The organism is Mycobacterium sp. 236(2023), from assembly GCF_029623955.1.
GTDB lineage: Bacteria > Actinomycetota > Actinomycetes > Mycobacteriales > Mycobacteriaceae > Mycobacterium.
Window position 1 is genome coordinate 112,411 of record NZ_JARSBP010000010.1, and the last position, 57,671, is coordinate 170,081.

A 57,671-nucleotide genomic window follows, 5' to 3' on the forward strand; every position below is an offset into this window, starting at 1 on the left:
TGCCGCTCATCCCGATCTTCATGATCCTGATCGGGCTTGCCACCGCCGACAGGTCCGACGCCGCGCTCATCGCCATGTCGACATTGCAGTCCCGGCTACTCGACCTCGTCGCCGGGTTGCCGACATTGCGGGCGCTGGGCCGGACAGCGGGCGCGGCGACGCGTATCGCCGAACTCAGCGCGGCGCATCGTCGTTCGGCGATGGCGACGATGCGCATCGCCTTCCTGTCGGCACTGGTGCTCGAACTCCTGGCCACACTCGGGGTCGCACTCGTCGCGGTGGGCGTCGGGATGCGGCTCGTCTACGGCGACATGACCTTGACCGCGGGGCTGACCGCCCTGCTCCTGGCCCCCGAGGTGTTCTGGCCGCTGCGCAGGGTCGGCGCGGCGTTCCATTCGGCGCAGGACGGAAAGACCGCCGTGGCGGCCGCATTCCGGTTCATCGACACCCAGAAGCCGCCTCCGCCCGGAACGCTCGCCGTTCCCGACGGAGCCGTCACGGTGCAAGTCGACAATCCGGAGCTGATGGCACGGCCCGGCCACGTCACCGTGCTCACCGGACCCAACGGCATCGGTAAGTCCACACTGCTGCAGGCGATCCTGGGCCTGGGCCCGTCGAGCAACGGCCGGATCAGGATCAACGGCGTCGACGTGGCCGACCTGGACCCAAATCTGTGGTGGGCCAAGGTGGCGTGGCTGGCGCAGCGTCCGGTGCTGATTCCGGGTACCGTGCGCGACAACCTGGAACTGTTCGGACCGCTGCCCGACATCGACGACGCCTGCCGCGCCGCGCGCTTCGACGAGGTCCTCGCCACGCTGCCCGACGGCCTGCAGACCCAGATCGGTCGCGGCGGTGTCGGCCTGTCCCTCGGCCAGCGCCAACGACTCGGCCTGGCACGGGTACTCGGCTCCCGAGCACCGCTGCTGCTGCTCGACGAACCCACCGCGCACCTCGACGGACCGACCGAGGCCCGAGTGCTTGACGCGATCACCCAACGCGCCGCCCGCGGAACAACGGTGATCCTTGTCGGTCATCGCGACCCGGTGCTGGAGATCGGTGACGTCGTGCTCGACATGGGCGGTGTCCGTGTACCGCGATGATCCGCTGTTGCTGACCTGGTCGCTGCTGCGGCCGCGGATCCCACGCATCCTCATCGCGGTGATGTTGGGTGCGCTGTCGCTCGGCAGCGCACTCGGCCTGACAGCGGTATCCGCGTGGCTGATCACCCGGGCATGGGAGATGCCGCCGGTGCTGACCCTGACGGTGGCCGCCGTCACCGTTCGCGCACTCGGGATCTCACGGGGTCTGCTCGGCTATTGCGAGCGGTTGGCGTCCCACGACACCGCGCTGCGGGCCGCAGGCAATGCCCGCGAACAGATCTTCACCCGCCTGGCCACGGGCCCGGAGGACGCCGTAATGCGGCGCAGCAGCGGTGATCTCGTGGCGCGGGTCGGCAACGGGGTGGATGAACTCGCCGACGTCCTCGTCCGTGCCGTGGTCCCCATCGGCGTCGCGGTGATCCTCGGGGTGGCCGCCGTCGCGACGATCGCCGTCATCTCACCGGCCGCGGCAGCGGTACTGGCCGTCTGCATGATGATCGCGGGCATCGCAGCCCCTGCAGTCGCTGCTCGTGCAGCGGTCGCAGCCGAAACCGTTGCTGTCGAGCATCATTCGCGGCGCGACGGCGCCGCGATGCTCGCCCTCGAGCACGCGCCGGAACTCCGCGTCAGCGGTCGCCTTGCCGACGTCATCGCGACCGCGGGCGAGGAACAGCGCCGCTGGGGCCGCGCCGTCGACCGTGCCGCAGCACCGGCTGCGGTGGCTGCTGCGGCGCCGACGGCGGCAATCGGAGTCAGCGTGCTCGGCGCCGTGTTCGCCGGAATCGCGCTGTCCCACAGCGTCGCACCGACCACCGTCGCCATCCTGATGTTGGTGCCGCTCGCGGCCTTCGAAGCCGTCGCCGCCCTTCCGGGTGCGGCCATCGCGCTCACCCGGGGACGTCTTGGCGCTCACCGTCTTCTCACGCTGACCGAAACGCCTTCTGACGACCGTCGTCCCGTGGTGGCCCCGCTGGATCTCCGGCCGGGAGACCGCATCGCCGTCGTCGGACCGTCCGGATGTGGCAAGACGACCCTGCTGATGCGAACACCCGGAGTCTTTTTCGCCGAGGACGCGCACCTGTTCTCCACCACGGTCCGCGACAACCTGCTGGTAGCCCGCGGGAACGCCACCGACGCCGAACTTCTCGACGCCCTGCAGCGTGTGGGTCTCGGGGAATGGCTCGCGCAGTTACCCGAAGGACTCTCCACGATCCTCGTCGGTGGTGCCGGGTCGGTGTCCGCAGGGCAACGCCGACGACTCTTACTGGCGCGCGCCTTGGTCTCGAACGCTCAGACGCTGCTCCTCGACGAGCCGACCGAGCATCTCGACGCCTCCGACGCCGAGCAGATCATGACCGGTCTGCTGACCCCGGGCGCATTGTTCAGTGCGGAACAAACTGTCGTGGTTGCCACCCATCAGCCGCCGGAAACCGTGTCTGTCGAGGTAATCTCACCCGCATGAGCGAACCGCCCCCTCCCCCAGGTACGTACCCGGGCGGCTACTCGCCGCCCCCCTATGGCGGTTATCCGCCACCTGTTCCAGCCACACCGAAAAACGGCCTCGGTACGGCTTCCCTTGTCGTCGCGATCATTTCGCTGTTCACGTTGTTCGGCGGAGTTGTCCTCGGAATCGTCGCCGTCGTTCTCGGCTTCATGGGACGCGGACGCGTCAAGCGTGGCGAGGCCACCAACGGCGGTGTCGCGATGGCGGGCATCCTGCTCGGCTTCCTGAGCATCATCGTGTCGATCGTCGCGTTCGTCATCGTGGGCGTCTTCGGAGTCGCACTGTTCAACGAAGTCGGCGGCACCGATTACATCGACTGTGTCAGCAATGCCGGCAACGACCAAGCTGCCGTGCAGGCGTGCGCCGAGGAGTTCACCCAGCGGGTCGAGGACGAGTTGTCCATCACCGTCACCCCGACGCCGTAGCCGCTACGGGAAATACTTGACGATTCCCTCTTGCACGACAGTCGCCAGCGGCCGGCCTTCCCGGTCGAAGAAGTGACCGGTGCCGAGGCCACGGGAATCCGCCGCGACGGGTGAGGTCGTCGAATAGAGCACCCAATCGTCGAACCTGATCGGCCGGTGGAACCACACCGTGTGATTCGTGGTGACGGCGAAGATGCGGTCGTGCCCCCACGACAGGCCGTGGGTGGTGATGATCGAGTCGAGCACCGTGGTGTCCGACGCGTAGACGAGTGCCGCCCCGTGCAGCACCGGATCGTCGGGCATCACGCCCTGCGCTGTCATCCACACCCGGTTGTGGCCGAGGCTGCCGCCCTTGTCGCGCATGATCCACGACGGGTCGTTCGTGTAGCGCCACTCGATGGGCCGCAAGGCGTTCACGAAGTGCGGGACGATCTCCTCGTAGCCACGCAGGACGTGATCGATCGGCGGCACGGCCTCGGGGTCGTCGACTGTCGGCGCCTCGACGCTGTGCTCGAGACCGGAGCCGCCGGCCAGGTACGACACCAGCACGGTGGTGAGCAGCTGACCGCTCTGCATGACGTCGACACGACGGTTGGCGAAGCGGCGTTCGTCACGCAGTCGTACGACGTGGAACTCCAGATCCGCCTCGGGATCCCCACCGGCGATGAAGTGGCTCGACAACGCACTTGGCGGCGTCGGGTACTTGAGGCTGCGGCCTGCAGCGACGAACGCCTGCGCCATCATCTGACCGCCGAACGTGCGGATCGGATTCTTGCTGGGATGGACGCCGATGAACGTCTGGTCGTCGAGACGTTCGAGGTTCAGGATCGCCAGAAGCTCGTCGAAATCTGCGTGCCCCGGCAACTGCATTCCCCCTGCGGGTCTAGACGTCGTCCTCCCCGATGCGGTGGACGTGGATCAGATTCGTCGACCCTACTGTGCCAGGAGGCGCGCCTGCGACGATGACCACGAGGTCTCCGCGCTTGTAGCGGCCCAGCTCCAACATCGACTTGTCCACCTGGCGGATCATGCCGTCCGTGGTCTCGATGTGGGGAACGATGAACGTCTCCGTGCCCCAGGTCAGGGCCAGCTGGCTGCGCACCTCGGGCAGCGACGTGAACGCCAGCACCGGCAGCGGCGTATGCAGCCGGGCCAGCCGGCGCACCGTGTCCCCGGACTGGGTGAATGCGACCAGCGCCTTGGCGTCGAGACGTTCGCCGATGTCGCGGGCCGCATACGAGATCACGCCGCGCTTGGTGCGCGGGGTATGGGTCAGCGCGGGCACCGCGACCGAGTTGTCCTCGACGGCGCTGACGATGCGCGCCATGGTGCGCACGGTCTCGAACGGGAACTTGCCCACCGACGTCTCACCCGACAGCATCACCGCATCGGCTCCGTCGAGCACCGCGTTGGCGACGTCGGACGCCTCCGCGCGCGTCGGCCGCGAGTTCTCGATCATCGACTCCAGCATCTGGGTCGCGACGATGACGGGTTTGGCGTTCTCCCGTGCCATTTGGATGGCCCGCTTCTGAACCAGCGGCACCTCTTCGAGCGGCAGTTCCACACCGAGGTCACCGCGGGCGACCATGATCGCGTCGAAAGCCAGCACGATGGCTTCGAGGTTGTCGATCGCCTCCGGCTTCTCCAGCTTGGCGATCACCGGCACCCGGCGACCGACACGGTCCATCACCTCGTGAACCAGCTCCACGTCGGCCGGTGAGCGCACGAACGACAGCGCGACCAGGTCGACACCCAGGCGCAGCGCGAACTCGAGATCCTCGATGTCCTTTTCCGACAGCGCAGGCGCGGAGACGTTCATGCCGGGCAGCGACATGCCCTTGTTGTTGCTGACCTTGCCGCCTTCGGTCACCGAGCAGACCACATCATTGCCGTCGATGTGCTCGACGACCAGACCGACGTTGCCGTCGTCGACGAGGACCCGGTCACCGGGTTTGGCGTCCTGCGCCAGCCGCTTGTACGTGGTCGAGACGCGGTCGTGGGTGCCCTCGAAGTCCTCGACCGTGATGCGCACGGTTTCGCCGTTGGCCCACACCGTGGGACCGTCCTTGAACCGGCCTAGCCGGATCTTGGGTCCTTGCAGATCAGCGAGGATTCCGACGGCCCGTCCGGTGCGGTCCGAGGCGGCGCGAACCCACTTGTAATTGGCCTCGTGGTCGGGGTAGTCCCCGTGGCTGAAGTTGAGCCGGGCGACATCCATTCCGCACTCGACCAGCTGCTTGACGGCCTCCTGCGAAGCGGTTGCCGGGCCGAGCGTACAGACGATTTTTCCGCGTCTAGTCACGACTCCTGAGCATAGTCGTTAATCGATTCAGACGACGGCCAGCGGTAGCGCACCAGGCCTGACCGGGGCGGGGAGATCGGATTCGCCCATCAGGTGGGTGTCGACGGCGTGCGCGACGCTGCGACCCTCGGCGATGGCCCAGACGATCAGCGAAGCGCCGCGGTGAGCATCTCCGCAGACGAACACTCCGGGCGCGTCGGTCTGCCAGTCCGCGCCGCAGGAGACGGTGCCGCGACGGCTCAACGTCAGTCCCAGACCGTCGAGCAACGCCATGTGCTCGACACCCTCGAACCCGATCGCGAGCAGCGCCAGGTCGCACGGGATCTCCAGCGAATCGCCGACCGGCACGATGTGCCTCCGCCCCGCCTCGTCGCGTTCCACCTTGACCTCGGCGATCTCCATCGCGCGAAGATTGCCGCTGTCGTCACCGAGGAAGCGCTGCACCGCGACCTCGTACCGGCGGTGGCCGCCCTCGGCGTGGGCCGGCGAGAGGCGGGTGCGCAACACGATCGGCCACGTCGGCCACGGCGAGCGGGAATCGTCGCGATACTCCGGAGGCTCCGGGTTGTAGTCGAGCTGTGTCACCGACGCGGCGCCCTGGCGGTGGGCGGTGCCCAGGCAGTCCGCGCCGGTGTCGCCGCCGCCGATGATCACGACGTGTTTTCCCGCGGCGGAGATGTCGCTGGGACCGTCGCCTTCGCATTCCTTGTTGGCGGGCACCAGGTGTTCCATCGCCAGGTGCACGCCCTTGAGGTCGCGGCCCTCCACGTCGTTGTCCCGTGCACGCAACGCGCCGACGGCCAGCACCACGGCGTCGTGCTGGGCTCGCAGCTGCTCGATGGGAAGGTCGACACCGACCTCGCAGTCGGTGACGAATCGTGTTCCCTCCGCGCGCATCTGCGCGAGCCGCTGGTTCAGATAGGACTTCTCCAACTTGTATTCGGGAATGCCGTAGCGCATCAGCCCGCCGATGCGGTCGTCACGCTCGTAGACCGTGACGTCGTGCCCGGCACGCGTGAGTTGTTGGGCCGCAGCAAGACCCGCGGGTCCCGAACCGACGACCGCGACTTTCTTGCCGGTCGAGATGGCGGCGGGCTGCGGTTCGACGATGCCGTCCATCCAGGCCTGGTCGGCGATGGTCTGCTCGATGCGCTTGATCGTGACACTGCCACCGGTCTGCTCCTCAGCGATGGACAGAACGCAGGCCGCCTCACAGGGGGCCGGACACAACCTTCCGGTGAACTCGGGGAAGTTGTTGGTCGCGTGCAGCCGGTCGCTGGCCGCGTCCCAGCGGCCGCGGCGCACCAGATCGTTCCATTCCGGGATCAGGTTGCCCAGCGGGCAACCCGCAGTGCCCGAGTGGCAGAACGGGATTCCGCAGTCCATGCAGCGCCGGGCCTGCTGGGACACCTCGCCGGAACGCTGGTGCGGATCCTGGCGCTCATAGACTTCGCGCCAGTCGCCGACGCGCTCGTCGACGGGCCGCTTGGCGGCCTCCACCTTGGACACCTCAAGAAATCCGTGTGGGTCAGCCACGGCTTGCCTCCATGATCGCAGAGTCGACGTCGCGGCCTTCGGCCTTGGCCATGCGGGTGGCTTGAAGCACCCGCTGGTAGTCCCGCGGCATGATCTTGGTGAACAGTGCACTGCGCCTTGGCCAGTCGGACAGCAGCGACGTGGCCACCGTGCTGCCGGTATAGCGGGCGTGTTCGGCGACGACGTCACGCAACCACAGCAGATCCTCGGGTTCGAGACGCTGCAGCTCCACCATGTCGGTGTTCACCCGTGCCGGATCGAGTCCGAGCACGAAGGCGATGCCGCCCGACATGCCCGCAGCCATGTTGCGGCCGACCTTGCCGAGGACGACAACCCGGCCACCGGTCATGTATTCGCACGCATGGTCGCCCACCCCTTCGACCACGGTGAGAGCACCGGAGTTGCGGGCCGCGAACCGCTCCCCCACGCGCCCGCGCAGGTACAGCTCACCCGAGGTGGCGCCGAAGAGCAGGGTGTTCCCGGCGATGACGTTGTCCTCGGGCAGGAACAACACATCTTCCTGCGGTGTGACGACGATCTTGCCGCCCGAAAGGCCCTTGCCGACATAGTCGTTGGCATCGCCGATGAGCTTTATGGTGATGCCGGGCGGGAGGAACGCTCCGATCGACTGCCCCGCCGATCCCGTCAACCTGACGTGGATGGTGTCGTCCGGGAGGCCCTGCGCACCATAACGCCGCGTGACCTCGCTTCCCAGCAGCGTGCCGACGGTGCGGTTGACGTTGCGCACCGGCAGTTCCAGCCGGACCGGATGTGCGTCTTCGAGGGCGCCTTCGGCGAGTTGGATCAGGGTCCGGTCGAGGGCCTGTTCGAGACCGTGGTCCTGTTCCCTGACGCGGATGCGTTGTGAGTTGGCGGTCGGTACCGTGAAGATCGGGCTCAGGTCGAGCCCCTTGCTCTTCCAGTGCGCCACACCGGGGTCGGTGTCGAGGACCTCCGCGCGCCCGACCGCCTCGTCGATGCTGCGGAATCCGAGTTCGGCGAGGTACTTGCGGATGTCTTCGGCGATGAACCGGAAGAAGTTTTCCACGAACTCCGGCTTGCCGTTGAACCGCGCCCGCAGTTCGGGGTTCTGCGTCGCCACGCCGACGGGGCACGTGTCGAGGTGGCAGACCCGCATCATGATGCAGCCGGCGACGACCAGCGGCGCGGTCGCAAAACCGTACTCCTCGGCACCGAGCAGCATGGCGACCATGACATCACGGGCTGTCCTCATACCGCCGTCGCACTGGACCGTGATCCGATCGCGTAATCCGTTGAGCACCAACGTCTGCTGGGTATCGGCCAAGCCGATCTCCCAGGGCGCACCCGCATGCTTGAGGCTGGTCAGCGGCGCCGCACCGGTGCCGCCGTCGTAGCCCGAGATCAGCACGACATCGGCGTGGGCTTTCGACACACCCGCGGCGACGGTGCCCACACCGACCGAGCTGACGAGCTTGACGTGGATGCGGGCGTCGGCGTTGGCGTTCTTCAGGTCATGGATCAGCTGTGCGAGATCCTCGATCGAGTAGATGTCGTGATGAGGCGGTGGCGAGATGAGGCCGACTCCCGGCGTGGAATGCCGCGTCTTGGCAATGTTGGGGTACACCTTGTAACCGGGAAGTTGGCCTCCCTCACCGGGTTTGGCGCCCTGGGCCATCTTGATCTGAATGTCGCTGGCGTTGACGAGGTAGTCGCTGGTGACCCCGAAGCGGCCCGAAGCAACCTGTTTGACGGCGCTGCGGCGCTTCGGATCGTAGAGCCGGTCGACGTCCTCACCGCCCTCGCCCGAGTTGGACCGCCCGCCGAGGTTGTTCATCGCGACGGCCATCGTCTCGTGGGCCTCAGCGGAGATGGAGCCGTAGCTCATGGCACCGGTGTTGAACCGGGTGACGATCGAGTCGGCCGATTCGACCTCGTCGAGCGGTACGGGTGGGCGCAGATCCTTCTTGAACTCGAAGAGCCCGCGCAGCGCCCCACCCTCGCGAGACAGCCGGTTGACTTCCTCGGAGTACTGTTCGAACACCTGGTAGCGCCCCGTGCGTGTCGAATGCTGAAGCAGAAATACCACTTCCGGCGTGAACAGGTGCAGCTCACCTTCCCTGCGGAACGCGTACTCACCCCCGACCTCGAGCCGGCGGTGCACGCGTTCTGTCGGGTTCTCCGGGTAGGCGCGGCGGTGCCGCAGCTTGACCTCCTCGGCGATGACGTCGAGACCGATACCGCCTAGCTGGCTGGGCGTTCCGGTGAAGTACTCGTCGATGACATCGCGGTCTATGCCGACAGCCTCGAACGCCTGCGCGGCGGTGTAGGACGCGACGGTCGAGATGCCCATCTTGCTCATCACCTTCATGACGCCCTTGCCGAGCGCCTTGAGGTAATTGCGCACGGCAGTGGCCGGTTCGATGCCGGTGAGTTCGCCCTCGCGGATCAGGTCTTCGATCGATTCGAAGGCCAGGTACGGGTTCACCACAGCGGCACCGAAGCCGATCAGCATCGCGATGTGGTGCACTTCGCGGGCGTCACCGGTCTCGACGACCAGCGCGACAGTGGTGCGCTCCTTGGTCCGCACGAGGTGATGGTGCACAGCCGACACCGCCAGCAGCGACGGGATCGGTGCCCGGGTGTGGTCGGAGTCGCGGTCGGTAATGACCAGCGTCCGTGCACCTTTGGCAATCGCGTCGCATGCCCGCAGTCGCAGGTCCTCCAACGCGTCAGCCAGCCCTTCACCACCGCGTTCAACGTCGTAGAGCGCCCGCAGCACGGCCGTCCGCAGGCCCGGCTGTTCGCCGTCGTCGTTGATGTGGACGATCTTGCCGAGCTCCTCGTTGTCGAGCACGGGCCATGTCAGTTTGATCTGGCGGCAGGACGCGGCACCGGGCTCGAGCAAGTTCTGCTCGGGACCCATGATCCGGGCCATGGAGGTGACGATCTCTTCGCGGATGGCGTCCAGCGGCGGGTTCGTCACCTGAGCGAACAGCTCGACGAAATAGTCGTAGAGCAACTTGGAGCGTTGCGACAGAACGGCGGCCGGGGTGTCGGTGCCCATCGACCCCAACGGCTCCGCACCCGAAGCGGCCATCGGGGTGAGCAGGATACGCAGATCCTCCTCGGTGTAGCCGAAGCTGACCTGGCGCCGCACCACCGACTCGTGGTTGGGCTGCACGTGGGCGCGGTCCGGCAGGGTCTTGAGCTCCAGCAGCCCCGAATGCAGCCACTCGCCGTACGGCTCGGCGGCAGAGAGCTCCTCTTTGATCTCGTCGTCGGAGACGATCCGGCCGGCAGCCGTGTCGATCAGCAGCATCTTGCCCGGCTGCAGTCGTCCTTTGGCGACGACCTCCGACGACAGCACGTCCAGGACGCCCGTCTCGCTCGCCAGAATGATGCGGTCGTCGAGAGTGCGCCACCACCGTCCGGGCCGTAACCCGTTGCGGTCCAACACCGCACCGACGAGGGTGCCGTCGGTGAACGTGACGCAGGCCGGCCCGTCCCACGGCTCCATGAGTGAGGCGTGGAACTGCCAGAACGCCCGCTCGGCGGGCTCCATCGTGGTGCTGTTCTCCCACGCCTCGGGGATCATCATCAGCACGGCGTGGGGCAGGCTGCGCCCGCCGAGATGCACGAGCTCCAGCACCTCGTCGAACGACGCCGAATCGGAGGCGTCCGGGGTGCAGATCGGCGACAGCCGACTCAGGTCGCCGGGGATCTTGGTGCTGGCGAGCATCGCCTCGCGGGCATGCATGCGGTTGCGGTTTCCGCGCACCGTGTTGATCTCGCCGTTGTGAGCGACGAACCGGAACGGGTGCGCCAGCGGCCAGGACGGGAAGGTGTTGGTGGAGAAGCGGCTGTGCACGATCGCGATGGCACTGATGCAGCGCTCGTCCCGCAGATCCGGAAAGTATTGCGGCAGCTGCATTGTCGTGAGCATGCCCTTGTACACCATGGTGCGGCTGGACAGCGACGGGAAGTAGACGCCGGTGCGCTCGGCGCGTTTACGCATCGGGTACACGCGCCGGTCGAGATCGACACCGCCGGGCCGGGAGCCGTTGCGCTCGGGTGCGACGACGAACAACTGGGACATGTGCGGCATGCACCCGAGGGCCGTTGCGCCGATCTCGGCGCCCTCCGGGTCGACGGGGACGTCACGCCACCCGAGAACCTCGAGGCCCTCCTCCGTTGCGATGGCCTCGACGGCTTCACGAGCACTCGCGCGGCCGTCGGAGTCTTGCGGCAGGAAGCAGGTGCCCGCGGCGAAGGTGTTGGTGCCGTCGGCCGCCGGGCCGGGCAACTCGAAGTCGACGACCGCGCGCAGCAGGTCGACCGGAAGTTGGATGAGGATGCCGGCGCCGTCGCCGCTGTTGGGCTCCGCACCTGCAGCGCCGCGGTGTTCGAGGTGTTCGAGCGCGATCAGACCGTCGGCGACGATCGAATGCGATCGCCTGCCTTTGATGTCGGTGACCATCGCGACACCGCACGAGTCAGCCTCGTTTGCCGGGTCGTATAAGCCTTGGGGTTCGGGCAGCGCCGAGAACAACATGGACATGGGCCTCCGCAGTCCTGAGGTTCGTCATCAGGGACTGCACCGGCCCGTCGGGCGAGTGTATCAGCGGAGGTGGGTCGTCACCCGTCAAGAACAGTCGGGACCAGCGGAAATCCCGGCAGGTTACGTACGACTGTCCAGGCCACCGCGGCACCGACGATGACGACATAGACGGGCACCGTCAGCGCGCGTTTGGATTGCGCTCGGCGCACCAGCACCCACACCAGCAGCAGCGGGAGGCCGATGAGCGCGAACGCGTTGTCGACGAACGCCGCGGCGACGTCGCCGTGCAGCAGGTCGTGCGTCATCCGCATACCGCCGCACGCCGGGCAGAACCAGCCGGTGAGTTCGTGGAACGGGCACGGCGGGAACATGAAGTTCGGGCTGTGTGGGTTGCCGATGCCGACGTAGGCCAACGCGCCGGCCGCCACCGCACCGATGCCGAGCCCGGCGAGGATCTTTGACCGGTTGACGGGGGTGGTGCTAGGTGCCATCGCGCAGCGGACGGCCTTCCGGATCGCGCACCTTGTCGGTGAGGATCAGGATGGCGTCGATGATGCCCCAGACGATCGCGCCGATGCCGCAGGTGATCAAACCGACGACGAGCTGGACGATGCCCAGCGTCGTGTAGCCAAGGTAGATGCGTCCGATGCCGACGAGCCCGAAGAGACCGAGCAGCTGGAGCAGACCGCCGACCACTTTCGACTTCTCCGAGTACGGCTCCCCCGTCATCGGATGCCGGCCGTAAGGGGCCATCGGGTCGTAGTAGGCCGCCGCGGGCGGCGGGTATGCACCGGGCGGGGGCGGTGAGTACTGCGGCCCGGGGGGCACGTAGCCCGGCTGCTGCGGCGGAGGTGTGTACGCGGGTCCGCCTTCGCTGCCACTGAACGGGGGCTCTGTCATGACTTCAGGATGCCAGAAGTGGGGTGAATCATGAGTGACCTGCATGTGCCGGCTGGCCCAGTCGCGGCAGAACCATCTTCGCGACGTTGGCGGGATCGACCACTCCCCGGAAGCAACCGACCGAGTACGGATACTCGCTGTTGAGCACGTAGTGATAGATGTTCTGGATCTTGCCGTTCCACATCACCGGTGACGTCATGCCGTGGCATTCGTCCAACTGGGCGTTGGTGATCTCTTTGCCGTCCGCGCCGCGGGGCCCGTAGATCCCGAAGCCATCGAGGGCGTAGCCGAGTAGCGGCGAGGGCCCAGTGGTCCCGTTGGGCAGGCATTTCCAGGAGTAGGCGTGCAGATGGTACTGCTGGCTGTACGGGTGCCCATAGCATTGGTCCAGCGGCAGAATGGAGATCGGGTTGTACCACGCCGTCGCGTTCGCATTCGCGATCTCGGCATGCCACACCGTGCCGGTGAGCGTGACGCCGGTGATCAGATACTGAATCGGTTGGGGTGTGGTCAGATACTTCGGCGCCAGCGGCACTTTGATGTCGAGGTTGTAGGCGGAAATGCCGATGGCCGCGGCGTTCGGGTACTGCTGCCCGAACCCGGGCGTTCCGGGCGTGGTGTTCGTACCACCAGGTGCCGCAGTGTAATTGGGGTAGGCAGCGGTGCCGGGTTGCACCGATCCGAATCGCCCCATCGGGGTCGACGGCAGACCGTTGCCCTTGAAGTATCGGTGCGTTTTGTCCTGGGTCATCGCGAAGACGCTGCCTCGCGGGTCGATGTCCTTGGCGGTGACCGTTCCCGTCACGGTCGGAAGCTTCGGGATCACAATCGTGTTGTTGGCCTTGTTCACCCACGCCGCGGTGCTGGTCTGCAGCGTCGTGTTTGACGGGATGACGATCGAGAACAGCGGACCCCCGAGGTAGATGCCACCCTTCTGGGCCTTGAAGATGCTCAGGTTGGGAGCCGAATTTCCCAGTGTGTCCGGCACTTTCGCGACGACAGGCGATGCTGCGACGGTGGCCACCACCATGCCCGCAACGAGAGCGGCGCCGGCACACTTGATGCGTTTCAACATTGCGTTCCCCTTCATGCCGTGATCACCGAGACAGTCCCCGTCAAGGTGGTGATGTAGACGTTTCCGGCGTTGTCACCGGTGGTGCTGACGGCCACTCCGTAGGCGAAGGCGCCGCCGAGGTCGATGGTGTCGACGATTGCGCCGGCGGGGTTGATCACCGACACCGTGCCCGTGTCACCGTTGGTGACGTAGACGAAGTCGTCGGAGTTCACCGCTACCGCTTGCGGATTGGTCCCGACGGCGATCGTCTTGACGACGGTGCCCGCCGGGTTGATCACCGACACGGTGCCGTCGCCGCTGTTGGCGACATAGGCGTAGCCGACCGAGTTGACGACCACGCCTTGCGGGTTGAGGCCGACAGCGATGGTGCGGACGACGTTGCCGACGGGGCTGATCACCGAGACCGTGCCGCTCTCGTAGTTGGTGACGTATGCATACCCGGCGCGAGGGCCGCCCGCGCTGACCGCCACCCCGGCCGGATTGATTCCGACCTTGCGGGTCCTGACGACGACGCCGTCGGGATTGATCAGCGAGACCGTGCCATCGACGCTGTTGGCGACGAAGACAGAGCCCGTGGGGCCGACCGCGATCCCGCCTGGGCCGGCGCCGACGGCGATGGTGGTGATCGGTGTGCCGTCGGCCTCGAACCACGACACGGAGTTGTCGCCACTGTTGGCGACGTAGATCGCGCCGCCAGGGCCGACGGCCACACCATTGGGACTGTTGCCCACCGCGATGCCGGCGACGACGGTGCCGTCGGGTGTGATGTAGGGAAGTGTCCCGCCGAAATCAACGAAATAGATTGTGCCACGGTTGATTCCCCCCGTACCCGCGCTACCCGCTGCGCCGAGGAACCCGCCGACGTCGACGGTGGAGACCGCGAACGTGGACCCGGCGGCACCGGCGTCGCCGCTTCTACCGATCAACCCGGGCGTGCCGCCTACGCCGCCGTCCCCGGCAAGGCGGGTCACTGACGACGCACCGGTTCCCGCCGCTCCGGCGCCACCACCGTTGCCGCCGTCGCCGCCGTTGCCGAACAGCGCTGCGCCATTACCGCCTGCGCCGCCCGCGCCGCCGGTACTCACCGACGCGCTGTCGGTGTCGGTGTAGACACTGCTGGTGCCGCCGAAGCCGCCGGCCCCTCCGGTGGCGAAAGCGCCGCCGTCACCGCCGCGCCCTCCTGCGCCTGCGGTGGCGTCTCCTCCGGCGCCTCCGGCGTCGCCGACCGAGCCGGTGTAGGCGTTTCCGCCGGAGCCGCCCTCACCACCGTCGGTGAACAGCGTTCCGCCGCCGCCCTTTCCGCCGCCTCCCCCGATGGCTACGCCGCTGCTGTAGGCCTTCGCCGTGCCACCGACACCGCCGACTCCGCCGGCCCGGGCGAGGACTCCGGCCTGGCCACCGGCGCCACCGGTGCCGCCGGCAGCTGATGCGCTGCCCCCGAATGTCTCGGCGGCTCCACCGGCGCCCCCGGCGCCGCCTCTGCTGCCGAACGAACCGCGTCCACCATCGCCGCCGTCACCACCGGTCGCAGAACCGATGGCGCTCGCTGTTCCGCCCGCTCCGCCGGCTCCGCCCGTGCCTGCGGTGAACAAGCCGCCGAAGACACCGCTGTTGCCGCCGTCGCCACCGTTGCCGGCGACCGCGTCACCGTCACCCTTGTTGATGGCGCCATTACCGGGGAACAGGAGGTGCGCGTTACCGCCGACGCCGCCCTGGCCGATCAACAGCACCGATCCTCCACGGCCGCCTGAGCCGCCAGTCGCGGCGCCCGAGCCAGGCGCCCCTTCGCCCCCGTCACCGATGTTGGCGTTCGCACCGGCGCCACCGATGCCACCATTGCCGCCCCGACCGATGATGCTGGCTCCCCCGGCGCCGCCGTTGCCTGCAGTTGCGGCACCGAAAGTACTGAAAACCAGTCCTTCCCAGGCATTTCCACCCGCGCCACCGTCGCCCCAGAACAGGCCGCCGCGTGCGCCGTCGCCGCCGTCGCCGCCCGTCGCGCTGCCTGCCGCGCCGTTACCGTCGACGCCATCCCAGTTCTGCGTGGCGCTACCACCGCCGCCGCCGGCACCGCCGTTGGCGAACAGACCGCTGCGGCCGGCGTTTCCGCCGTTGCCGCCGACGACATCGCCGTTGACTGCGAAGGACACGTAGCCGCCGACGCCGCCGTCACCGCTGGTACCGAACAGACCGCTGTTTCCGCCGTCGCCGCCATGGCCTGCTCGGGCTCCACTCCAGGTCACGCTGCCGTTGTCGGCGCCACCGTATCCGCCGTCGCCGCCGTCTCCCCACAGCCATCCGCCGTTGCCGCCGCGCCCTCCGTTGGTCGCCGCCGAGCTCAGCTCGCCGGTCGTGCCGTCGTAGATGGCGTCCATGCCGTTGCCGCCGTCTCCGCCACGGCCGGTCAGCATGGCGTTGCCGCCGCGGCCGGATTCGCAGGCGCGATCGATACAGCCCGCGGCACCGCCTGCGCCGTTGCCGGGGGTGAATACGCTGCTGAAGAACAGTCCGGCGTTGCCGCCGTCGCCGCCGTTGAACCCGTTGCCGCCCGACCCGAGAAGAAGGCCACCCCGGCCGCCGTTGCAGACCGTGGCGCCCGTGCACTGGGTGTCCGACGAGCTGTAGCTGTAGCCGTTGCCGATCAACAATCCCGCGTTCGGATTCATGGCGGTGCCGTTGGACACGAAGATCGAATAGATCGACTTCAGGATCGCGCCCGGCTGCCACGCCGGTTCGGCCGAAGGGCTGACGGCTGCGGTCCGTCGTGCATTCGCGGCTGGCAAAACTGTTGGAGGTTCGGGCTTCTCGCTCTCGATCACCTCGACCTGGACGGCGGAGTTCTGGTCTGCCTCATCGGCTTCTTCGTCATCTGCGGACGTGGTCAATGAGCCCTTCGATGTGCGGGAGTTCTCGGACTCGTCGACCTCATCCTCCGAGGGATCAATCTCGCTTGTGGGCCCGGCGTCGTCGGACATCTGTTCCGACGGTTCGTCGTGCTCGCGCTGATCACGCTTGCGTTTCGACGACTCGCCGGATTCAGCGGCGGGACCGGCACTGCTGACGTGGGTGCCGGTGCCGGTGCCGGTGCCGGTGTCCGCGGAGGCGATGCCGGATCCAACGGTCAGTGCGGCACCGGCGAGTGCGGCCCCGACTCCCAATCCGAGTGCGCTGACCCCGAGCCAGGAATACGGAGCGACGCGGCCGGAGTTCCACCGGCGCTTGCCCTTCCGGGTACGAGTAGGGCGCCGCCGCGGATCGGCCGCGCGTGGTGAGTTCGAAACGACAGAGTTGGATTGACCCATCGGGGCAGCCCTCCTGGCACACCGAAATCGCAACTATTTGCGGACTCACTGTACGAATTCGCTGCGGATATGCTGTGAAACGACGCGCCGTCAATTTCCGATTCGGCAGGGACTTCCCGATGGTCGATTTGAATTCATTTCTGGGCAGTAAAAGGGAAAACGCCGCTGGTCACGCCGGCAGCGAATCAAGAGAATGCAGCTCCAGATATCCACAAGGCGAACATGAGTAATTAATCGATTGCACCGCCGCGGGAAGTTCACGAGCGCGCAATAGGTTCCAAGTAATTCTGAATGGAATTACTTGGAGTGGGATTCAGCCGAACGGAAAGGGCCGAGCTTCAGCGGTTGCGGCGCCGACGCAGAAACCTGCGAACCACCCCGCCTTGAGCGCTTTCCGTTGCGCTCGAACGGGATTCAGGCGCGGGCGTCGGCTCGTCGTCAGCCTCGTCTGCGTAAGACATGTCGACATCGTCTTGCGGCGCATCGGCCTCGGCCCCGGCCTCGTCAACCACGCCGTCATCAGTCGTAGCCTCGTCGGACTCCGGCTCTACCGACTCATCGTCACCGACCTCGGGCTCCGCCTCGACCTCAGCAGCCAGCTCCTCAGCGTCAGCCGTGCCCTCGACAGCCGCCTCGTGAACTTCCGGCGCCGCCTCGACGGCCTCGGCGACTTCATCGCCTTCCACGGCGCCCAAGCCCACAGCGGCTTCGGTCTCATCGACTACGGCTTCATCAACCTCAGTCTCGTCGACAGCAGCACTTTCCGGCTCAGGCTCTTCCGCCTCGTCAGACTCTGGCTCTACCTCTGCCGCCGTTTCCTCAACTTCAGCATCGGGCTGCGCCGCTGCGGCTTCCTCGTCGGCCTCCGCCTCGACCTCAGCGGCCAGCTCCTCAGCGTCAGCCGTGCCCTCGACAGCCGCCTCGTGAACTTCCGGCGCATCCTCGACGGCCTCGGCGACTTCATCGCCCTCGACCGCTCCCAAGCCTTCGGCGTCGCTCTCGTCGACAGCAGCATCTTCAGCTGCCGCCTCGTCGGACTCCGGCTCTACCGACTCATCGCCATCGACCGCGGGCTCCGCCTCGACCCCAGCAACCAACTCCTCAGCGTCAGCCGTGCCCTCGACAGCCGTCTCGTGAACTTCCGGCGCCGCCTCGACAGCCTCAGCCACCTCGTCGCCCTCGACCGCACCCAAACCCTCAGCGGCGTCGCTCTCGTCGCCAGCAGCATCATCAGCTGCCGCCTCATCGGACTCCGGCTCTACCGACTCATCGTCATCGACCTCGGGCTCCGCCTCGACCTCAGCGGCCAGCTCCTCAGCTGCCGCCTCACCCTCGACAGCCGCCTCGTGAACTTCCGGCGCATCCCCAACAGCTACGGCGACTTCATCGCCCTCAACCGCGCCCAACCCTTCGGCCTCATCAGCCTGGGTCTCATCGTCACCGGTTACGGCATCGTGCGCAGCCGGGGCTCCCTCGGCGGCCTCGACCGCCTCGTCACCCTCGACCGCACCGAGACCGCCGGGTTCGGTCGGCGTCGGCGGGACGTCCGCGTCCTCGTCGATTACGGCGGGCTCGTCGTCGGTTACTTCTTCGTCGGCTACCTCGAGCAGCGCCGCCAGCGTCGCCGCCTCCTCGGCACTGGCGACAGCGGACTCGTGCGCTTCGCTCGCACTTTGTATTGCTTCGGTCGCCTCATCACCCTCGACGGCGCCGACTCCGCCCGCTTCGTTCTCGGAGTGCTCGTCGCGTCCCGCAACCGTCGCCGCCGCAACCACGCCCGTCGCCGACGCCATCGCCACGTCTTTGGCGAGCTCCTCCACGTCGTGCTCGGCGTCCTGGTTGCCCTTCAACGTCTCCGGCGCCTCGCGGCCCTTCGGGGCCACCATGATGTAGACCACCGCGGCGACGAACACGAACGTCGACGTGAAGGTGTTGACGCGGATGCCCGCGAGCAGCGTCGCGGTGTCGCTGCGCATCAGTTCGATCCAGAACCGCCCGACGCAATAGCCCGCGACATACAGTGCAAAAAGTCGGCCGTGCCCAATCTTGAACCGTCGGTCGACAAGAATGAGAACTGCGAAAACCAGGAGATTCCACAGGAGTTCGTACAGGAACGTCGGATGGACCACCTGGACCAACTCGCCGGTGGACACCCCGTTCAGCGAGTCGAGAACACCATTGGCGTTACGCCGCTCGTAGATTTCCAGACCCCAGGGAACTGTGGTCTCGCGACCGTAAAGCTCCTGGTTAAAGTAGTTTCCGAGCCGCCCGATCGCCTGTGCCAGAACGATTCCCGGGGCGATGGCATCGCCGAACGCCGGCAGGGGTATCCCCCGCCGCCTGCACGCGATCCATGCGCCGACGCCGCCGAGCGCGACCGCTCCCCAGATGCCGAGGCCGCCATCCCAGATCCGCAGGGCCGCACCGGGTCCCACACCGTTCTCGCCGAAGTACGTCGGCCAATCCGTCAGGACGTGGTAAAGCCGTCCACCGACGAGGCCGAACGGCACCGCCCACAGCGCCACGTCGTAGATGACGCCCGGTTCGCCGCCCCTAGCCGTCCACCGTCTGTCGCCGAGCACGAGGGCGGCCACGATGCCGACGATGATGAACAGCGCGTAAGCGCGCAACGGGAACGGTCCCAGGTGCCAGACACCCTGCGAGGGACTAGGGATGTAGGCCAGTACCGTCGACGTCACGCGGTGATCCTCTGCCTTACGCCGTCTGCCAGTTCTTCAGTGAGCGAGCGCACCGAGGGGATGCCCTCCTTCAGCGCCGACACGAGTGCCGAGCCGACGATGACGCCGTCGGCGTAGGCGCCGATTTCGGCGGCCTGCTCGCGGGATCGCACGCCAAGCCCGACGCCGACGGGAATGTCCGACACCGCCTTGACCCGGCTGACGAGTTCGGGCGCCGCGTTCGACACCGCGTCACGCGCACCGGTAACACCCATCGTCGACGCTGCATAGACGAACCCGCGGGAAGCCTCGACCGTCGCGGCCAGACGCTCAGGGGTCGACGACGGCGCGACGAGGAAAATCCGGTCCAGATTGTGGGCGTCGGAGGCAACAAACCAGTCGTCCGCCTCGTCGGGAATCAGATCTGGGGTGATGAGTCCGAGCCCGCCTGCGGAGGCCAGGTCGCGCGCAAACGCATCGACCCCCTTGCGCAGCACCGGGTTCCAGTACGTCATGACGACGGCGTGCCCACCGGCGTTGCTGATCGCCTCGACAGCACGGAACGCATCGTGCACCCGGACGCCACCCCGCAGCGCCACCTCGGTCGCGGCTGCGATCGTCGGACCGTCCATCCCAGGGTCGGAGTAGGCGATGCCGACCTCGATGATGTCGCAGCCGGCCTCGACCATCGCCACCATCGCCGCGATCGACGCGTCCACATCAGGGAATCCCGTCGGCAGATAGCCGATCAGCGCCGACCGGTTCTCGGCGCGACACGCGTCGAACAATCCAGCGAGCCTGCTCATGTCGCGCTTTCCTCCAGCAGACCGAACCACTTGGCCGCCGTCTCGACATCCTTGTCGCCGCGGCCGGAGACATTCACCAGGATGATCGCTCCCGCGCCGAGTTCTGACCCGAGCTTCAGCGCGCCCGCGATCGCGTGCGCCGACTCGATCGCCGGGATGATGCCCTCGGTGCGGCTCAGCAGCGACAGCGCGTCCATGGCCTCGGTGTCGGTGATCGGCTGATACTGCGCACGACCGACATCTTTGAGGAGCGCATGCTCCGGGCCGACACCGGGATAGTCCAAACCTGCTGAAATCGAATGGGATTCGACGGTCTGGCCATCGTCGTCCTGCAGGAGATACGAGAAGGAGCCCTGGAACGCGCCGGGCGATCCGCCGGTGAAAGTGGCGGCGTGACGGCCGGTTTCGACTCCGTCGCCCGCGGCCTCATACCCGATGAGGTTCACACCCGGGTCGTCGATGAAGGCATGGAAGATCCCGATGGCGTTCGATCCCCCACCGACACAGGCGACGACCGCGTCGGGCAGCCGCCCGGCCTGGTCGAGCATCTGCGCCCTGGCTTCCATCCCGATGACGCGCTGGAAGTCACGCACCATCAATGGGAACGGGTGCGGGCCCGCCGCAGTCCCGAAGCAGTAATACGTGTTGTCCGCGTTGCTGACCCAGTCGCGGAATGTCTCGTTGATCGCGTCTTTCAACGTCTTCGACCCGGACTCGACCGCGACCACCGATGCACCGAGCAGCCGCATCCTGGCCACGTTGAGCGCCTGACGCGCGGTATCGACGGCGCCCATGTAGATGACACATTCCAGGCCGAGCAGCGCACACGCCGTCGCCGTCGCCACGCCGTGCTGGCCGGCACCTGTCTCGGCGATCACCCGGGTCTTGCCCATCTGCTTGGCGAGCAGGGCCTGACCGAGCACGTTGTTGATCTTGTGAGAACCGGTGTGGTTGAGGTCTTCTCGCTTCAGAAAGATCCGCGCCCCACCGGCGTGCTCACTGAGCCGCTCCGCTTCGTAGAGCGGCGACGGGCGGCCGGTGTAATGCTTCTGCAAACGATCCAGCTCGTCGAGGAACGTCTGATCGCCTCGGGCTTTCTCGTAGGCGGCAGTCACCTCTTCGATGACGGCCATCAGCGCTTCGGGAACCAACCGCCCGCCGTAGGCACCGAAATGCCCCCTGGCGTCAGGGTCGTGCGACGTGGGCTCGGCAACCGCCGCGCTGGCACGCGGCAGATCCGGACCTGAGTGTTCAGCCACTTAACGCGCGGGTTTCGGGCACGACGGATGCGCACCGGCAGTGACCAGATCGGCGACGGCACTGCGCGGATCACCACTGGTGACCAGACCCTCGCCGACGAGAACACCGTCAGCGCCGGCCCCCGCGTAGGCAAGCAGGTCGGCGGTGCCGCGGACACCCGACTCCGCGATTTTGATGACCTTGCTCGGCAGTCCCGGCGCGATGCGTGCGAAGCAATCCCTGTCGACTTCGAGCGTCTTCAGATTCCGGGCATTCACGCCGATCAACGAGGCGCCGGCCTGCAGCGCCCGGTCAGCCTCTTCCTCGGTGTGCACCTCGACCAGCGCCGTCATCCCGAGCGACTCGGTGCGCTCCAAGAGCGATTCCAATGCGGGTTGCTCCAGAGCCGCGACGATCAACAGCAGTAAGTCCGCGCCGTGAGCTCGCGCCTCATGAATCTGGTAGGGGCGAACGATAAAGTCCTTGCGCAGCACCGGAATCGACACGGCGGCGCGGACTGCGTCCAAGTCGTCGAGCGACCCGTTGAAGCGGCGCTGTTCAGTAAGCACGCTGATCACGCGCGCGCCGCCGTCTTCGTAGGAACTGGCCAGCTGCGCAGGATCGGCGATCGAGGCGAGCTCGCCGCGGGACGGGCTGGCGCGCTTGACCTCGGCGATCACCGCGATCCCGGGAGCGCGCAACGCGGCCATGACGTCGAGGGGCGCCGGAGCCCGCTTGGCCGCCTCTTTGACCTCGGAAAGGCTGACAACGGCCTCTCGTGCGGCAACGTCAGCGAGCACTCCCTCGATGATGGAGTCGAGCACGGTCGCCGAACTCATAGGCGTCGTTTCCCTTCCCCTGACGTCCATTCGATTACCACCGAAGGGTAGTCGCCACCGAGCCATGCTCTGTCACCGCCCCTTGCTGTCCGGGTTGGTCGGGTCGCGCCCCTCGTCGAGGGCATCCCAGATCATCCGCTCCGACATCGCCGCCTCGGGCGTCTCCGCCTTGGCGGCCGGCCGACGGGCGTAACGCGCCACCTCGGTGCGACCTCCCGTCCCCGAACGCATGAGCAGCACCGCGCCCACCAGCGACAGCGCCGCGGCCAGCAGCGTCACGACCGCGCCGACGTAGTGCCGCTCCGTGCCGAGCAGATCCGCCACCGGCACCTCGGCGAGACGGGCCGCACGCACCGCGACATCCTCGACCACCCACAAGCTGATTCCCAGGTAACCCATACCGGCGCTGGCCGCCGCGACCAGCACTGCCAGCACCCGGAGCACCCAGCCGCGCACCGCCAGCACCGCGACCGCCGCCGCCACAGCCAGCAACGCCAGCGGGACCAGGGCCGTCGACCACGTCGCTCCGGAAAGGTCGGCCGTCTTCGGCTGGCCCAGCCCGTCGAACGACGTGATTTGCACCCACGTGAGCCGCGACGCCCCCCACAGCCCCGCCGCGGACAGCACCAGAAGTAGCTGGGCCACCCGGATCATGGCTCGGCCAACGTCTCGGCAGCCGCAATCGCGGCGAGCACCGCACGCGCCTTGTTGGCGGACTCGTTGTACTCGTACGGACCGTTGGAGTCCGCGACGACACCGCCGCCGGCCTGCACGTACGCGGTGCCGTTGCGCATCAGGGCTGTGCGGATCGCGATCGCGAAATCGGCGTTGCCCGCGAAATCCAGATAGCCGAGCACGCCACCGTAGAGACCGCGACGCGTCTTCTCGACCTCTTCGATGAGCTCCATCGCACGGACTTTGGGCGCCCCCGACAGCGTTCCCGCGGGGAAGCACGCCGTCACGGCATCCAGCGCGGTCTTGTCGTCGGCGAGCAGACCCGTCACCGTCGACACCAGGTGCATGACGTGGCTGTAGCGCTCGATGTGGCTGTAGTCCTCGACCTTGACGGTGCCCGGCCGGCAGACTCGGCCGAGGTCGTTGCGGCCGAGATCGACCAGCATCAGGTGTTCGGCGCGCTCCTTCTCGTCGGAGAGCAGTTCCTTCTCGAGCAGGACGTCTTCCTCTTCGGTGTCACCGCGCCAGCGGGTGCCCGCGATCGGGTGGGTCGTCGCACGGCCCTCCTTGACGGTGACGAGTGCCTCCGGGCTGGAACCGACGATCGAGAAGTCCAGTCCCCCAACCTGATTCGGCACATTCAGCAGGTACATGTACGGACTGGGGTTGGTCACCCGCAACATCCGGTAGACATCGAGAGGATCGGCGTCGGTATCCATCTCGAAGCGCTGCGACGGAACCACCTGGAACGCCTCGCCGGCCTCGATGTCGCCGACGAGTTTGTCGACGATCTCGGTGTACTGCTCGACGGTGCGCTGCGACCGATGCAGCGGCGCGGGCCTGCTGAACGTCGCGACGGTGGAGCTCAGCGGCTCCGCCAGGGCGGCCGTCATGACATCGAGGCGGGCCACGGCGTCGTCATAGGCCCAGTCGACTCGTTCATCGGTGCCGTTCCAGTTCACCGCGTTGGCGATCAGCGTGATGGTGCCCTCGTGGTGGTCGACGGCGGCGACATCGGTTGCCAGCAGCAGCATCATGTCCGGCAGACCGAGGTCGTCGACCGTCAGCTCGGGCAGCCGTTCCAACCGGCGCACCATGTCGTAGGCGAAGAACCCGACCAGTCCCGACGACAGCGGCGGCAGACCCGGCAGGGCGGCCGTCTCCAGCAGCGTCAAGGTCGCTGTGAGGGCGTGCAGCGGGTCGCCACCTGCGGGTGCGTCCTGCGGGGTGACACCCAGCCAGACCGCCTCGCCGTCGCGCACCGTCAGCGCGGACGGGGCGCCCGCGCCGATGAACGACCAGCGCGACCACGACCGCCCGTTCTCCGCGGACTCCAGGAGGAAGGTCCCGGGACGGTTGGCGGCCAGCTTGCGGTACGCCGAGAGCGGCGTCTCGCTGTCGGCGAGCACTTTGCGGGTCACTGGGACCACCCGGTGCTCGGCGGCCAGCGCCCGGAAGTCCTCACGCGACGTTGTCGTGGTGAGGTTGGCGGTCGTCTGCACCCCGCGATTCTCCCAGACGTACCGTAGTGACCGTGAATCCAGTGCAAAAGGGTGACCGGGTCAACGAGTTCGAACTACCGGACCAGACGGGAACGACGCGGACGCTCACCGAGCTGCTCGCGGGTGGCCCCATCGTGCTGTTCTTCTACCCGGCCGCGATGACGCCCGGGTGCACCAAGGAGGCCTGCCACTTCCGCGACCTCGCGGGCGAATTCGCAGCCGTCGGCGCGAGCCGGGTGGGCATCAGCGCCGACACCGTCGACAAGCAGGCCGAGTTCGCCGAGAAGCAGAAGTTCGACTATCCGCTGCTGTCGGACACCGAGGGTGTCGTCGCCGCGCAGTTCGGCGTCAAGCGCGGGCTGCTCGGCAAGTTCATGCCGGTGAAGCGGACGACGTTCGTCATCGACACCGACCGCACCATCCTCGAGGTCATCGCCAGCGAGTTCAGCATGGATACCCACGCCGACAAGGCCCTCGAGGTGTTGCGCCAGCGCCAGTCAGCATGACCGTCCTCGAGCTCTCCGATGTGACGTTCCGCCGCAACGGCAAACAGATCATCGACGGCATCTCGCTGACGGTGCGCGAGGGTGAGCACTGGGCGCTGCTCGGGCCCAACGGTGCGGGCAAGAGCACGCTACTGGGCTTCTGCGCGGCGAACACGTTCCCGACGTCGGGGACGGTCCGGATTCTGGGCGAGCAGATGGGTCGGGTGGATCTGTCGACGCTGCGGCATTCGATCGGGCACGTCAATCCCCGTCACCAACTGCAGTATTCGCTGACGGTCCGCGATGTCGTGATGACGGGCATCACCGCCACCATCGACACGCCGATGCGCTGGCATGCCAGCAGCGAGGAGTCGTCACGGGCCGACGCGATGATCGCCGCAGTGGGTCTGTCCCACAAGGCAGACGACGTGTGGCCCACGCTGTCGCAGGGCGAGCGCGGACGCACGCTGATCGCCAGGGCGCTGATAGCCGAGCCACGCCTGCTGCTGCTCGACGAGCCGTCGACGGGACTGGATGTGGCTGCGCGCGAACAACTTCTGGAGACCATCGACTCGCTCGACCAGACCCATCCTGAGGTGGCGTCGATCCTCGTCACGCATCACCTTGAGGAACTGCCGATCACGACGACGCACGCGCTGCTCATCTCCGAGGGGCGCACAGTCGCCAGCGGCCCGGCCCGCGAGACGATCACCACCGAGACGGTGTCGGAAGCCTTCGCCCACCCCGTGGTGGTCGGCTACGACGAGGGACGCTGGACGGCCCGCGCGAAGGCTTCGCGGATCATGTAGCGGCTACGCCTCCGGTCCGAGCAACTCGTCGGCGTCGAAGCAGGTGTGGTCGCCGGTGTGGCATGCGCCGCCGATCTGGTCGACCTCCAAAAGCACGGTGTCGCCGTCGCAGTCGAGCCGAACGGCATGCACGTACTGCGTGTGACCGGACGTCAGGCCCTTGACCCACTGCTCGCCACGTGATCGCGAAAAGTACGTTGCTTCACGGGTTTCCAGCGTGCGGGCCAGCGCGTCGTCGTCCATCCACGCGACCATCAGGACCTGCCCGGTCCCCCGCTCCTGAACCACCGCGGTGAACAGGCCGTCGGCATTGCGCTTCAGACGCGACGCGATCGCCGTATCCAAGGTCACCTCACCACGATCCCTTCGGACTTCATCGCCGCCTTCACCTGGCCGATGGTCAAGTCTCCGAAGTGGAACACGCTGGCGGCCAGAACGGCGTCAGCCCCTGCAACAACGGCGGGCGCGAAATGTTCCACCGCACCGGCGCCGCCGCTGGCGATCACCGGGACGGTCACCGCGCCGCGCACCGCACGCAGCATTCGCAGGTCGAAGCCCGCCTTGGTGCCGTCGGCATCCATCGAGTTCAGCAGGATCTCCCCGACTCCGAGTTCGGCGCCGCGGCTGGCCCACTCGACAGCGTCGATCCCGGTGCCGCGCCGGCCTCCGTGCGTGGTCACCTCCCAGCCCGACGGTGTCGGCTCAGAACCCTCGGGGACCGTGCGGGCATCGACCGACAGCACGATGCACTGCGATCCGAACTGCCGCGACAGCTCCGAGAGCAGCTCGGGGCGCGCGATCGCCGCCGTGTTCACCGACACCTTGTCCGCACCGGCCCGCAGCAGCACGTCGACGTCGGCGACAGACCGCACGCCACCGCCCACGGTCAGCGGGATGAACACCTGCTCGGCGGTGCGGCGCACCACCTCCAACATCGTGGTCCGGCCCGACGATGACGCGGTGACGTCGAGGAACGTCAGCTCGTCGGCACCTTCGGCGTCGTAGGCTGCGGCGAGTTCGACCGGGTCACCGGCATCGCGCAGATTAGCGAAGTTGACGCCCTTGACCACGCGGCCGTCGTCGACATCGAGGCACGGGATCACCCGGGTGGCGACGTCGCCGGCGGCGTTCACAAGTAGTCCTTCGGATCGCCGACGGCGTGGACGATCTTCAGAATCTCTTCGTGAACGCCGGGCGCGGCGGCCAGCGCCGACGGCGACGACGACGTCCACGGCTCTCCGGCGAGATCGGTGACGACGCCACCGGCGGCTCGCACCAGCGCCACACCGGCCGCGTGATCCCAGACGTGATGCCCGAAACTGATTGCCCCACCAAGGATTCCAGCTGCCACGTAGGCGAAGTCGAGGCCCGTGGAGCCGTGCATCCGCAGGCGTGAGCATTCACGGCTGAGTCCCTCGATGACCTTCACGCGATAGCGCCCGGGATAGCGTCCGCGTGAGTCGATGTTGAAAGTGCCGATGGCCACGATGGATTCGCCGAGGATGGCGGCATCGAGGCGCTCGACATCGGAGCCGTTGCATTGCACCGGGCCGCCCGCGATCGACGTGTAGCTCTGCGACACGAACGGCAGCCACGTCAGTCCCAGCACGGGGTCGCCGTCGGCGAGCAGGCTGAGCAGTATCGCTGCTGTCGGCAGTCCCGCCGCGTAGTTGAACGTGCCATCGATCGGATCGAGCACCCAGACCAGCTCGGAATCGAGCGGCTCGCCGCCGAATTCTTCTCCGTGCACCCCGATTCCGGTTAGCTTCGTCAGCTCGGCGACCACGCGTCGCTCAATCGCCAGGTCGACCTCGGTCGCGAAGTCGTTACCCTTCTTCTCGACAGCGGAGTCGGCGCGGTGCCCCGCGACGAACTGCCCTGAGGCGGCATCGAGCACCCCCGCCGCGATGGTCAGCAGATCGGCCAGCTGCCCGCGGTCCAGTGTCACGTGCCGACCGCGTCGAGCGCCTGCGGCAGCGTGAATCGGCCTGCATACAACGCTTTTCCAACGATCGCGCCTTCGACGCCTTGGCCGGTCAGCGTCGCGATCGCGCGCAGATCGTCGAGGCTGGAGACCCCACCCGAGGCGATGACGGGAGCATCCGTGCGCTCGCAGACCTCGCCGAGCAGGTCGAGGTTGGGCCCGTTGAGCGTGCCGTCCTTGGTCACGTCGGTGACGACGAAACGCGAACAGCCTTCGCGGTCAAGGCGTTCCAGCACCGTCCACAGGTCGCCACCGTCAGTCTCCCAGCCGCGGCCGCGCAGGCGGTACTGCCCGTCCTCGATCTTGGCGTCGAGCCCGACGGCCACCTTGTCGCCGTGCTCGGCGACGATCCGAGCACACCACTCGGGGTTCTCCAACGCGGCGGTGCCGATGTTCACCCGCGCGCAGCCGGTGGCCAGCGCCGCGGCCAGCGATTCGTCGTCGCGGATGCCGCCCGACAGCTCCACGGCGACATCGAGCTTTCCGACAACCTCGGCGAGTAGTTCGCGGTTGGAGCCGCGCCCGAAGGCGGCGTCGAGGTCGACGAGGTGGATCCACTCCGCACCGTCGCGCTGCCACGTCATCGCGGCGTCGAGCGCCGACCCGTACTCCGTCTCACTGCCCGCCTGCCCCTGGACGAGGCGTACGGCACGGCCCTCCACCACGTCGACGGCGGGCAAAAGGATGAGTCGTGCGGAAGAATCCGCTCCGGCGCTGTTCACGACGGTCAACTTAGCGCCCCGACCCAGTTCGACAGTAATTCTGCGCCGGCGTCCCCACTCTTCTCCGGGTGGAACTGGGTCGCCGACAGCGGCCCGTCCTCGACCGCCGCCAGGAACGGGACGTGGTGCGTGGCCCAGGTCAGCCGCGCCGAGGCGTCTCCCTCCCACTGCTGGGCGGCATACGAGTGCACGAAGTAGAAGCGGGTGTCGTCGCTCATTCCGTGGAAGAGCACGCTGTCGGCAGGGGCGTCGACGAGGTTCCAGCCCATGTGCGGGATGACGGGCGCGTCGAGCCGGACGACGGAGCCGGGCCACTGCCCGCAGCCCGTCGACTCGACGCCGAACTCGACGCCGCGGGAGAACAGGATCTGCATGCCGACGCAGACGCCGAGCACCGGACGTCCGGCCGCGAGCCGCTCGGCAATGATCTTCTCGCCGCCGATCGCCCGCAGCCCCGTCATGCATGCCTCATACGCACCGACGCCGGGAACGACGAGCCCGTCGGCATTGGCCGCCGCCGACGGATCCGCGGTGACCTCGACCTCTGCTCCGACGCGCTCGAGGGCGCGCTGCGCCGAGCGCAGGTTGCCGGAGCCGTAGTCCAGGACGACGAGTTTCTTGGTCACAGAGTGCCTTTGGTGGACGGCACGCCGGTGACGCGAGGGTCGTACTCGACGGCCTGGCGCAATGCTCGCGCGACGGCCTTGTACTCGGCTTCGGTGATGTGGTGCGGATCGCGCCCGTACAGCGTGCGGACATGGAGCGCGATTCGCGCGTTGTAGGCCAGCGATTCGAAGACGTGCCGGTTGACCACCGTGTGGTACGGCGCAGCGGAACCCGCAATGGTGAACTGCACCATGTAGTCCGGCTCACCGGTGTGCACGAAGTACGGCCGGCCGGAGACGTCGACGGCGGCGTGCGCCAGGCATTCGTCCATCGGGATGAACGCATCGCCGAAGCGGCGGATGCCCTTCTTGTCGCCGAGAGCCTGCGCGAGCGCCTGGCCGAGCACGATCGCGGTGTCCTCGATCGTGTGGTGCCCCTCGATCTCGATATCACCCACCGCTTTCACGGTGAGGTCGAAGCTGGCGTGGGTGCCCAGCGAGGTCAGCATGTGGTCGAAGAACGGCACGCCGGTCTCGACACTGACCTGACCGGTGCCATCGAGGTCGAGTTCGACGACGATGTCGGATTCCTTGGTCTTACGTTCGACCTTGGCGCGACGGCTCATTTCACTCCTATCCGGGCACTGGCTGCCAGCAGCGCGTCGTTCTCGTCGGCAAGTCCGATGGTGGTGCGCAGGAATCCGGGGATCCCGACGTCGCGGATCAGGACACCCTGATCCAGATAGCGCTGCCATGTCGCGGGGGCGTCGGCGAACTCACCGAACAGCACGAAGTTCGCGTCGCTCGGGATCACCCGGAAACCCATGCCCGCCAACGCTTCCGACACCCGGTCACGCTCCGAGGCCAGGGTCGCCACGCTACCGAGCGTGTCGTCTGCGTGGCGCAGTGCGGCGCGGGCGGCGGCCTGCGTCACCGACGACAGGTGGTAGGGCAGACGCACCAGCAGCATCGCGTCGATGACGGCGGGGGCGGCGACCAGGTAGCCGAGGCGGCCACCCGCGAAAGCGAATGCCTTGCTCATCGTCCGGCTGACGACCAGTCGCCTCGGGTAGGTGTCGAGCAGGGCGATCGCGCTCGGCTGCGACGAGAACTCGCCGTAGGCCTCGTCGACGATCATGATTCCGCCCGTCATGGCGTCGAGCAGCAGGCGGAGGTCGTCGAGCGAAACGCTCTGTCCCGACGGGTTGTTGGGGCTCGTCACGAACACGACGTCGGGGCTGTGCTCCTTGATCGCGGTGGCGGCGACGGCGGCGTCGAGCCCGAAGTCGTCGGCGCGGTTGGCCACCAGCCACTGGGTCTGCGTGCCGTCGGAGATGATCGGATGCATCGAGTACGAGGGCACGAAACCGATCGCGCTGCGACCCGGCCCGCCGAACGCCTGCAGCAGCTGCTGCAGGATCTCGTTGGAACCGTTGGCCGCCCAGACGTTCTCGACACCGACGGTGTTGCCGGTCTGCGCCGTCAGATACGCGGCGAGGTCGGTGCGCAGCGCCACGGCGTCGCGGTCGGGATAGCGGTGCAACTCCCCCGCCGCCTCCCGAACCGATGCGGCGACGTCGTCGATCAGGGCCTGGGTCGGCGGGTGCGGGTTCTCGTTGGTGTTGAGACGCACCGGGACAACCAATTGCGGTGCCCCATAAGGCGATTTGCCGCGCAGATCGTCGCGCAGCGGCAGATCGTCGAGGGAGATGCCGCCTCCGAGAGTTGTCGTCACCTTTCGAACCTCCGGCGCACTGCTTCGCCGTGGCTCGGCAGATTCTCGGCATTCGCCAGCGTGATCACGTAACCGGACACGTCTTTCAGCGCCGCCTCGGTGTAGTCGACGACGTGGATGCCGCGCAGGAACGTCTGCACCGACAGGCCACTGGAGTGCCGCGCGCACCCTGCGGTGGGCAACACGTGGTTGGAGCCGGCGCAGTAGTCCCCGAGGCTGACCGGCGACCAGGCGCCGACGAAAATGGCTCCGGCCGAACGGATCCGGCCGGCCACTTCGGCGGCGTTGACGGTCTGGATCTCGAGATGTTCTGCGGCGTAGGCGTTCACGGTCCGCACTCCGGCCTCGATGTCGTCGACCAGAACGATGGCCGACTGCTGCCCGCTCAGGGCGGCGGTCACGCGTTCGCGGTGCACCGTCGTCTCCAACTGCACGGCCAGCTCGCGATCCGTGGCGTCGGCCAACGAGGTGCTGTCGGTGACGAGCACGCTGGCGGCCATCTCGTCGTGCTCGGCCTGGCTGATCAGGTCGGCGGCGACATGGACCGGGTCGGCGGTGTGGTCGGCCAGGATGGCGATCTCGGTGGGCCCGGCCTCGGCGTCGATGCCCACCTGCGAGCGGCATATCCGTTTGGCGGCGGTCACGTAGATGTTGCCGGGCCCAGTGATCATGTCGACGGGAGCCAGCTCGGTTCCATCGGTGTCGGTGCCGCCGTACGCCAGCAGCGCGACGGCCTGCGCACCGCCGACGGCCCAGACCTCGTCGACGCCGAGCAGTGCGGCCGCGGCGAGGATCGTGGGGTGGGGTAGGCCGTCAAAGTCGGCCTGTGGCGGGCTGGCGATCACCAGCGAATCGACGCCGGCGGTCTGCGCGGGCACGACGTTCATCACGACACTGGACGGGTAGACGGCGTTGCCGCCGGGCACGTAGAGACCGACCCGCTCGACGGGCACCCAGCGCTCGGTGACCGTTGCGCCGGGCGCAAGGGTGGTCGTGCTGTCGGTGCGGCGTTGATCTGCGTGGACGGCGCGGGCCCGCTCGATCGCCACCTCGAGAGCGGCCCGCACATCGGCGTCGAGGTCAGCAAGTGCTGCTGCCAGGCGCGCCGCAGGGACGCGGACCTGGTCGGGACGGATCCCGTCGAACGTGGCACCGTACTCAAGAGCCGCCTCGGCGCCGCGCTCGGCGATCGCGTCGACGATCGGCCGCACCTTCGGAACCACGGCGTCGACGTCGACCCCGCCACGAGGCAGGGCCGTGCGCAAACGAGCCGCCGACAGCTCTGCACCACGCAGGTCGATGCGCCGCAGGAGCGCTGGCGATACATTCACGCTGACCATTGTCCCAGAGCTGCACAAATCAGTATCGGAGGCGTCATGTCCGATCGGACGAACAGAAGCACCCACCCCAACAACGCACCCGGCGTTCCGATGATCTTTCCGGTGTGGTTCGAGAAACTGCAGATCAAATACATCAATCCCCTGCTCAGGCCGCTGTCGAAGCGGATGCCCGGCCTCGCCGTCATCAAGCACCGCGGGCGCACATCGGGCAAGGACTACGAGACGATCATCACCCCGTACCGCAAAGGCTCGGTCGTGGCGATCGGGCTGGCACACGGCAAGACCAACTGGGCCAAGAACGTGCTCGCTGCTGGAGAGGCGGACCTGCAGGTCGGCAGCAAGACGCTACACCTGGTCCGGCCACGCGTGTTGCCCGCCGGCACTCAGGACCCGACGCTGCCGCGGGTAGCCCAGATGCTGCTCAAACGTTCGGGCATTTTCGTCGCCGATATCGCTTGACCTGACCTGAAACACTCGACGCCATGACCTGGCAGATGTGGTTGGCGTTCTTCGGTGCGGCGATCGTGATTGCGGTGACGCCGGGGCCGGGTGCGGTGCAGTCGATGGCGACCGGTCTCACGCACGGCGTGAAGCGGGGCTACTGGAGCATTTTCGGGCTCGAGGTGGGCCTGATGCTGCAACTGGCACTCGTCGCCGTCGGACTCGGTGCCGCCGTCGCCAGTTCGATGGTCGCGTTCACCGTGATCAAGTGGCTGGGCGTCGCGTACCTTGCCTACCTGGCGGTGCGGCAGTGGAGATCCGAACCCATCGATCTGACCGCCCAGGTCGACCGAGCAGTGGACGGCGGCCGCGTGTCTCTGATGGTGCGCGGCTTCCTGGTCAATGCCACCAACCCCAAGGGGCTGCTGTTCTTCCTCGCTGTGATGCCGCAGTTCGTCGTTCCGACGGCGCCGCTTCTGCCGCAGTACCTCACCATCGGCGTCACGATGATGGCGGTCGACCTGGTGGTCATGGGCCTCTACACGGCGCTGTCCGTGCGGCTGCTGGCCTGGCTGCGCACGCCGCGTCAGCAGACGGTGCTCAACCGCTCGATCTCGGCGTTGTTCGCCGGTGCGGCGGTGGTGCTCGCGCTGGTGCGGCGTGGTCCGGCTGCCGTTTAGCCGCACCGGCCGCTGATGGCAGCGCTGGCGGCTTCGGCGTCCTGCAGCCGGCCCGCTTGCGCCGCGGCGGTGTTCGGCACGCCGGCGGTGGCTGCCGCGCCGATGTCCATCAGCTGGTTGGCGAACCGGCGGACCTCGCTTGCCAGGTCCGTGGGCGTGGCCGGATCGAGGCGGGCCAACAGATACTGACCACCGTCGAACAGCGCGACGCGGGCATTGGCCGCGACGGCCATGGCACCCGCGATGTCGTCGGATCCCCCGGGCGGCGTCACATTGGTGTTCGTCGCCACACCGGTGCGTACGATTTCGAACGCCGAGCAGATCGCGGTCTTCGCGTCGGTTCGCTGGGCGTCGGTGTAGTCGGCTTCGCCGTCGAACGTGCGGAACAGCGCGAGCACCGCGACGCCGAGCGCCAATACCGCCACCGCCAGGGCCGCCAGTTTCATGGTCTACAGATCTAACCCGAGATCGAGCACTCGGACCGAATGGGTCAGTGCGCCGACCGCGAGGTAGTCGACTCCGGTTCCCGCGTATTCGGCCGCGTTCTCCAGCGCGAGGCCGCCCGAGGACTCCAGCTTCGTCTGCGGCGACCGGGAGTCGCGGCGCTGCACGGCGATCTGCGTCTGCCAGACCGGGAAGTTGTCCAGCAGCACCAGTTCCACACCTTCGGCGAGTACCTCGTCGAGCTGCTCGAGCGAGTCGACCTCGACCTCGCACGGCAGATCCGGTGCCGCTGAACGCACTTCGCGAAGCGCGGCGACAACCGAACCTGCCGCTGCCACGTGGTTGTCCTTGATCAGTGCCGCGTCGCCGAGACCCATGCGATGGTTCACCCCGCCGCCGACCCGCACCGCATACTTCTGCAGCGCCCTCAGCCCGGGCAGTGTCTTCCTGGTGTCGCGCACCTGCGCCCGGGTGCCGGACACCGCCTCGACCCACGCCGCGGTGGCGGTCGCTATCCCGGACAGGTGGCAGACCAGGTTGAGCATCGTGCGTTCCGCGGTGAGCAGGCCACGCGTCGGCCCCTCGACGGACAGCGCGACGCCGCCCGGTTCGAGCATGGTGCCGTCGGCGACCCGGTGTTCGACGCGGTAGCCGTCGGCGCCGAGCACCTCGTCGAGTACGAGCAGTGCCAGATCCAGGCCGGCGATGACCCCGAACTCCCGCGTCACCATCGAGGCGGTGGTCCGGGCATCAGCGGGGACGGTGGCAAGCGTCGTCACGTCCGGTCCGTAACGCAGGTCTTCGTCGAGCGCGCGGGTGATCACGGCACGAGCCTCGGCGAGCTCGCTGTCGGTGAGCGTCACGGGCACCCCACCGTCGCCGCCCCGCGGACGGCGCTGAATGCCTGAGCCGGGTCGGGTTCAGGGAAGTCGGAGCGGTGGTGGCAGCCGCGGGTTTCGGTGCGCGCCAACGCCGCTGCGGTGACCGCACCTGCGACGGCCGTCAGCGCGGCGTCCTCGAAGTCTCGTCGCGACCGCAGTGCTCGCGGAGTGGCGGTCTCGAGCCGTTCCGCCAGTTCGCGGAGTCCTTCGCCGCTGCGGACGACGGATGCGTGGTGGGTCATGGCGTGTTGCAGTTCGGTGCGGGACAGCGCGGGCCGAAGCGGCGCACCAGGGTCGACGACGCGGCTGGGTCCCGCCGTCACGGCGCGGTCAGCTGCCGCCGCGCCGGCCCGGCCACCGACGACCAGACCTTCGAGAAGGCTGTTGGAGGCGAGCCGGTTGGCGCCGTGCATGCCGGTGCGCGCCACTTCTCCCGCGGCGAAAAGCCCCGCGACGTCGGTACGCCCGTGCACGTCGGTGACCACGCCGCCGCAGCTGTAATGGGCTCCCGGGACCACCGGGATCTGCTGTCCGGTCGGATCGATTCCGGCGTCCAGGCAGGCGGCATTGACGGTCGGGAACCGGCGGGCGAAGTCGGCGACACGGCGGGCATCGAGGTACACACAGGCATCCCCGGTCGCCGCGAGCCGCGCTTCGATCGCCGCGGCCACGACATCACGGGGCGCCAGATCACCCATCGGATGCACGCCCGATGTCACCGACCTTCCTTGTGCATCAACAAGTTGTGCACCTTCGCCACGCAGCGCCTCGGTGATCAGCGGGCGCCTGCCCCCACCATTGCCGGTGTACAGCATCGTGGGGTGGAACTGGATGAACTCGATGTCGCCGACCGGCAGGCCGGCCCACATCGCCAGGGCCACACCGTCACCGGTCGATCCGTCCGGGTTCGTGGTCGCCCGGTAGAGATGACCGAGTCCGCCGGTCGCGAGAATCACCGACGGTGCGTAGATCGCACCGAGTCCGTCGTCGCTGAGGACGGTCACACCGGCGACGGCCCCGTCGTCGAGGATCAGGTCCAGCGCCACATGATTGCGGCGGATGTCGAGGGTCGCTGCGGCGTGGTCGAGCGCACGCTGCACCTCGGCGCCCGTCGCGTCCCCACCGGAATGGATGATGCGTCGCCGGGTGTGGCCGCCCTCGCGGGTCAGCGCCCACTGTCCCGGCGACGATTCATCGAATTGTGCACCCGCGGAGACCAAGTCGGCCACGGCCCGGTATCCGTCGGCGACGATGGAGCGGACCGCCTCCGGATCGCACAGGCCCGCGCCTGCTGCCAGCGTGTCCGCGACGTGCGCCTCCACGGAATCGTCCGTGTCGGGCAGGACGACGGCGATACCGCCCTGTGCATAGAACGTCGCGGTCTCGCTGGCCTTGCTGAGCAGGACGACGGTGAGCCCGCGGCGGTGCGCGGCGAGCGCGGCGGCCAGTCCGGCAACCCCGGTGCCGACGATGACGACATCGGCACGCCGACGCCAGCCGGCGGCGCCGCCGCAGCCGGAGAACGCGGTCATTCCCCGCCGCCGGGCTGCCCGATCTCGATCATCCGCTGGACGCTCTTGCGTCCCGCCGCTGCGACGTCCAGGTCCACGTGCACCTCGTCGGCGCCCTCGATGAGGCAGCGCAGCATCGCGGCCGGCGTGATCATCTTCATGTACCGGCAGGACGCGCGGTCGTTGACGGCCCGGAAGTCGACATCGGGTGCGGCGCGCCGCAACTGGTGCAGCATGCCGACCTCGGTGGCGACCAGCACCTGACGGGCGCCGGTCTCGCGGGCCGCATCCAGCATGCCTCCCGTTGACAGGATCTTGACCCGGTCCTCGGGGAAGGCGCCCTCGCCCGCGAGGTACAGAGCCGATGTCGCGCAACCACATTCGGGGTGCACGTACAGCTCGGCGTCAGGGTGCGCGCGGGCCTGGTCGGCCAGCTCGTCACCGTTGATGCCGGCGTGGACGTGGCACTCGCCCGCCCACACGTGCAGGTTCTTGCGGCCGGTCATCCGCCGCACATGGGCGCCGAGAAACTGATCGGGGCAGAACAACACCTCACGGTCTTCGGGGATGGACGCGACGACCTCGACGGCGTTCGACGACGTGCAGCAGATGTCGGTCTCGGCCTTCACCGCAGCAGTGGTGTTGACGTAGGACACGACCACCGCACCCGGGTGCTCGGCCTTCCAGGCCCGCAGCTCGTCGGCGGTGATCGAATCGGCCAGTGAGCACCCGGCTCGCTGATCCGGGATCAGCACCGTCTTCTCAGGCGACAGGATCTTGGCGGTCTCGGCCATGAAATGCACGCCGGCGAACACGATCGTGTCCTCGGGCACCTCGGCGGCGATCCGCGACAGAGCGAGCGAGTCACCGACGTGGTCGGCGACGTCCTGAATGGCGGGCAACTGGTAGTTGTGCGCGAGCAGCGTCGCGCCGCGCAGCTTCAGAAGCCGGCGGACCTCGGCGGCCCACTCCTCGTCACCGTCGACACCGGAAAACCCACCAGGGCCGTCCACGATCCGGTCCGCAAGTTCGTTCGCGAGAACCGTCATCGCCGTCTCCTTCACTCATCGAGGTTTTCGACTTACAATCGAAAACATGGCTCATACTAGCACTGAACATGAGGTGCTCGCCGTCGTGTTCCAGGTGCGCCAGGCACAGGGGCCCGCCACCGAGCGGAGACCTGCACTTCACGTCCTGTTATGGCAGCGCGCGCTCGAACCGGAGAAGGAAAAGTGGTCGCTACCGGGCGGCAGGCTCGACTCCGACGAGGACCTCATCACCTCGGTCCGCCGCCAACTCGCCGAAAAAGTCGACCTCCAGCAACTCGCTCACCTCGAACAGCTGGCGGTGTTCTCCGACCCCACGCGGGTGCCCGGACCGCGCACCATCGCCTCGACCTTCCTGGGCCTCGTCCCTTCCCCCTCCACCCCGGAACTGCCCCCGGACACCCGATGGCATCCGGTGAGCGACCTTCCGGCGATGGCCTTCGACCACGGACCGATGGTCGAGCACGCGCGCAACCGGCTCGTCGCCAAGCTGTCCTACACCAACATCGGATTCGCCTTGGCCCCAGGCGAATTCGCGCTCTCCGCACTACGCGACATCTACAGTGCGGCCCTCGGACATCCGGTCGACGCCACGAACCTGCAGCGCGTCCTGGAACGACGCAACGTCATCACGAAGACCGGTACGACGGGCCGTTCCGGCCGCAGCGGCGGCCGTCCCGCGGCGCTCTACCGATTCACCGAAGCCCGCTACCGCGTCACCGACGAGTTCGCCGCACTTCGCCCGCCCGGGTGAGTCGACTGGATTCTTAAGGGCTTCTTAAGTAACAATGCCGGGATGGACTTGGGCAATGTGGCACGGTCGAGCGCCGATCCCGAATGGATCGGCCAGCCCTTCCATGAGCCGCTGCAACCCAGGACTCGGCCGGTCATACCGGCCAAAGATGCGTTCTACCAGCCGCCCGCCGGCTACGAACACGCCCGTCCCGGCACCATCCTGCGCTCGCGCGACGTAGAACTGGCGTTCCTCGGGTTCATCCCGCAGAAATTCCACGCCACCCAGCTTCTGTACCGCACCACCGACCTCAACGGTGAGCCGCAGGCCACCGTCACCACCGTCGTCGTTCCGACGGAACGGACATCCGAGGGCGCCCCCGGACAGACACTGCCGATCGTGTCCTACCAGTGCGCGATCGATGCGGTGGCCGGACGCTGCTTCCCGTCGTACGCGCTGCGTCGCGGCGCGAAGGCCATCGGCGCGGTCGCACAGTTCGAATTCCTCCTCGTCGCGGCCGCCCTCGCGGAGGGCTGGGCAGTGTCGATTCCCGACCATGAGGGCACCACAGGGATGTGGGGCGCCCCCTACGAGCCCGGCTATCACGTTCTGGACGGCCTCCGCGCCGCGCTCAACCACACACCGCTGAAGCTTGCGGCAGAGGCGCCCATCGGGCTGTGGGGATACTCAGGCGGCGGCCTGGCGTCGGCGTGGGCCGCCGAAGTGCAGGACGCCTACGCGCCCGAACTCAACCTCGTCGGAGCTGTCCTGGGCTCACCCGTCGGCGATCTCGGCCACACCTTCCGCCGCCTCAACGGCAGCATCTACTCGGGACTGCCCGCCATGGTCGTCGCCGCGTTGACCCATATCTACCCGGACCTCCACCGCATCATCGACGAGCACGCCACCGTGGACGGCAAAGCGTTGCTCGCGCGGATCGAGAAGATGACCACCGCGCACGCCATGATCCGGATGGCCGGCAAGGACATGGCCCACCTGGTCGACCGTCCGCTCGAAGAGATCCTGCTGACCCCCGAGGTTCAGCACGTCTTCGACAGCATCAAGCTGGGCACCAGCGCGCCGAAAACCCCGGTGCTCATCGTGCAGGCCGTCCACGACCGCATCATTTCCGTCGACGACATCGACGAGCTGACCGAGACCTACACCAAGGGCGGCGCCAGCGTCACCTATCACCGCGACATGCTCAGCGAGCATCTGCTGCTGCATCCGATGTCGGCGCCGATGACGCTGCGCTGGCTGCGGGATCGCTTCGCGGGCCGGCCATTGCGGGCACACATCGAGCGCACCAAATGGCCGACGCTGCTCAACCCGTCCACCTACCGGGGAATGCTGACCCTCGGCAAGATCACGGCGAAGGTGGTACTGGGGCGGCAGGTGCAGCGTCAGCCGCTGTCCCGATTCGACCAATAGGCCGCGGGTACTCGACCGGCGGCCACGCGCCGAGATCGTCACGTGAATGGGCAACTGCGGCAAGCAGATAGACGATTGCGGCCACCGCTGCCGGAAACAGCAACGTGGCGGCAATCTGCGCCGCCGAATGACCGAAGAACACCGATGGCGCTTCGGTGATGTAGTGGAACCGCTGCTGGTCGGTCACCGGCGCCGACGCGATGTCGACGGAGCCGTAGCGCAGATGTACGAGCAGCGCACCGACGCCCGCGCAGGCCCCCGCGGCGGCCACCGAGCCGAACGACAGCGCCGCCATCATCACGGGGCCGCGATGAGACTTCCACTGCCACACCAGGACAGCGGCGACGACGGCGAGCACCGAAAGCATGCCGACGACCAGGAACGCCGAAGTGAACCAGTTGTCGGACTCGGCGCCAAGATACGCCTTGATCCGGTCGCCGTCCCGCGTCAGCGCGATCACGCCCTTGACCGGCGGCGCCAGCCACGCCCACAACGCACCGACGACCACGCCCGCCACCGCCAGCCCGGCGACGACGGACGCGACCGCCCTGCTCCGGGAAGCGGTGGGTGGCACAGCAGCGCCGGTCATCGGAACAGATCCAGATCCGTCGAATCCACCAGCCCGTGACGCGAACACTTCGCCCACCACCCGTCGGGTCGCACCTGGACGATCATCCGACGACCGCAGGCAGCGCAGAACCGGGGCGGTTCCAGACCGAGCTGGGCCGCCGTCGGGATGCTACTGCCGGCCAACTCGGTGGACGCAGCGCCCGTATAAACGTTGAATTCCCCCGCGCCGACGGGAGCGGGCAGCTCGGAGCTGTCTGTGACCATCACCTGATCGGTTCTACCGTGTGCCGGTACTACAGCGTCGCGTTGAGGGCCTTGATCGGCATCTGCAGATCGTCGAGCAGCTGCAGATCGGCTTCCGCGGGACGGCCCAGCGTCGTCAGGTAGTTGCCGACGATGACGGCGTTGATGCCGCCGAGGATGCCCTGCTTGGCGCCGAGGTCACCGAGGGTGATCTCACGGCCACCAGCGAAGCGCAGCATCGTGCGGGGCAGCGCCAGCCGGAACGCGGCAACGGCCTTGAGCGCCTCCGACGCCGGCAACACCTCAAGATCCCCGAACGGGGTGCCCGGGCGTGGATTGAGGAAGTTCAGCGGAACCTCGTGCGGGTCGAGCTCGGCGAGGTTGGCGGCGAACTCGGCACGCTGCTCCAGCGTTTCACCCATGCCGAGGATTCCGCCGCAGCACACCTCCATGCCGGCATCGCGCACCATTTGCAGTGTGCCCCAACGCTCTTCCCACGAGTGGGTGGTGACGACGTTGGTGAAGAACGAGCGCGCGGTCTCGAGGTTGTGGTTGTAGCGGTGCACACCCATCGCCGAGAGCTGCTCAACCTGGTCCTGGGTGAGCATGCCCAGCGAGCACGCGATCTGGATGTTCACCTCGTTGCGGATCGCTTCGATACCCGCAGCGACCTGCGCCAGCAGCCGCTCGTCGGGTCCACGCACCGCAGCAACGATGCAGAACTCGGTGGCGCCGGTCTTCGCGGTCTGCTTGGCGGCCTCGACGAGGCTCGGGATATCCAGCCAGGCGCTGCGCACCGGGGAGGCGAAAAGACCTGACTGCGAACAGAAGTGGCAGTCCTCGGGGCAGCCGCCGGTCTTGAGGCTGATGATGCCCTCGACCTCGACATCGGGACCACACCACTTCATCCGGACCTCGTGCGCGAGTTCCAGCAGGGCGTCGAGCTGGTCGTCAGGCAACTGCAGCACCTGAAGCGTCTGGTCCTGATCGAGTCCTTCGCCACGCTCAAGCACCTGCTCGCGCGCTTGAACCAGAATGTCCGTCACCTAGGTCGCCCTCCTCTTGAACACCGTTCAGGTTAGGGTATCGGCGTGCAGCTCCACAAACGCGACGTGGTCGACATGGCCACCTCACTGCTGGACAACTACGGCATCGCCGACCTGTCGATGCGGCGCCTGGCCCGCGAGCTGAACGTCTCCCCCGGCGCCCTCTACTGGCATTTCGCCAACAAGCAGCAGCTCCTCGGCGCGGTCGCCGACCGGATTCTGCAACCGGTGGGCGCCATCGAGGGCGACTGGCGGACCCGCGTCGAAGCCGCCTGCACGCAACTCCGCGACGCACTGCTGTCGCACACCGACGGCGCCGAGCTCGTGTCGGCCAGTTTTGCCGCCGGACAGTCGAAAACCATGACGGCGGTACTGGCGAGGCTCACCCGCGATGCCAGTGACGCCGGTGTGGCGCCCGAGCACGCCGAGTTGGCCGCCCGCACCGTGATCTATTATGTGCTCGGATTCACCGCCGACGAACAATCCCGGCTGCAGTGGGACGCGGCAGGCGCCGATGTCGGGCCGACCGTGTGGGACGAGGATCCGAGCACCCGGTTCGCGTTCGGGCTGCGGCTGCTCACCGACGGCATCGCCACGCACAGCGAAAGTGTGTCCAACAGCGTTTCCGACTCGATTGTTCAGAATCCGCGGTAGTTCGCGACGTCGCGCATCCACTGCGGATCGCCGCCGTCGACGACGGCGCCGATGACCGCGATCGACGTTGTCGTCCACCAGTGCATGCGGCCGGGGCTCCAGCTCGACGCCCGGCCGGCTTTCTCGTCCGAAGCCTTAGCCACTGAGGCGTAAGGTACCCCCAGCATCGGCTGCGCGCGAAAGAATCTGGCCGACTTCAACACTGGATTGCCTGCGGATCGCTGACGAACATCGATGGACATGACCGAATCCATCTGGGCCACATGGCATGACAGCTACAGCGATCCAGAATCCGAGGTCTCGCACCGGCTGGTCCATGTCCGGCGGCGCCTCTCCGATGCCCTCGACGCCGCCCCGCCCGGCCCGATCAGGTTGATCAGTCTGTGCGCGGGCGAGGGTCGCGATGTTCTCGGGGTCCTGCCCGCCCATCCCCGACGCCCGGACGTGATCGCTCGCCTCGTCGAACTCAATCCCGACGTCGCCGCGGTCGCGCGCGCGTCGGCGGCTGCTGCGGGCCTCGACAACGTCGAGGTCGTCACGGGCGACGCAGCGCTCGTCGCCGCCTACGCGGACCTCGCACCTGCCGACGTCGTCTTGGCCTGCGGCATCTTCGGCAATGTCGACGACGCGGCCATCCGCGCCACCATCGACGGACTCCGGCAACTCAGCAAGCGAGGTGCGACGGTACTTTGGACGCGCAGCCGGCGCACGCCCGACGTCACAACAGACGTGCGGAGATGGTTCTCCGAAGTTGGCTTCGAGGAGGTCGGCTTCGACGTCGAGGACGGTCGCGACTTCAGCGTCGGCACACAACGTTTCGCAGGCGAAACACCACCTCTCGACGTCACTGCAAAGCTGTTCGAGTTCCTGCCAGACAAACGCTGACGCGGGTCGGGCGGTCAATCGATCGGATACTCGCACCTGGCGTTGCCGTCCCAGTGCCGCAGCCCGACAGCGGTGGCACCGATGTCCTGGGTGACACTCGCCAGAGCCAACGCGGTGGGCAGCTGATCGGAGGGGATTCGCCGCGCCAGCGTCACATGCGGCGTCCAATGACCCGGAACTGCGTGCGGGAGCGGGGTTTCCGTCATATGGGGTCGGCAGACCCGATTCACCTCGGCCTGCAGCTCCAACAAATCCGCCGACGGCACCACCAACCGCACGAGGGTCACCGACCGGCCGCCGCCGAACACCATCGGCGCGCCGAGGACGCACCGAAACGGCAGGCGGTCAAGCAGCGGGCACAATGCGTCGTTGACCGCGTCATCCATGTCGCCGGCCACCGTCAGCGTGACGTGCGGCCGGTTGGTCGGGGACCGATGGCCGGCCAGGCTTCGAATGCCGTTCTGCGCCAGTTCGTCCCACGCCTGGCGGACCGCCGCGTCGGTGTCCGCGTCGAACAGCAGCTCGACGGAGTGGACCATCAGACTGCGAGGCTCTCCACCCACGACCGGTCGAATGCCTGGGCGCTGATCCGCTCGAAATCCGGCGCGCCCAGCGATCCGACCCCCGCGGGCAGCGCGGCGCGCACCGGCGCCAGCCTCGCCAGCGCGTCGCGGTTGTCGATCTCGGCAACGCCCGGCTGCGCCGGCCACGAGCCGATCGCCAACCCCGCACTGGAAACGTCCTTGTGCGCCAATGCCTCCAACGTCAGCACGGTGTGGTTGAGGGTGCCGAGACCGGGCGCGACCACAGTCAGGACCGGCGCCTGCACATCCACCGCGAGATCGCGCAGCGTCACACCCCCCGCGCCGATCTCGACCAGCAGCCCTCCGGCACCTTCGACCAGCGTGAGCCTGCCCGGACGATGAGCTGCGGCGACCAGGTCACGCAACGCAGCCCTCGTCGGCAACTCGGCTCCGGCCCGCTGCGCGGCGGCCAGCGGCGCCAGTGGTTCGGGAAACTTTGCAAGAGAATGCACGTCGAAGACCCCCGCGAGGCGCGACACCTCGGCGAGGTCGTCGTCTCCGTCCTGCGTGCCCGTCTGCACGGGCTTGCATACCGCGACGTCGATGCCGGCAAGACGGGCATGACATGCCAGCGCCGCTGTGACGACGGTCTTTCCGATACCGGTCCCTGTTCCGGTGACGACGAGGACACTCACGCCTGCGAAAGCACCTCCGTCAGCACGTGGCGAGCCAGTGCCATCTCGTCGTCGGTCAGCGACGCCCGGGCCGTCAACCGCAGCCGGGAAGTTCCCTCCGGGACGGTCGGCGGGCGGAAGCAGCCGACGCGGACCCCGCGATCGAGGCAGGCGGCCGCAGCCGCGAAGGCGACCTCGGGGTCACCGAGTATTACCGACACCACCGCCGACGCCGGGGTTTCGGCGACGTCGCAGATCGACGCCAGGGTGGCCGCGTGGCACAGCACGCGTTGCGCCCGCCACGGTTCGTCGACGAGTAGCCGCAACGCCGCGTGCGCCGCGCCGACCGCCGCCGGCGCCAGGCCGGTGTCGAAGATGAACGGACGTGCCGCGTCGATGAGATGGGCCCGCACCGCCGCGGGCCCGAGCACCACCCCGCCCTGGCTGCCCAGCGCCTTCGACAGCGTCGTCGTCATCACGACATCCGGTGCGCCGGCCAGCCCGACCTCGTCGAGCAGACCGCGACCGCCGTCGCCGCGCACGCCGAGGCCGTGGGCCTCGTCCACGATCAGCAGCGCACCGTGTCTGCGGCAGGCGTCGTGCAGATCGCGCAGCGGAGCCAGATCACCATCGGCGGAGAACACCGAGTCGGTGACGACGACGGCCCGCTCTTCGGAACGCGACGCGAGCGCCTGTTCGACCGCGGACGCGTCGTTGTGCGGGGTGACGACCACCCGCGCGCGCGACAGTCGGCACGCGTCGACCAGGGAGGCGTGGGTATAGGCGTCGGACACCAACAGCGACCCAGGCCCCGACAGGGCGACGACGGCGCCGAGGTTGGCGGTATATCCGGAAGAGAACACCAGCGCCGACGCAGCGCCGACGAACGACGCGAGCGCGTTCTCGAATTCCTCGTGCAGTTCGGTGTTGCCGGTGACCAGCCGGGACCCGGTCGATCCGGCGCCCCAGGTGCGCAACGCGGCGACGCCGCCGTCGATCACCTCCGGATGCTGCGACAGCCCCAGATAGTCATTGGAGGCCAGATCAAGCTCGGCACCCACCGGCGGACGGGTGCGCAAAGCGCGCCGCAATCCGGCGGCCCGGCGCTGCGTCTCGACCTCGTCGAGCCACGCCAGCGGGGAAAGACCAACGCGCGTCACAGGTGCCCCCTTCGGCAATTGAACACCGTTCAGGTTAGTGCACGTGCGACCTCGATCATCGCGGAGGTGATCTGCGCGATCTCGGCGGCCGTACAGATATAGGGCGGCATGACGTAGATGAGATTGCGAAACGGCCGAAGCCAGACGCCGTGCTCGATGGCGACGGGCGTCGCGATGCCCAGGTCGACCGGCCGGTCCAACTCGATGACACCGATCGCGCCGAGAACCCGCACGTCAGCGACATTCGGTAGCGCCCCGGTGGGCGCCAGCCCGGTCCGCAGACCCTCTTCGATGGCCTGAACCTGCGTCTTCCAGTCGCCCGAGAGCAGCAGTTCCACCGAGGCCACGCTGACGGCGCACGCAAGCGCATTGGCCATGAAGGTGGGTCCGTGCATCAGCGCACCCGGCGCGTTCCCGCTGATCGTGTCGGCGACATCGCGCGTGCACAGCGTTGCGGCCAGCGTCAGATAGCCGCCCGTCAGCGCCTTGCCGACACACATGATGTCGGGGCACACCCCTGCGTGGTCGGCAGCGAACATCGCACCCGTGCGGCCGAAACCCGTGGCGATCTCGTCGAAAATCAGCAGTACGCCGTGCTCATCGCACAGCCTGCGCAGGTCCACCAGATACCGCGGGTCGTGGAATCGCATGCCGCCCGCGCCCTGCACGACAGGTTCGACGATGACGGCCGCCAGCTCGTCGGCGTGCCGCGCGAGTTGGGCTGCGAACTCCGCGACATAGTCCGCGTCGTACTCCGCGGGCACCGGCGGCGCGAACACCTGATCGGCCAGCAGCGAGTTCTCCCCCGTCCAGATCTCGTGCATGCCGCCCTGCGGATCGCACACGCTCATCGGGGTGAACGTGTCACCGTGGTAGCCGCCGCGCCATGTCATCAGCCGGCTCTTGCCGGGATGGCCGCTGCTGCGCCAGTACTGCAGCGCCATCTTGACCGCGACCTCCACCGAGACCGAACCGGAATCGCTGAAGAACACCGTCTCCAGACCGTCGGGTGTGACCTCGACAAGCAGTTGCGCCAGCCGCGCGGCAGGCTCATGGGTGAGACCGCCGAACATGACGTGGTTCATCGTCGCGAGTTGCCGCGTGATCGCCGCATCCAGCTCGGGATGGGCGTGGCCGTGGACGGCGGTCCACCACGACGCCATCGCGTCGAGCACCTCGACCTCGCGACCATCGTGGACCAGGGTCAACCACGCGCCGCGCGCCCCCACCGCCACGACCGGTGAGAGCGCGTCCTCACCGATCGGGCTGTACGGATGCCAGATGTGAGCGGCGTCAATGGCGCTGATCTCGGCGGGCCTCAACGCAGACACCTTCGGTAGATTAGCCGTCGACCATGATGACCCTTGCCCCCGCCCGACCGGCGAAGTCCGCCGCCAAGGGCCAGATCCCGTCTGCCCCGGCGCAGCCAGGTACCGGCATGGGAACACGCACGTCGGGTTTCTATCGGCACGATCTGGACGGCCTCCGGGGCGTGGCGATCGCTCTGGTCGCAGTCTTCCATGTGTGGTTCGGGCGGGTGTCCGGCGGCGTCGACGTCTTCCTCGTGCTGTCCGGCTTCTTCTTCGGCGGACGGTTGCTGCGCAACGCGCTGACCCCCGGCATGTCGCTGCGGCCGGTTCCCGAGATCACCCGGCTGATTCGACGCCTGCTCCCGGCACTGGTCGTCGTCCTCGCCGTCTCGGCGGTGCTGACGATCCTCATCCAGCCCGAGACCCGCTGGGAGGCCTTCGCCGATCAGAGCCTCGCGAGCCTCGGCTACTACCAGAACTGGGAACTGGCCAGCACGGCCGCCGACTACCTGCGCGCCGGAGAATCCGTCAGCCCGCTGCAACACATCTGGTCGATGTCGGTGCAGGGCCAGTTCTATATCGCGTTCCTTGCGCTGATCATGGTGTCGGCGTGGGTGTTCCGCCGCGTGTTCGGCAGGTACGCCCGGGCGGCGTTCGTGACCCTGCTCAGCGCGCTGACAATCGCGTCGTTCGTGTACGCGATCATCGCGCACAACACTGACCAGGCGACCGCCTACTACAACAGCTTCGCCCGAGCGTGGGAGCTGCTGCTCGGGGTGCTCGTCGGAGCAATGGTCACCTACGTGCGGTGGCCGATGTGGTTGCGCACCGTCTTCGCCGTCGTCGGGCTCGCCGCCATCCTGTCCTGTGGGGCGTTGATCGACGGCGTACACGAATTCCCCGGGCCGTGGGCTCTGGTCCCCGTCGGCGCGACACTGCTGTTCATCCTGTCCGCGGCCAACCGCTACGCCGATCCCCACACGGGCGGGCGCATCCCGGCGCCGAACCGACTGCTGGCTTCCAAACCCTTCGTGGCGCTGGGGGCGATGGCCTACGCGCTGTATCTGTGGCACTGGCCGCTGCTGATCTTCTATCTCGCCTACGTCGGCAACTCTCGGGTGAACTTCGTCGAAGGGGCGGTGATCCTGCTCGTTTCCGGCGTGCTGGCCTGGCTGACGACCCGCTACGTCGAAGAGCCACTGCGCGCCCGCGGCGCCCCGGCCAGGTCCGCCGCCGCCCCCAAACCTCCGCTGCGTACCAGGCTGCGCAGGCCAACCATCGTGCTGGGCTCCGCCGTCGCACTGCTCGGCGTGGCGTTGACGGCGACGTCATTCACCTGGCGCGAGCACGTCACCGTGCTGCGCGCCAACGGCAAAGAGCTCTCCAGCCTTTCGATCCGCGACTACCCCGGCGCCCGCGCACTGATCAACAACGCCAAAGTTCCGAAGCTCCCGATGCGGCCCACCGTCCTGGAAGCCAAGGACGACCTCCCCGAATCCACCACCGACGGCTGCATCAGCGACTTCGACAACGTCGGGATCATCAACTGCACCTACGGTGACAAGGCGGCCACCCGCACCATCGCTCTCGCGGGGGGTTCGCACGCCGAGCACTGGATCACCGCACTGGATCTGCTGGGCCGCATGCACAACTTCAAGGTGGTCACCTACCTGAAGATGGGCTGCCCCCTCACGACGGAGGGGAACCCGCTGGTGATGGGCGACAACCGCCCGTACCCGAAGTGCCGGGAGTGGAACGAGCGGGTGATGCCGCGGATCATCGCCGACAAGCCCGACTTCGTGTTCACCACGTCCACCCGACCGTGGAACATCAAACCGGGCGACGTGATGCCCTCCAGCTATCTCGGCATCTGGCAGGAGTTCTCCGACAACGACATTCCGATCCTGGCGATGCGGGACACCCCCTGGATGGTGCGCGACGGCGAGCCGTTCTTCCCGTCGGATTGCCTGGCCGACGGCGGCGACGCCATCTCGTGCGGGATCGAACGTTCCGAAGTACTGTCGGACCACAACCCGACCCTGGATTACCTGAAACGGTTCCCGATGCTCAAGCCGCTCGACATGAGCGATGCGGTGTGTCGATCCGACTACTGCCGAGCTGTGGAGGGAAATGTGTTGCTGTATCACGACGCTCACCACATCTCGTCGACGTACATGCGCACGATGGTCAACGAGCTGGGTCGCCAGATCGGTGCTGCGACAGGCTGGTGGACCGCCTGATGACCTCGGGCGAACGATCGGTCCCGACCGTCTGGCCGGGCACCCCCTACCCACTCGGCGCGACCTATGACGGTGCGGGCACCAACTTTTCGTTGTTCTCCGAAGTGGGCGACCGTGTCGAACTGTGCCTGATCGGGAAAGACGGCCGCGAGCAGCGCATCGACCTCGACGAGGTCGACGGCTACGTGTGGCACTGCTATCTGCCGACCATCACGCCGGGCCAGCGATACGGCTTCCGGGTGTACGGCCCGTGGGATCCCGCCGCCGGGCACCGCTGCGACCCCAGCAAGCTGCTGCTCGACCCCTACGGCAAGTCCTTCCACGGGGATTTCGACTTCACCCAGGCGCTGTATTCGTACGACTTGAACGCCGACGACCCGGCCAGCGGCGGAGTGCCGCCGCAGATCGATTCGCTCGGCCATACGATGACCAGCGTCGTCATCAACCCGTTCTTCCAGTGGGGGTCGGATCGCACACCGCGCACGCCGTACCACGAGACGGTGATCTACGAAGCGCACGTCAAGGGGATGACGCAAACCCATCCCGGCATACCCGAGGAACTACGCGGCACCTATGCGGGCCTGGGCCACCCCGCGGTGATCGACCATCTGAAGTCGCTCAACGTCACCGCCATCGAATTGATGCCGGTGCACCAGTTCATGCACGACCACCGGCTGATCGATCTCGGTCTGCGAAACTACTGGGGCTACAACACTTTCGGCTTCTTCGCGCCGCACTACCAGTACGCGGCCACCCGCAACGCCGGCGGCGCCGTCGCCGAGTTCAAGACGATGGTGCGCGCATTCCACGAGGCCGGCATCGAGGTGATCCTCGATGTCGTCTACAACCACACCGCCGAAGGCAACCACCTCGGTCCGACGATCAACTTCCGGGGTATCGACAACGCGGCCTACTACCGGCTGCTGGACGGCGACCTGCGCTACTACAAGGATTTCACCGGCACCGGAAACAGCTTGTCCGCCCGTCATCCGCACACGCTGCAGCTGATCATGGACTCGCTGCGGTACTGGGTGCTCGACATGCACGTCGACGGTTTCCGCTTCGATCTGGCCTCGACGCTGGCGCGGGAGTTCTACGACGTGGACCGGCTATCGGCGTTCTTCGACATCATCCAGCAGGACCCGGTCATCAGTCAGGTCAAGTTGATCGCCGAGCCGTGGGACATCGGCGAGGGCGGCTATCAGGTCGGGAATTTCCCAGGTTTGTGGACGGAATGGAACGGGAAGTATCGCGACACTGTGCGTGATTACTGGCGGGGCGAACCCGCAACCCTGGGTGAGTTCGCGTCCCGCCTGACCGGGTCGTCGGACCTCTACGAGGCGACCGGCCGACGGCCGAGTGCCAGCATCAACTTCGTCACGTGCCATGACGGATTCACCCTCAACGACCTGGTTTCCTACAACGAGAAGCACAACGCCGCCAACGGCGAGGACAACCGGGACGGCGAGAGCCACAACCGGTCCTGGAACTGCGGCGTCGAGGGGCCGACCGACGATGCGGACATCGTTGCGCTGCGCGGCAAGCAGATGCGCAACATCCTGGCCACGCTGATGCTGTCCCAGGGCACGCCGATGATCGCGCACGGCGACGAGATGGGCCGCACACAGCGCGGCAACAACAACGTCTACTGTCAGGACTCCGAGCTGTCCTGGATGGACTGGTCGCTGTGCCAGACCAACGCGGACCTGCTCGAATTCACCCGCACCATGGTGAAATTCCGGAAGGACCACCCGGCGTTCCGGCGCCGCCGCTTCTTCGACGGCAATGTGGTGCGCACCGAAGACCAGATCCGCGACATCGAGTGGCTGACCCAGTCCGGCATTGAGATGACGCCTGAGGACTGGGGTTCAGGATTCAAGTGCGTCTCCGTGTATCTCAACGGTGAGGCGATCCCCGCCCCCAACGTCCGCGGCGAACGCGTCGTCGACGACTGCTTCCTGCTGTGCTTCAACGCCCACGACGAAGAGGTCGTCTTCACCGTGCCCGACGCCGATTACGCCAAGGACTGGGTTGGTGCCGTCGACACCGCCCACCCCAGGGGCGAGAGCACACTGGAAGTAGCTGCCGGAGAGACTATTTCGCTGCAGCCCCGGTCCGTTCTGGTCCTCCGCAAGATCGCCTGACGATGACGATCACCTCGACATACCGGCTGCAGATGCGCGGACCGGCCAGCGGCCAGGCGTTCACGTTCGCCGATGCCGAGAACCTGGTCGACTATCTCGCGGACCTGGGAGTCTCCCACCTGTACCTGTCCCCCATCCTCACCGCGGCCGAAGGTTCCAGCCACGGCTACGACGTCACCGACCCGACGTCGATCTCGGCGGAACTCGGTGGGCCCGAGGGCTTCCGCCGACTCGCGGACAAGGCGCGGTCTGCCGGACTCGGCATCGTGGTCGACATCGTGCCGAACCACGTCGGCGTCGACGACCCGACGCAGAACGCGTGGTGGTGGGATCTTCTCACCCACGGCCGCCAGTCGGCGTACGCGTCGTACTTCGACGTCGACTGGACGTTGGATCCCGGCGGCCGAATCGTGTTGCCGGTCCTGGGGTCTGACGACGACGTCGCCGATCTGACGGTCGACGGAGACCTGCTTCGCCTCGGCGATCGGCAGTGGCCGATCGCGCCCGGCACCGCAGACGGCAGCGGACCGCAGGTGCACGACCGCCAGCACTACAAGCTGATCGGCTGGCGGAACAACGTCTGCGGTTACCGGAGGTTCTTCTCCATCACGTCCCTGGCCGGGCTCCGCCAAGAGGACCGCGCCGTGTTCGACACCACGCACGCCGAGGTCAAGCGATGGTTCTCCGAGGGGCTTGTCGACGGCATCCGCATCGACCACCCCGACGGACTGACCGACCCCACAGGCTATCTGGGGTGGCTTCGCGAACTCACCGGCCCGGACGCGTGGATCGTCATCGAGAAGATCCTCGCCCCGAACGAGGCCCTCGAGACCACGCTCCCCGTCGCAGGCACCACGGGATACGACGCGCTCCGCGAGAACGGCGGGTTGTTCATCGACCCGACCGGAGCCGAATCCCTCACCGCCCTCGTCGAATCCGCCGGCGTCGACTACACGTCGACCGGCGCGGAGGCGCGCCGCCTGAAAGTCGACGCGGTCACCACAACGCTGTCCAGTGAACTGGCCCGGCTGCGCCGCGCGATCGTCGCGACCACCGGCAGAGATCACGACCTGCTGGGGCCGGCAATCGCGGCCCTGCTCAGCCACGTCGGCGTCTACCGGTCCGATTACCGCGCGCTGTCGGCGGTGCTCCCCGTCGCCATCGCCGAAACCTCTTCCGAACACCCCGAACTGGCCGACCCGCTGGCCCTGGTGACGGCTGCATCGACGGTCAGCTCCGAGGTGGCGGCGCGGTTACAGCAGTTGTGCGGAGCTGCCACTGCCAAGTCCATGGAGGACTGCCTGTTCTACCGCGACGCCCGACTGGTGTCGCTCAACGAAGTCGGCGGCGAACCGGTCGACTTCGGGGTCGGCGTCGCCGAGTTCCACGAGCGCGCCACTTCGCGAGCGGCCCTGTGGCCGACCGCCATGACGACGCTGACCACCCACGACACCAAACGCGGCGAGGACGTGCGTGCCCGCATCGGGGTGCTGTCTCAGGTGCCGTCGCTGTGGAGCGAGATGGTGCAGGGCTGGGAGAACACCACGCCGCCGCCAGACCGCTCCACCGGACTATTCCTGTTGCAGAACATCTTCGGCGTGTGGCCCGCCGACGGTGTGGTGACCGAGGCGCTCAGGCATCGGCTGCACGGCTACGCAGAAAAGGCCATTCGCGAGTCGGCGCTGCACACGACGTGGAACGATCCGGACGAGGAATTCGAGTCTGCCGTGCACGCCTGGCTCGACGCGGTGATCGACGGTCCGGTCGCGGTCGAGCTGACCGCATTGGTCGCGCGACTCGATCCGCACGGGCGCAGCGACTCCCTCGGCCAGAAGTTGATCGCCCTGACCGCACCGGGAATCCCCGACGTCTACCAGGGCACCGAGTTGTGGGAGGACAGCCTCGTCGACCCGGACAACCGGCGACCCGTCGACTACACCGAGCGCCGGAATGCGCTGGCCGCCATGGATCATGCCAAGTTGCGGGTCGTGCACACCGCGCTGCAGCTTCGCCGCGAACGCCCGGACACCTTTCTGAGCGGAGGCTATCGCCCCGTCCTCGCCGACGGTGTGGCCGCCGATCATCTCGTGTCCTTCCTCCGCGGAGACGACGTGCTGGTGGCTGCGAGCCGGTGGACAGTGCGTCTGGCCGACAGCGGTTGGGGGCAAACATCTCTCACACTCCCGGAGGGTTCGTGGACAGACCATCTGACCGGCGTCACCCACACCGGGCAGGTGGCCGCACCGGACCTGTTCGCGGCGCTGCCCGTCGCACTGCTGGTGCGCAGCGATGACTGAATTCTCCGTCTGGGCACCGCTACCCGATGAGGTCCGCCTCGACATCGAGGGCACCCTGCACCCGATGACGCGGGGAAAGGACGGATGGTGGCGCGCCGATGTCGACGCCGCGGCAGATGCCCGTTACGGCTTCGTCCTCGGCGAGGACCCCAAACCGGTGCCCGACCCGCGCTCGCCGCGGCAGCCCGACGGCGTGCACGAGCGCTCCCAGCTGTGGAGCCCGGCGGCGGACGTCTGGACCGACAGCGGATGGCAGGGCCGCTCCGTCGAGGGCGGGGTGATCTACGAACTCCACATCGGCACCTTCACACCCGATGGGACGTTCGACTCGGCGATCGACAAGTTGGGCCACCTCGTCGATCTCGGTGTCGATTTCGTCGAGATCATGCCCGTCAATGCGTTCAGCGGGACCCACGGCTGGGGCTATGACGGCGTGCTCTGGTACGCGGTACACGAACCGTACGGCGGACCCGACGCACTGATCCGGTTCGTCGACGCCTGCCACGCTCGCGGCCTCGGGGTGCTGATAGACGCGGTGTTCAACCACCTCGGCCCGTCCGGGAACTACCTGCCGAAGTTCGGGCCCTACATGTCCAGTGGCTCCAACCCGTGGGGCGAGGGGATCAACATCGCCGATGCGGGCTCCGATCAGGTGCGGCGCTACATCCTGGACTGCGCGTTGCGCTGGATGCGCGACTTCCACGCCGACGGACTGCGACTCGACGCCGTGCACGCGCTCGTTGACACGACAGCCATCCACATCCTCGAAGAGCTGTCCGCCGAAACAGCGGCACTGTCAAGCGAAGTCGGCCGACCACTATCACTGGTCGCCGAGAGCGACATGAATGATCCACGGACGATCATGCCGCGCGATCAGGGTGGTCTCGGGATGACCGCGCAGTGGGACGACGACATCCACCACGCCATCCACACGGCGGTGTCCGGCGAACGCCAGGGCTACTACGCCGATTTCGGCACCCTGGCGACACTGGCGACGACCCTGCGCCACGGGTTCTTCCACGCGGGAACGTACTCGTCGTTCCGGGAACGCCGGCACGGCCGCCCGTTGGACACGACGGCGATCCCCGCGACCCGGCTGGTCGCCTACACCCTGACCCACGATCAGGTCGGCAACCGCGCAATCGGCGACCGGCCGTCGCAGAACCTGACGGCCGGCCAGCAAGCGATCAAGGCCGCGCTGGCCCTCGGATCGCCCTACACGGCAATGCTTTTCATGGGTGAGGAATGGGGGTCGTCGTCGCCATTCCAGTTCTTCAGCTCTCACCCCGAGCCCGAACTCGCCAAGGCGACGGCCGAGGGCCGCAAGCGCGAATTCGCCGAACACGGCTGGGATGCCGACGATATCCCCGATCCGCAGGACCCCGCGACGTTCACGCGGTCGAAGTTGAACTGGGCCGAGACGGATGACGGTGACCACGCGCACCTGCTGGGTTTCTACCGCAGCCTGATCGCGTTGCGCGACGAACCCGATATGGCCGACCCGTCGCTCGACGACCTGCGAATCGAATTCGACGAAGACGCACGGTGGTTCGTGATGCACCGTGCGACGCTGACGTTCGCGTGCAACCTCGGCACCGAGGCCGTCGACATTCCCGTCACGGGTGACGTGATCCTGGCGTGGACCCCGCCGATCGTGGGCAGCCAGACCACCCGCGTCGACGGGCATTCAGTCGCGGTGCTGCGACGCTAGCGGCAGGCAGACGATGAAGGTCGTCTCGCCGGGTCTGGATCTCACCTCGATCGTGCCGTGGTGCTTGTCCACGACGATGTGGCGCACCAGATCCAGTCCGAGACCCGCACCCTGCCCCAACGGTTTGGTGGTGAAGAAGGGTTCGAAGACGCGGTCGATGAGATGCGGTGCTATCCCAGGCCCGTCGTCGCTGATCTCCACGCGGATCATCGCATCGCCCTCGCGAAGGGTCCGCATCGTCAACGTGCCGGCCCCACCCATCGCGTCCAGCGCATTCATGAAGATGTGCGTCCACACCTGATTCAATTCGCCTGGGCAGCAGTGCAATTCCGGAAGCGATCGGTCCAGATACTTGACCACGGTGACGGGTTTGCCCTTGCCGGGCATCGCCACCTTGTCGCCGAACATCACCGCCGTGCTGCGCAGCATTTCGTGGACGTCGACGCTGCGATACTCGCCTCGATCCATCTGCGAGTACTGCTTCACTCCGTCGATCAACGCCGAGATGCGTTCGCAGGACTCGGTGATCCGTTGCAGCCGCAGTTCGAACTGCACGGCGTGGTGCAACCAGTCGATGATCGCGGCGCAGGAGTCGAGTCCGGCCTCATCGGCGATGACGCCGGCTTGTTCCAGCCAGTCGGTATCCAGCCCGCCTTCGACGAACGTGGCCACCCGGTCCTGGCCACCGGCGATGTGGTGGTCGACCAGCCAACGGGCGATGAGATCGCCGCGCTGCTGACGTTCCGTATCCGTAGTCGGAGGCGTGAAGGACTGCCCGGCAACATGTTTGGTGTCTTGGTAGGTTTTGGCCACATGCTCGGTGACCGCGTCCTCCAAGCTCATCAGCGCGCCGAGGCCGTGCGCCGGGATGCCGCTGCCGACGAGTTGGCCCAGTTTGTGGCGACCCTCGACGAAGTTCTGCTGTATCTCGGCGACCGTCTGCTGAGTCATCGCGGCCGGAGCGGCGAGCTGGCTCGACAAGCCCGCGGTGAGGCAGCCCAGCGCCAGAAGCGTATCGCGCTGCCCGACCGTCTTGACCTCCCGGCTGCGGTCGGCCAGCTGCTGTTCCAGCAGGCCGACCAGCATCGGGAACTCCGCACGCATGAACGACGCGAAAGCCGGCGCATCCATGACGAAAACGCGGGACGTCACCGTCAGCCGAACCGAGACGTCCCACAGCCGCTCCGACTCGTCGACGACGGCCAGCCAGGCCCCGAAGTGCGCACCCCGTCGCGCGGTGCGCTCGACTTCGACATCGGCGCCTGCGCTTCGCTTCGAGATCGCCAATTCGCCGTCGACGAGGGCATAGAACGACGTCGCCGGTTCGCCCTCTGCGCACAACATCCCGGCAGGCAGCGTCGCGACCCGCCCCTGCGCGCACAGCACGCGCAGCTGGCGCTCATCCAGACGTTCGAACAGCGCGATGCCGCGCAGGTCCTGCGCGCTACACGGCACGCTTCGCCTTCAGCCAGTCGCGCAACGTGAGATCACCGAGAACTCCGCCTTCACCGGTCACCAGCGAGTTCTGATCGACAGACGCACCGAAATACGTTGCAGCACCGTCGATCACAATCGGTGCGTTGTCGACTCCTGACTCGCCCACGATCCGGGCGAGCTGGGCGAAACTGAGCTTCTCGGGTCCACCGAGGTCGAAGGCGCCGTTGGTCGGCGTGCCCTGAGCTGTCTCTGCGACGACAGCCGCCACCTCGGCCGCCGCGATCGGCTGGATCCGGGCGTCGGGTACGTGAACCGTGCCGTCGACCATCAGCGAACCCAGAATCGCCTCGGCGAACTCATGGAACTGGGTGGCCCGGACGATCGTGTAGGGCAGGCCGGATTCGGCGATGACGTTCTCCTGCGCCACCTTGGCCCGCATGTAGCCGCTGTCCGGCAACGTGTCGGCACCGACGATCGACAACACGACGACGTGCTTCACGCCCGCCTCCGCAGCCGCGGCCGCCACGTTCGTCGACTCGGCGGTGAAGAACGACAGGACGGGTTCGTCGTCGAAGGAAGGCGAGTTCGTCACGTCGACGGCCACATCGGCCCCGGCCAGGGCCTCGGCAAGCCCGGCACCGGTGAGCACGTCGACACCGCTGCTACGGGAGGCGCCGACCACCTCGTGGCCCGCGGAGGTGAGAATGCTGACAACCTGGCTGCCGATTTGGCCGGTGGCTCCGATAACGGTGATCTTCATAGGTCCACTCTCGCCTGTGACCCGTCGCCGGGGCACCCTTGAAAGTCCGTAGTCTCACACCGCGTCAGGTCAGGTAGCGATAGGTCGGGGAACCCGGTTCGAGCAACTCGACGTGGCAGTCGGAGCCGCTCATGCGCGCGACCAGCCCCTCCAGATCCGCAGCCGAGCCCATCTCGATGCCGACAAGCGCCTCACCCGTTTCGCGGTTGTTGCGCTTGACGTACTCGAACAGCGTGATGTCGTCGTTCGGGCCCAGCACCTCGTCGAGGAACTTGCGCAGCGCGCCGGGCTCCTGCGGGAAGTCGACGAGGAAGTAGTGCTTGAGCCCGAGGTGCACGAGCGACCGCTCCAGGACCTCGCCGTAACGGGAAACGTCGTTGTTTCCCCCCGAGATCAGGCACACCACCGTCGATCCCGGCTCGATGTCGGCGTCGAACAACGCGGCCACCGACAGCGCCCCCGCGGGCTCGGCGATGATGCCCTCGTTCTGGTAGAGGTCCAGCATCGCGGTGCACACAGCGCCCTCGTCGACAGTGGTGATCCCGACCATGTCGCCGGCCGCCGACAACGCGGCGAAGGGCCTGGCGCCGACCCGTGCAACGGCAGCGCCGTCGACGAACTGATCGACGTCATCGAGGGTCACCGGCTCGCCCTTGGCCAACGCGGCCACCAGAGCCGCCGCCCCGGCGGGCTCGACACCGAGCACGGACGTCGTCGTGGTGCGCTCGGCGAGGTAGGTGGTGATG

General features: G+C 67.4%; 52 protein-coding genes (2 of these 52 only partly in view). 15 read left to right on the forward strand and 37 right to left on the reverse strand.

Going from position 1 to position 57,671, the window contains the following annotated elements:
• The 3 genes in view from cydD to P9A17_RS29825 are tightly spaced (each overlapping or abutting the next) and all read left to right on the forward strand, a layout consistent with a single transcriptional unit that may run on beyond the window.
• Positions 1 to 1,100, forward strand: partial view of a thiol reductant ABC exporter subunit CydD gene (cydD, locus tag P9A17_RS29815; RefSeq protein ID WP_278042387.1) — the 3' portion only. Its footprint begins 463 nt before the window's first position; only the last 1,100 of its 1,563 coding nucleotides appear in the window; its start codon lies off the left edge, out of view; the stop codon is at positions 1,098 to 1,100.
• Positions 1,087 to 2,562, forward strand: coding sequence for an ATP-binding cassette domain-containing protein (locus P9A17_RS29820; RefSeq protein ID WP_278042388.1), 1,476 nt, complete (start codon positions 1,087 to 1,089; stop codon positions 2,560 to 2,562). Before cydD ends, P9A17_RS29820 begins: the two co-directional genes overlap by 14 nt.
• Positions 2,559 to 3,029 (forward strand): DUF4190 domain-containing protein, encoded by a 471-nt coding sequence (locus tag P9A17_RS29825; protein WP_278042389.1) that lies wholly within the window; start codon positions 2,559 to 2,561, stop codon positions 3,027 to 3,029. Before P9A17_RS29820 ends, P9A17_RS29825 begins: the two co-directional genes overlap by 4 nt.
• A gap of 3 nt (positions 3,030 to 3,032) precedes the next feature.
• Here P9A17_RS29825 and P9A17_RS29830 read toward each other — a convergent pair whose 3' ends face one another.
• The 14 genes from P9A17_RS29830 to P9A17_RS29895 all read right to left on the reverse strand — a co-directional run bounded on the left by P9A17_RS29830 (position 3,033) and on the right by P9A17_RS29895 (position 24,423).
• The gene (locus P9A17_RS29830; RefSeq protein ID WP_278042390.1) at positions 3,033 to 3,899 is read right to left on the reverse strand and encodes an acyl-CoA thioesterase II; all 867 of its coding nucleotides are present in this window, start codon (positions 3,897 to 3,899) and stop codon (positions 3,033 to 3,035) included.
• Positions 3,900 to 3,912: 13 nt separating this feature from the next.
• On the reverse strand, positions 3,913 to 5,331 hold the full coding sequence (gene pyk, locus P9A17_RS29835; protein WP_278042391.1) for a pyruvate kinase: 1,419 nt from the start codon (positions 5,329 to 5,331) through the stop codon (positions 3,913 to 3,915).
• A gap of 27 nt (positions 5,332 to 5,358) precedes the next feature.
• Positions 5,359 to 6,867: a glutamate synthase subunit beta gene (locus P9A17_RS29840; protein ID WP_278042392.1), complete on the reverse strand. Its 1,509-nt coding sequence runs from the start codon at positions 6,865 to 6,867 to the stop codon at positions 5,359 to 5,361.
• Positions 6,860 to 11,401, reverse strand: a complete 4,542-nt coding sequence (gltB, locus tag P9A17_RS29845) for a glutamate synthase large subunit (protein ID WP_278042490.1) — start codon at positions 11,399 to 11,401, stop codon at positions 6,860 to 6,862. Before gltB ends, P9A17_RS29840 begins: the two co-directional genes overlap by 8 nt.
• 83 nt (positions 11,402 to 11,484) lie before the next feature.
• Entirely contained in the window at positions 11,485 to 11,898 is a 414-nt protein-coding gene (locus P9A17_RS29850; RefSeq protein ID WP_278042393.1) for a DUF2752 domain-containing protein, read from the reverse strand.
• The gene (locus P9A17_RS29855; protein WP_278042394.1) at positions 11,888 to 12,307 is read right to left on the reverse strand and encodes a TM2 domain-containing protein; all 420 of its coding nucleotides are present in this window, start codon (positions 12,305 to 12,307) and stop codon (positions 11,888 to 11,890) included. Before P9A17_RS29855 ends, P9A17_RS29850 begins: the two co-directional genes overlap by 11 nt.
• 28 nt (positions 12,308 to 12,335) lie before the next feature.
• On the reverse strand, positions 12,336 to 13,382 hold the full coding sequence (locus P9A17_RS29860) for a YHYH protein (protein WP_278042395.1): 1,047 nt from the start codon (positions 13,380 to 13,382) through the stop codon (positions 12,336 to 12,338).
• Between the two features lie 11 nt (positions 13,383 to 13,393).
• Positions 13,394 to 16,684 carry an NHL repeat-containing protein gene (locus tag P9A17_RS29865; protein ID WP_278042396.1) on the reverse strand — a complete coding sequence of 1,097 codons (3,291 nt, stop codon included), beginning with the start codon at positions 16,682 to 16,684 and terminating at the stop codon, positions 13,394 to 13,396.
• Positions 16,685 to 17,022: 338 nt separating this feature from the next.
• The gene (gene lgt / locus P9A17_RS29870) at positions 17,023 to 19,383 is read right to left on the reverse strand and encodes a prolipoprotein diacylglyceryl transferase (RefSeq protein ID WP_278042397.1); all 2,361 of its coding nucleotides are present in this window, start codon (positions 19,381 to 19,383) and stop codon (positions 17,023 to 17,025) included.
• Complete coding sequence (trpA, locus tag P9A17_RS29875; RefSeq protein WP_278042398.1) at positions 19,380 to 20,168, reverse strand: tryptophan synthase subunit alpha; 789 nt, start codon at positions 20,166 to 20,168, stop codon at positions 19,380 to 19,382. Before trpA ends, lgt begins: the two co-directional genes overlap by 4 nt.
• A complete protein-coding gene (trpB, locus tag P9A17_RS29880) occupies positions 20,165 to 21,427 on the reverse strand; it encodes a tryptophan synthase subunit beta (protein WP_278042399.1) in 1,263 nt (420 codons plus the stop codon). Before trpB ends, trpA begins: the two co-directional genes overlap by 4 nt.
• On the reverse strand, positions 21,428 to 22,246 hold the full coding sequence (trpC, locus tag P9A17_RS29885; protein WP_278042400.1) for an indole-3-glycerol phosphate synthase TrpC: 819 nt from the start codon (positions 22,244 to 22,246) through the stop codon (positions 21,428 to 21,430).
• A 72-nt stretch (positions 22,247 to 22,318) separates the two neighbouring features.
• A complete protein-coding gene (locus P9A17_RS29890; protein WP_278042401.1) occupies positions 22,319 to 22,900 on the reverse strand; it encodes a TIGR02234 family membrane protein in 582 nt (193 codons plus the stop codon).
• Positions 22,897 to 24,423 (reverse strand): anthranilate synthase component I, encoded by a 1,527-nt coding sequence (locus tag P9A17_RS29895; protein ID WP_278042403.1) that lies wholly within the window; start codon positions 24,421 to 24,423, stop codon positions 22,897 to 22,899. The genes P9A17_RS29890 and P9A17_RS29895 overlap by 4 nt, the downstream gene beginning before the upstream one ends.
• Positions 24,424 to 24,464: 41 nt before the next feature.
• Here P9A17_RS29895 and P9A17_RS29900 point away from each other — a divergent pair, with 41 nt between their 5' ends.
• The gene (locus P9A17_RS29900; RefSeq protein WP_278042491.1) at positions 24,465 to 24,929 is read left to right on the forward strand and encodes a peroxiredoxin; all 465 of its coding nucleotides are present in this window, start codon (positions 24,465 to 24,467) and stop codon (positions 24,927 to 24,929) included.
• Positions 24,926 to 25,717 carry an ATP-binding cassette domain-containing protein gene (locus P9A17_RS29905; RefSeq protein ID WP_278042404.1) on the forward strand — a complete coding sequence of 264 codons (792 nt, stop codon included), beginning with the start codon at positions 24,926 to 24,928 and terminating at the stop codon, positions 25,715 to 25,717. Before P9A17_RS29900 ends, P9A17_RS29905 begins: the two co-directional genes overlap by 4 nt.
• A gap of 3 nt (positions 25,718 to 25,720) precedes the next feature.
• Here P9A17_RS29905 and hisI read toward each other — a convergent pair whose 3' ends face one another.
• Genes hisI through hisD form a run of 8 tightly spaced genes read right to left on the reverse strand, consistent with a single transcriptional unit; the run spans position 25,721 to position 32,103 of the window.
• Positions 25,721 to 26,068: a phosphoribosyl-AMP cyclohydrolase gene (hisI, locus tag P9A17_RS29910; RefSeq protein ID WP_278042405.1), complete on the reverse strand. Its 348-nt coding sequence runs from the start codon at positions 26,066 to 26,068 to the stop codon at positions 25,721 to 25,723.
• Positions 26,065 to 26,850, reverse strand: a complete 786-nt coding sequence (gene hisF / locus P9A17_RS29915) for an imidazole glycerol phosphate synthase subunit HisF (RefSeq protein WP_278042406.1) — start codon at positions 26,848 to 26,850, stop codon at positions 26,065 to 26,067. Before hisF ends, hisI begins: the two co-directional genes overlap by 4 nt.
• Positions 26,847 to 27,665, reverse strand: a complete 819-nt coding sequence (locus P9A17_RS29920) for an inositol monophosphatase (protein WP_278042407.1) — start codon at positions 27,663 to 27,665, stop codon at positions 26,847 to 26,849. Before P9A17_RS29920 ends, hisF begins: the two co-directional genes overlap by 4 nt.
• Positions 27,662 to 28,423, reverse strand: a complete 762-nt coding sequence (priA, locus tag P9A17_RS29925) for a bifunctional 1-(5-phosphoribosyl)-5-((5-phosphoribosylamino)methylideneamino)imidazole-4-carboxamide isomerase/phosphoribosylanthranilate isomerase PriA (RefSeq protein ID WP_278042408.1) — start codon at positions 28,421 to 28,423, stop codon at positions 27,662 to 27,664. The genes P9A17_RS29920 and priA overlap by 4 nt, the downstream gene beginning before the upstream one ends.
• 5 nt (positions 28,424 to 28,428) lie before the next feature.
• Positions 28,429 to 29,049, reverse strand: a complete 621-nt coding sequence (gene hisH / locus P9A17_RS29930) for an imidazole glycerol phosphate synthase subunit HisH (protein ID WP_278042409.1) — start codon at positions 29,047 to 29,049, stop codon at positions 28,429 to 28,431.
• Positions 29,046 to 29,654, reverse strand: a complete 609-nt coding sequence (gene hisB / locus P9A17_RS29935; RefSeq protein ID WP_278042410.1) for an imidazoleglycerol-phosphate dehydratase HisB — start codon at positions 29,652 to 29,654, stop codon at positions 29,046 to 29,048. Before hisB ends, hisH begins: the two co-directional genes overlap by 4 nt.
• A complete protein-coding gene (locus P9A17_RS29940) occupies positions 29,651 to 30,739 on the reverse strand; it encodes a histidinol-phosphate transaminase (RefSeq protein ID WP_278042492.1) in 1,089 nt (362 codons plus the stop codon). Before P9A17_RS29940 ends, hisB begins: the two co-directional genes overlap by 4 nt.
• Before the next feature lie 20 nt (positions 30,740 to 30,759).
• Positions 30,760 to 32,103 carry a histidinol dehydrogenase gene (hisD, locus tag P9A17_RS29945; protein WP_278042411.1) on the reverse strand — a complete coding sequence of 448 codons (1,344 nt, stop codon included), beginning with the start codon at positions 32,101 to 32,103 and terminating at the stop codon, positions 30,760 to 30,762.
• Between the two features lie 36 nt (positions 32,104 to 32,139).
• Between hisD and P9A17_RS29950 the strand changes: the two genes are divergently transcribed.
• Both P9A17_RS29950 and P9A17_RS29955 read left to right on the forward strand, forming a co-directional pair.
• Positions 32,140 to 32,562, forward strand: coding sequence for a nitroreductase family deazaflavin-dependent oxidoreductase (locus tag P9A17_RS29950; protein WP_278042412.1), 423 nt, complete (start codon positions 32,140 to 32,142; stop codon positions 32,560 to 32,562).
• 23 nt (positions 32,563 to 32,585) lie between these two features.
• Positions 32,586 to 33,224 carry a LysE family transporter gene (locus P9A17_RS29955; protein ID WP_278042413.1) on the forward strand — a complete coding sequence of 213 codons (639 nt, stop codon included), beginning with the start codon at positions 32,586 to 32,588 and terminating at the stop codon, positions 33,222 to 33,224.
• Here the strand turns inward: P9A17_RS29955 and P9A17_RS29960 are convergent.
• From P9A17_RS29960 to nadA, 4 genes are read right to left on the reverse strand one after another with little or no spacing between them, the layout of a single operon-like run.
• A complete protein-coding gene (locus P9A17_RS29960; RefSeq protein ID WP_278042414.1) occupies positions 33,221 to 33,670 on the reverse strand; it encodes a hypothetical protein in 450 nt (149 codons plus the stop codon). The two genes, P9A17_RS29955 and P9A17_RS29960, sit on opposite strands and share 4 nt — an antisense overlap.
• Positions 33,671 to 33,673: 3 nt before the next feature.
• Positions 33,674 to 34,531, reverse strand: coding sequence for a carboxylating nicotinate-nucleotide diphosphorylase (gene nadC / locus P9A17_RS29965; protein ID WP_278042415.1), 858 nt, complete (start codon positions 34,529 to 34,531; stop codon positions 33,674 to 33,676).
• Positions 34,528 to 36,081, reverse strand: coding sequence for an L-aspartate oxidase (locus P9A17_RS29970; protein WP_278042416.1), 1,554 nt, complete (start codon positions 36,079 to 36,081; stop codon positions 34,528 to 34,530). The genes nadC and P9A17_RS29970 overlap by 4 nt, the downstream gene beginning before the upstream one ends.
• On the reverse strand, positions 36,078 to 37,109 hold the full coding sequence (gene nadA / locus P9A17_RS29975; protein ID WP_278042417.1) for a quinolinate synthase NadA: 1,032 nt from the start codon (positions 37,107 to 37,109) through the stop codon (positions 36,078 to 36,080). The genes P9A17_RS29970 and nadA overlap by 4 nt, the downstream gene beginning before the upstream one ends.
• A 46-nt stretch (positions 37,110 to 37,155) precedes the next feature.
• Between nadA and P9A17_RS29980 the strand changes: the two genes are divergently transcribed.
• Together P9A17_RS29980 and P9A17_RS29985 are read left to right on the forward strand one after the other, a co-directional pair.
• Complete coding sequence (locus tag P9A17_RS29980) at positions 37,156 to 37,860, forward strand: NUDIX domain-containing protein (protein WP_278042418.1); 705 nt, start codon at positions 37,156 to 37,158, stop codon at positions 37,858 to 37,860.
• Between the two features lie 42 nt (positions 37,861 to 37,902).
• Complete coding sequence (locus P9A17_RS29985; RefSeq protein ID WP_278042419.1) at positions 37,903 to 39,270, forward strand: lipase family protein; 1,368 nt, start codon at positions 37,903 to 37,905, stop codon at positions 39,268 to 39,270.
• On the opposite strand, the gene P9A17_RS29990 is transcribed toward P9A17_RS29985, so the two are convergent.
• From P9A17_RS29990 to bioB, 3 genes are read right to left on the reverse strand one after another with little or no spacing between them, the layout of a single operon-like run.
• On the reverse strand, positions 39,206 to 39,859 hold the full coding sequence (locus P9A17_RS29990; protein ID WP_278042420.1) for a DUF2567 domain-containing protein: 654 nt from the start codon (positions 39,857 to 39,859) through the stop codon (positions 39,206 to 39,208). The genes P9A17_RS29985 and P9A17_RS29990 overlap by 65 nt on opposite strands.
• Positions 39,856 to 40,104, reverse strand: coding sequence for a hypothetical protein (locus P9A17_RS29995; RefSeq protein WP_278042493.1), 249 nt, complete (start codon positions 40,102 to 40,104; stop codon positions 39,856 to 39,858). Before P9A17_RS29995 ends, P9A17_RS29990 begins: the two co-directional genes overlap by 4 nt.
• Positions 40,105 to 40,133: 29 nt before the next feature.
• Positions 40,134 to 41,129, reverse strand: coding sequence for a biotin synthase BioB (gene bioB / locus P9A17_RS30000; protein WP_278042421.1), 996 nt, complete (start codon positions 41,127 to 41,129; stop codon positions 40,134 to 40,136).
• Between the two features lie 45 nt (positions 41,130 to 41,174).
• Here bioB and P9A17_RS30005 point away from each other — a divergent pair, with 45 nt between their 5' ends.
• Positions 41,175 to 41,783, forward strand: coding sequence for a TetR/AcrR family transcriptional regulator C-terminal domain-containing protein (locus P9A17_RS30005; protein ID WP_278042422.1), 609 nt, complete (start codon positions 41,175 to 41,177; stop codon positions 41,781 to 41,783).
• Here the strand turns inward: P9A17_RS30005 and P9A17_RS30010 are convergent.
• Complete coding sequence (locus P9A17_RS30010; RefSeq protein ID WP_278042423.1) at positions 41,768 to 41,926, reverse strand: hypothetical protein; 159 nt, start codon at positions 41,924 to 41,926, stop codon at positions 41,768 to 41,770. The two genes, P9A17_RS30005 and P9A17_RS30010, sit on opposite strands and share 16 nt — an antisense overlap.
• Positions 41,927 to 42,023: 97 nt before the next feature.
• Between P9A17_RS30010 and P9A17_RS30015 the strand changes: the two genes are divergently transcribed.
• The gene (locus P9A17_RS30015; protein ID WP_278042424.1) at positions 42,024 to 42,668 is read left to right on the forward strand and encodes a class I SAM-dependent methyltransferase; all 645 of its coding nucleotides are present in this window, start codon (positions 42,024 to 42,026) and stop codon (positions 42,666 to 42,668) included.
• Between the two features lie 14 nt (positions 42,669 to 42,682).
• Here P9A17_RS30015 and P9A17_RS30020 read toward each other — a convergent pair whose 3' ends face one another.
• From P9A17_RS30020 to P9A17_RS30035, 4 genes are read right to left on the reverse strand one after another with little or no spacing between them, the layout of a single operon-like run.
• Positions 42,683 to 43,207: a 2'-5' RNA ligase family protein gene (locus P9A17_RS30020; RefSeq protein ID WP_278042425.1), complete on the reverse strand. Its 525-nt coding sequence runs from the start codon at positions 43,205 to 43,207 to the stop codon at positions 42,683 to 42,685.
• Positions 43,207 to 43,887, reverse strand: a complete 681-nt coding sequence (bioD, locus tag P9A17_RS30025) for a dethiobiotin synthase (protein ID WP_278042426.1) — start codon at positions 43,885 to 43,887, stop codon at positions 43,207 to 43,209. Before bioD ends, P9A17_RS30020 begins: the two co-directional genes overlap by 1 nt.
• A complete protein-coding gene (locus tag P9A17_RS30030; RefSeq protein WP_278042427.1) occupies positions 43,884 to 45,026 on the reverse strand; it encodes an 8-amino-7-oxononanoate synthase in 1,143 nt (380 codons plus the stop codon). Before P9A17_RS30030 ends, bioD begins: the two co-directional genes overlap by 4 nt.
• Positions 45,027 to 45,055: 29 nt before the next feature.
• The gene (locus P9A17_RS30035; protein WP_278042428.1) at positions 45,056 to 46,357 is read right to left on the reverse strand and encodes an adenosylmethionine--8-amino-7-oxononanoate transaminase; all 1,302 of its coding nucleotides are present in this window, start codon (positions 46,355 to 46,357) and stop codon (positions 45,056 to 45,058) included.
• A 23-nt stretch (positions 46,358 to 46,380) separates the two neighbouring features.
• Here P9A17_RS30035 and P9A17_RS30040 point away from each other — a divergent pair, with 23 nt between their 5' ends.
• Genes P9A17_RS30040 through treZ form a run of 4 tightly spaced genes read left to right on the forward strand, consistent with a single transcriptional unit; the run spans position 46,381 to position 54,728 of the window.
• The gene (locus tag P9A17_RS30040; protein ID WP_278042429.1) at positions 46,381 to 48,576 is read left to right on the forward strand and encodes an acyltransferase family protein; all 2,196 of its coding nucleotides are present in this window, start codon (positions 46,381 to 46,383) and stop codon (positions 48,574 to 48,576) included.
• Positions 48,576 to 50,720, forward strand: coding sequence for a glycogen debranching protein GlgX (gene glgX, locus P9A17_RS30045; RefSeq protein WP_278042431.1), 2,145 nt, complete (start codon positions 48,576 to 48,578; stop codon positions 50,718 to 50,720). Before P9A17_RS30040 ends, glgX begins: the two co-directional genes overlap by 1 nt.
• 2 nt (positions 50,721 to 50,722) lie before the next feature.
• Complete coding sequence (gene treY / locus P9A17_RS30050) at positions 50,723 to 53,017, forward strand: malto-oligosyltrehalose synthase (RefSeq protein WP_278042433.1); 2,295 nt, start codon at positions 50,723 to 50,725, stop codon at positions 53,015 to 53,017.
• Positions 53,010 to 54,728 carry a malto-oligosyltrehalose trehalohydrolase gene (gene treZ, locus P9A17_RS30055; RefSeq protein WP_278042434.1) on the forward strand — a complete coding sequence of 573 codons (1,719 nt, stop codon included), beginning with the start codon at positions 53,010 to 53,012 and terminating at the stop codon, positions 54,726 to 54,728. The genes treY and treZ overlap by 8 nt, the downstream gene beginning before the upstream one ends.
• Here treZ and P9A17_RS30060 read toward each other — a convergent pair.
• From P9A17_RS30060 to ilvA, 3 genes are all read right to left on the reverse strand, one after another.
• Positions 54,705 to 56,183 (reverse strand): ATP-binding protein, encoded by a 1,479-nt coding sequence (locus tag P9A17_RS30060; RefSeq protein WP_278042435.1) that lies wholly within the window; start codon positions 56,181 to 56,183, stop codon positions 54,705 to 54,707. The genes treZ and P9A17_RS30060 overlap by 24 nt on opposite strands.
• Complete coding sequence (locus P9A17_RS30065) at positions 56,173 to 56,925, reverse strand: SDR family oxidoreductase (RefSeq protein ID WP_278042436.1); 753 nt, start codon at positions 56,923 to 56,925, stop codon at positions 56,173 to 56,175. Before P9A17_RS30065 ends, P9A17_RS30060 begins: the two co-directional genes overlap by 11 nt.
• A gap of 64 nt (positions 56,926 to 56,989) precedes the next feature.
• A protein-coding gene (ilvA, locus tag P9A17_RS30070; protein WP_278042437.1) for a threonine ammonia-lyase IlvA crosses the window boundary here: on the reverse strand, positions 56,990 to 57,671 show its 3' portion. Its footprint extends 608 nt past the window's final position; only the last 682 of its 1,290 coding nucleotides appear in the window; its start codon lies beyond the right edge, outside the window — the gene reads right to left on this strand; it ends in the stop codon at positions 56,990 to 56,992.

What these genes read in the sequence shown, in the direction of transcription:
- P9A17_RS29825 (WP_278042389.1), top strand. Translation starts at nt 2,559, where the DNA reads ATGAGCGAACCGCCCCCTCCCCCAGGTACGTACCCGGGCGGCTACTCG.
- P9A17_RS29830 (WP_278042390.1), bottom strand. Translation starts at nt 3,899, where the DNA reads ATGCAGTTGCCGGGGCACGCAGATTTCGACGAGCTTCTGGCGATCCTG.
- gltB (WP_278042490.1), bottom strand. Translation starts at nt 11,401, where the DNA reads ATGTTGTTCTCGGCGCTGCCCGAACCCCAAGGCTTATACGACCCGGCA.
- P9A17_RS29850 (WP_278042393.1), bottom strand. Translation starts at nt 11,898, where the DNA reads ATGGCACCTAGCACCACCCCCGTCAACCGGTCAAAGATCCTCGCCGGG.
- P9A17_RS29855 (WP_278042394.1), bottom strand. Translation starts at nt 12,307, where the DNA reads ATGACAGAGCCCCCGTTCAGTGGCAGCGAAGGCGGACCCGCGTACACA.
- P9A17_RS29860 (WP_278042395.1), bottom strand. Translation starts at nt 13,382, where the DNA reads ATGTTGAAACGCATCAAGTGTGCCGGCGCCGCTCTCGTTGCGGGCATG.
- P9A17_RS29865 (WP_278042396.1), bottom strand. Translation starts at nt 16,684, where the DNA reads ATGGGTCAATCCAACTCTGTCGTTTCGAACTCACCACGCGCGGCCGAT.
- trpA (WP_278042398.1), bottom strand. Translation starts at nt 20,168, where the DNA reads ATGAGCAGGCTCGCTGGATTGTTCGACGCGTGTCGCGCCGAGAACCGG.
- trpC (WP_278042400.1), bottom strand. Translation starts at nt 22,246, where the DNA reads ATGAGTTCGGCGACCGTGCTCGACTCCATCATCGAGGGAGTGCTCGCT.
- P9A17_RS29890 (WP_278042401.1), bottom strand. Translation starts at nt 22,900, where the DNA reads ATGATCCGGGTGGCCCAGCTACTTCTGGTGCTGTCCGCGGCGGGGCTG.
- P9A17_RS29905 (WP_278042404.1), top strand. Translation starts at nt 24,926, where the DNA reads ATGACCGTCCTCGAGCTCTCCGATGTGACGTTCCGCCGCAACGGCAAA.
- hisB (WP_278042410.1), bottom strand. Translation starts at nt 29,654, where the DNA reads ATGAGCCGTCGCGCCAAGGTCGAACGTAAGACCAAGGAATCCGACATC.
- hisD (WP_278042411.1), bottom strand. Translation starts at nt 32,103, where the DNA reads ATGGTCAGCGTGAATGTATCGCCAGCGCTCCTGCGGCGCATCGACCTG.
- P9A17_RS29950 (WP_278042412.1), top strand. Translation starts at nt 32,140, where the DNA reads ATGTCCGATCGGACGAACAGAAGCACCCACCCCAACAACGCACCCGGC.
- P9A17_RS29955 (WP_278042413.1), top strand. Translation starts at nt 32,586, where the DNA reads ATGACCTGGCAGATGTGGTTGGCGTTCTTCGGTGCGGCGATCGTGATT.
- P9A17_RS29960 (WP_278042414.1), bottom strand. Translation starts at nt 33,670, where the DNA reads ATGAAACTGGCGGCCCTGGCGGTGGCGGTATTGGCGCTCGGCGTCGCG.
- P9A17_RS29970 (WP_278042416.1), bottom strand. Translation starts at nt 36,081, where the DNA reads ATGACCGCGTTCTCCGGCTGCGGCGGCGCCGCCGGCTGGCGTCGGCGT.
- nadA (WP_278042417.1), bottom strand. Translation starts at nt 37,109, where the DNA reads ATGACGGTTCTCGCGAACGAACTTGCGGACCGGATCGTGGACGGCCCT.
- P9A17_RS29980 (WP_278042418.1), top strand. Translation starts at nt 37,156, where the DNA reads ATGGCTCATACTAGCACTGAACATGAGGTGCTCGCCGTCGTGTTCCAG.
- P9A17_RS29985 (WP_278042419.1), top strand. Translation starts at nt 37,903, where the DNA reads ATGGACTTGGGCAATGTGGCACGGTCGAGCGCCGATCCCGAATGGATC.
- P9A17_RS29990 (WP_278042420.1), bottom strand. Translation starts at nt 39,859, where the DNA reads ATGACCGGCGCTGCTGTGCCACCCACCGCTTCCCGGAGCAGGGCGGTC.
- P9A17_RS29995 (WP_278042493.1), bottom strand. Translation starts at nt 40,104, where the DNA reads ATGGTCACAGACAGCTCCGAGCTGCCCGCTCCCGTCGGCGCGGGGGAA.
- P9A17_RS30015 (WP_278042424.1), top strand. Translation starts at nt 42,024, where the DNA reads ATGACCGAATCCATCTGGGCCACATGGCATGACAGCTACAGCGATCCA.
- P9A17_RS30020 (WP_278042425.1), bottom strand. Translation starts at nt 43,207, where the DNA reads ATGGTCCACTCCGTCGAGCTGCTGTTCGACGCGGACACCGACGCGGCG.
- P9A17_RS30040 (WP_278042429.1), top strand. Translation starts at nt 46,381, where the DNA reads ATGATGACCCTTGCCCCCGCCCGACCGGCGAAGTCCGCCGCCAAGGGC.
- glgX (WP_278042431.1), top strand. Translation starts at nt 48,576, where the DNA reads ATGACCTCGGGCGAACGATCGGTCCCGACCGTCTGGCCGGGCACCCCC.
- treY (WP_278042433.1), top strand. Translation starts at nt 50,723, where the DNA reads ATGACGATCACCTCGACATACCGGCTGCAGATGCGCGGACCGGCCAGC.
- treZ (WP_278042434.1), top strand. Translation starts at nt 53,010, where the DNA reads ATGACTGAATTCTCCGTCTGGGCACCGCTACCCGATGAGGTCCGCCTC.
- P9A17_RS30065 (WP_278042436.1), bottom strand. Translation starts at nt 56,925, where the DNA reads ATGAAGATCACCGTTATCGGAGCCACCGGCCAAATCGGCAGCCAGGTT.